Annotated in this window: 74 protein-coding genes, 3 tRNA genes, 1 riboswitch and 1 other annotated feature (1 of these 79 cut by a window edge); of the genes, 4 read left to right on the top strand and 73 right to left on the bottom strand. The window is 35.6% G+C overall.

Features of this window, described 5'->3' with window-relative positions:
- From M2098_RS01675 to M2098_RS01600, 16 genes are all read right to left on the bottom strand, one after another.
- A protein-coding gene (locus tag M2098_RS01675) for a hypothetical protein (protein ID WP_280681151.1) crosses the window boundary here: on the bottom strand, positions 1–940 show its 5' portion. Its footprint begins 17 nt before the window's first position; 940 of the gene's 957 nt are visible here — the first part of the coding sequence; its start codon is at positions 938–940; its stop codon lies off the left edge, out of view.
- A 323-nt stretch (positions 941–1,263) separates the two neighbouring features.
- Positions 1,264–1,339 (bottom strand) — tRNA-Ala (locus tag M2098_RS01670).
- Between the two features lie 26 nt (positions 1,340–1,365).
- Positions 1,366–1,442: transfer RNA gene (locus tag M2098_RS01665), tRNA-Ile, on the bottom strand.
- A gap of 106 nt (positions 1,443–1,548) precedes the next feature.
- Positions 1,549–2,349, bottom strand: coding sequence for a DUF4097 family beta strand repeat-containing protein (locus tag M2098_RS01660; RefSeq protein ID WP_280681149.1), 801 nt, complete (start codon positions 2,347–2,349; stop codon positions 1,549–1,551).
- Positions 2,336–2,998, bottom strand: a complete 663-nt coding sequence (locus tag M2098_RS01655) for a DUF1700 domain-containing protein (RefSeq protein ID WP_280681147.1) — start codon at positions 2,996–2,998, stop codon at positions 2,336–2,338. Before M2098_RS01655 ends, M2098_RS01660 begins: the two co-directional genes overlap by 14 nt.
- Complete coding sequence (locus M2098_RS01650) at positions 2,982–3,311, bottom strand: PadR family transcriptional regulator (RefSeq protein WP_134168535.1); 330 nt, start codon at positions 3,309–3,311, stop codon at positions 2,982–2,984. Before M2098_RS01650 ends, M2098_RS01655 begins: the two co-directional genes overlap by 17 nt.
- 63 nt (positions 3,312–3,374) lie before the next feature.
- On the bottom strand, positions 3,375–4,379 hold the full coding sequence (locus M2098_RS01645; RefSeq protein WP_280681146.1) for a winged helix-turn-helix domain-containing protein: 1,005 nt from the start codon (positions 4,377–4,379) through the stop codon (positions 3,375–3,377).
- Positions 4,351–5,622, bottom strand: coding sequence for an MFS transporter (locus M2098_RS01640; RefSeq protein WP_280681145.1), 1,272 nt, complete (start codon positions 5,620–5,622; stop codon positions 4,351–4,353). The genes M2098_RS01645 and M2098_RS01640 overlap by 29 nt, the downstream gene beginning before the upstream one ends.
- A 133-nt stretch (positions 5,623–5,755) precedes the next feature.
- Positions 5,756–5,832 (bottom strand) — tRNA-Glu (locus tag M2098_RS01635).
- A gap of 119 nt (positions 5,833–5,951) precedes the next feature.
- A complete protein-coding gene (gene argF, locus M2098_RS01630; RefSeq protein WP_280681144.1) occupies positions 5,952–6,857 on the bottom strand; it encodes an ornithine carbamoyltransferase in 906 nt (301 codons plus the stop codon).
- Between the two features lies 1 nt (position 6,858).
- Positions 6,859–8,043, bottom strand: coding sequence for an aspartate aminotransferase family protein (locus M2098_RS01625; protein ID WP_280681142.1), 1,185 nt, complete (start codon positions 8,041–8,043; stop codon positions 6,859–6,861).
- On the bottom strand, positions 8,036–8,914 hold the full coding sequence (argB, locus tag M2098_RS01620; protein WP_134168525.1) for an acetylglutamate kinase: 879 nt from the start codon (positions 8,912–8,914) through the stop codon (positions 8,036–8,038). Before argB ends, M2098_RS01625 begins: the two co-directional genes overlap by 8 nt.
- A gap of 17 nt (positions 8,915–8,931) precedes the next feature.
- Positions 8,932–10,140, bottom strand: coding sequence for a bifunctional ornithine acetyltransferase/N-acetylglutamate synthase (gene argJ / locus M2098_RS01615; RefSeq protein WP_280681139.1), 1,209 nt, complete (start codon positions 10,138–10,140; stop codon positions 8,932–8,934).
- An 11-nt stretch (positions 10,141–10,151) separates the two neighbouring features.
- Positions 10,152–11,192 carry an N-acetyl-gamma-glutamyl-phosphate reductase gene (argC, locus tag M2098_RS01610; protein ID WP_280681137.1) on the bottom strand — a complete coding sequence of 347 codons (1,041 nt, stop codon included), beginning with the start codon at positions 11,190–11,192 and terminating at the stop codon, positions 10,152–10,154.
- Positions 11,185–12,567: an argininosuccinate lyase gene (argH, locus tag M2098_RS01605; RefSeq protein ID WP_134168519.1), complete on the bottom strand. Its 1,383-nt coding sequence runs from the start codon at positions 12,565–12,567 to the stop codon at positions 11,185–11,187. Before argH ends, argC begins: the two co-directional genes overlap by 8 nt.
- Before the next feature lie 23 nt (positions 12,568–12,590).
- Positions 12,591–13,811: an argininosuccinate synthase gene (locus M2098_RS01600; protein WP_134168517.1), complete on the bottom strand. Its 1,221-nt coding sequence runs from the start codon at positions 13,809–13,811 to the stop codon at positions 12,591–12,593.
- Between the two features lie 104 nt (positions 13,812–13,915).
- Positions 13,916–14,126: a binding site (T-box leader), on the bottom strand.
- 185 nt (positions 14,127–14,311) lie between these two features.
- On the opposite strand from M2098_RS01600, the gene M2098_RS01595 reads away from it, so the two are divergent.
- On the top strand, positions 14,312–14,590 hold the full coding sequence (locus M2098_RS01595; protein WP_280681136.1) for a hypothetical protein: 279 nt from the start codon (positions 14,312–14,314) through the stop codon (positions 14,588–14,590).
- 54 nt (positions 14,591–14,644) lie between these two features.
- On the opposite strand, the gene M2098_RS01590 is transcribed toward M2098_RS01595, so the two are convergent.
- From M2098_RS01590 to M2098_RS01565, 6 genes are all read right to left on the bottom strand, one after another.
- Positions 14,645–14,986, bottom strand: a complete 342-nt coding sequence (locus M2098_RS01590; protein ID WP_280681134.1) for a hypothetical protein — start codon at positions 14,984–14,986, stop codon at positions 14,645–14,647.
- A 146-nt stretch (positions 14,987–15,132) separates the two neighbouring features.
- Positions 15,133–15,618 carry a hypothetical protein gene (locus tag M2098_RS01585; protein ID WP_134168511.1) on the bottom strand — a complete coding sequence of 162 codons (486 nt, stop codon included), beginning with the start codon at positions 15,616–15,618 and terminating at the stop codon, positions 15,133–15,135.
- A 244-nt stretch (positions 15,619–15,862) separates the two neighbouring features.
- Positions 15,863–16,498, bottom strand: coding sequence for an ATP-binding cassette domain-containing protein (locus M2098_RS01580; RefSeq protein ID WP_280681131.1), 636 nt, complete (start codon positions 16,496–16,498; stop codon positions 15,863–15,865).
- Positions 16,499–16,507: 9 nt separating this feature from the next.
- Positions 16,508–17,986 (bottom strand): ABC transporter permease, encoded by a 1,479-nt coding sequence (locus M2098_RS01575; protein ID WP_280681129.1) that lies wholly within the window; start codon positions 17,984–17,986, stop codon positions 16,508–16,510.
- A 123-nt stretch (positions 17,987–18,109) separates the two neighbouring features.
- Positions 18,110–18,625 carry a methylated-DNA--[protein]-cysteine S-methyltransferase gene (locus M2098_RS01570; RefSeq protein ID WP_280681127.1) on the bottom strand — a complete coding sequence of 172 codons (516 nt, stop codon included), beginning with the start codon at positions 18,623–18,625 and terminating at the stop codon, positions 18,110–18,112.
- A gap of 19 nt (positions 18,626–18,644) precedes the next feature.
- Positions 18,645–19,625, bottom strand: coding sequence for a diaminopimelate dehydrogenase (locus M2098_RS01565; protein WP_134168504.1), 981 nt, complete (start codon positions 19,623–19,625; stop codon positions 18,645–18,647).
- A gap of 125 nt (positions 19,626–19,750) precedes the next feature.
- Here M2098_RS01565 and M2098_RS01560 point away from each other — a divergent pair, with 125 nt between their 5' ends.
- Positions 19,751–20,131 carry a hypothetical protein gene (locus M2098_RS01560; protein ID WP_280681125.1) on the top strand — a complete coding sequence of 127 codons (381 nt, stop codon included), beginning with the start codon at positions 19,751–19,753 and terminating at the stop codon, positions 20,129–20,131.
- Between the two features lie 73 nt (positions 20,132–20,204).
- Here M2098_RS01560 and M2098_RS01555 read toward each other — a convergent pair whose 3' ends face one another.
- The 3 genes from M2098_RS01555 to M2098_RS01545 all read right to left on the bottom strand — a co-directional run bounded on the left by M2098_RS01555 (position 20,205) and on the right by M2098_RS01545 (position 22,271).
- On the bottom strand, positions 20,205–20,627 hold the full coding sequence (locus M2098_RS01555; protein WP_280681124.1) for a helix-turn-helix transcriptional regulator: 423 nt from the start codon (positions 20,625–20,627) through the stop codon (positions 20,205–20,207).
- Between the two features lie 120 nt (positions 20,628–20,747).
- Entirely contained in the window at positions 20,748–21,506 is a 759-nt protein-coding gene (locus tag M2098_RS01550) for an EFR1 family ferrodoxin (RefSeq protein WP_280681123.1), read from the bottom strand.
- 141 nt (positions 21,507–21,647) lie between these two features.
- Positions 21,648–22,271: a DUF4230 domain-containing protein gene (locus tag M2098_RS01545; protein WP_280681121.1), complete on the bottom strand. Its 624-nt coding sequence runs from the start codon at positions 22,269–22,271 to the stop codon at positions 21,648–21,650.
- Positions 22,272–22,870: 599 nt separating this feature from the next.
- Here M2098_RS01545 and M2098_RS01540 point away from each other — a divergent pair.
- Positions 22,871–23,797, top strand: coding sequence for a hypothetical protein (locus tag M2098_RS01540; RefSeq protein ID WP_280681119.1), 927 nt, complete (start codon positions 22,871–22,873; stop codon positions 23,795–23,797).
- Positions 23,798–23,895: 98 nt separating this feature from the next.
- On the opposite strand, the gene rpsI is transcribed toward M2098_RS01540, so the two are convergent.
- The 13 genes from rpsI to M2098_RS01475 form a co-directional block, all read right to left on the bottom strand.
- Positions 23,896–24,297, bottom strand: a complete 402-nt coding sequence (gene rpsI / locus M2098_RS01535; RefSeq protein ID WP_067425920.1) for a 30S ribosomal protein S9 — start codon at positions 24,295–24,297, stop codon at positions 23,896–23,898.
- 14 nt (positions 24,298–24,311) lie between these two features.
- A complete protein-coding gene (rplM, locus tag M2098_RS01530; protein WP_067425918.1) occupies positions 24,312–24,749 on the bottom strand; it encodes a 50S ribosomal protein L13 in 438 nt (145 codons plus the stop codon).
- 134 nt (positions 24,750–24,883) lie between these two features.
- A complete protein-coding gene (locus M2098_RS01525) occupies positions 24,884–25,618 on the bottom strand; it encodes an SIS domain-containing protein (protein ID WP_280681115.1) in 735 nt (244 codons plus the stop codon).
- Positions 25,619–25,639: 21 nt separating this feature from the next.
- Complete coding sequence (locus M2098_RS01520) at positions 25,640–26,434, bottom strand: histidinol-phosphatase (protein ID WP_280681113.1); 795 nt, start codon at positions 26,432–26,434, stop codon at positions 25,640–25,642.
- Positions 26,421–27,161, bottom strand: coding sequence for a tRNA pseudouridine(38-40) synthase TruA (gene truA / locus M2098_RS01515; protein ID WP_280681111.1), 741 nt, complete (start codon positions 27,159–27,161; stop codon positions 26,421–26,423). Before truA ends, M2098_RS01520 begins: the two co-directional genes overlap by 14 nt.
- Positions 27,158–27,958, bottom strand: a complete 801-nt coding sequence (locus tag M2098_RS01510; protein ID WP_280681110.1) for an energy-coupling factor transporter transmembrane component T — start codon at positions 27,956–27,958, stop codon at positions 27,158–27,160. The genes truA and M2098_RS01510 overlap by 4 nt, the downstream gene beginning before the upstream one ends.
- The gene (locus tag M2098_RS01505; protein WP_280681109.1) at positions 27,951–28,805 is read right to left on the bottom strand and encodes an energy-coupling factor transporter ATPase; all 855 of its coding nucleotides are present in this window, start codon (positions 28,803–28,805) and stop codon (positions 27,951–27,953) included. The genes M2098_RS01510 and M2098_RS01505 overlap by 8 nt, the downstream gene beginning before the upstream one ends.
- A complete protein-coding gene (locus tag M2098_RS01500) occupies positions 28,781–29,602 on the bottom strand; it encodes an energy-coupling factor transporter ATPase (RefSeq protein ID WP_280681108.1) in 822 nt (273 codons plus the stop codon). Before M2098_RS01500 ends, M2098_RS01505 begins: the two co-directional genes overlap by 25 nt.
- Before the next feature lie 105 nt (positions 29,603–29,707).
- The gene (locus M2098_RS01495) at positions 29,708–30,226 is read right to left on the bottom strand and encodes a ribonuclease E inhibitor RraB (RefSeq protein ID WP_134168481.1); all 519 of its coding nucleotides are present in this window, start codon (positions 30,224–30,226) and stop codon (positions 29,708–29,710) included.
- Positions 30,227–30,286: 60 nt separating this feature from the next.
- Positions 30,287–30,886: an O-methyltransferase gene (locus M2098_RS01490; protein WP_280681106.1), complete on the bottom strand. Its 600-nt coding sequence runs from the start codon at positions 30,884–30,886 to the stop codon at positions 30,287–30,289.
- The gene (locus tag M2098_RS01485; protein WP_280681104.1) at positions 30,864–32,015 is read right to left on the bottom strand and encodes a CapA family protein; all 1,152 of its coding nucleotides are present in this window, start codon (positions 32,013–32,015) and stop codon (positions 30,864–30,866) included. Before M2098_RS01485 ends, M2098_RS01490 begins: the two co-directional genes overlap by 23 nt.
- Positions 32,015–33,028 carry a M15 family metallopeptidase gene (locus M2098_RS01480; protein ID WP_280681102.1) on the bottom strand — a complete coding sequence of 338 codons (1,014 nt, stop codon included), beginning with the start codon at positions 33,026–33,028 and terminating at the stop codon, positions 32,015–32,017. Before M2098_RS01480 ends, M2098_RS01485 begins: the two co-directional genes overlap by 1 nt.
- Positions 33,029–33,119: 91 nt before the next feature.
- Positions 33,120–33,893 (bottom strand): enhanced serine sensitivity protein SseB C-terminal domain-containing protein, encoded by a 774-nt coding sequence (locus M2098_RS01475; RefSeq protein WP_166667528.1) that lies wholly within the window; start codon positions 33,891–33,893, stop codon positions 33,120–33,122.
- 209 nt (positions 33,894–34,102) lie between these two features.
- Between M2098_RS01475 and M2098_RS01470 the strand changes: the two genes are divergently transcribed.
- Positions 34,103–35,044: an Abi family protein gene (locus tag M2098_RS01470; RefSeq protein WP_134168470.1), complete on the top strand. Its 942-nt coding sequence runs from the start codon at positions 34,103–34,105 to the stop codon at positions 35,042–35,044.
- 69 nt (positions 35,045–35,113) lie between these two features.
- Here the strand turns inward: M2098_RS01470 and rplQ are convergent, their stop codons facing one another.
- The 35 genes from rplQ to M2098_RS01295 form a co-directional block, all read right to left on the bottom strand.
- A complete protein-coding gene (gene rplQ / locus M2098_RS01465) occupies positions 35,114–35,479 on the bottom strand; it encodes a 50S ribosomal protein L17 (RefSeq protein WP_134168468.1) in 366 nt (121 codons plus the stop codon).
- A 17-nt stretch (positions 35,480–35,496) separates the two neighbouring features.
- The gene (locus M2098_RS01460; protein ID WP_134168466.1) at positions 35,497–36,456 is read right to left on the bottom strand and encodes a DNA-directed RNA polymerase subunit alpha; all 960 of its coding nucleotides are present in this window, start codon (positions 36,454–36,456) and stop codon (positions 35,497–35,499) included.
- A 35-nt stretch (positions 36,457–36,491) separates the two neighbouring features.
- Complete coding sequence (gene rpsK / locus M2098_RS01455) at positions 36,492–36,884, bottom strand: 30S ribosomal protein S11 (RefSeq protein WP_134168463.1); 393 nt, start codon at positions 36,882–36,884, stop codon at positions 36,492–36,494.
- A 21-nt stretch (positions 36,885–36,905) separates the two neighbouring features.
- On the bottom strand, positions 36,906–37,271 hold the full coding sequence (rpsM, locus tag M2098_RS01450; RefSeq protein ID WP_067425872.1) for a 30S ribosomal protein S13: 366 nt from the start codon (positions 37,269–37,271) through the stop codon (positions 36,906–36,908).
- Between the two features lie 19 nt (positions 37,272–37,290).
- Positions 37,291–37,404, bottom strand: coding sequence for a 50S ribosomal protein L36 (gene rpmJ / locus M2098_RS01445; RefSeq protein ID WP_006505646.1), 114 nt, complete (start codon positions 37,402–37,404; stop codon positions 37,291–37,293).
- Positions 37,405–37,425: 21 nt separating this feature from the next.
- Positions 37,426–37,644, bottom strand: coding sequence for a translation initiation factor IF-1 (gene infA, locus M2098_RS01440; RefSeq protein WP_067425869.1), 219 nt, complete (start codon positions 37,642–37,644; stop codon positions 37,426–37,428).
- Positions 37,644–38,408 carry a type I methionyl aminopeptidase gene (gene map / locus M2098_RS01435; protein WP_280681085.1) on the bottom strand — a complete coding sequence of 255 codons (765 nt, stop codon included), beginning with the start codon at positions 38,406–38,408 and terminating at the stop codon, positions 37,644–37,646. The genes infA and map overlap by 1 nt, the downstream gene beginning before the upstream one ends.
- Position 38,409: 1 nt before the next feature.
- Positions 38,410–39,051: an adenylate kinase gene (locus tag M2098_RS01430; RefSeq protein ID WP_280681083.1), complete on the bottom strand. Its 642-nt coding sequence runs from the start codon at positions 39,049–39,051 to the stop codon at positions 38,410–38,412.
- A 1-nt stretch (position 39,052) separates the two neighbouring features.
- Positions 39,053–40,366, bottom strand: coding sequence for a preprotein translocase subunit SecY (secY, locus tag M2098_RS01425; RefSeq protein ID WP_280681081.1), 1,314 nt, complete (start codon positions 40,364–40,366; stop codon positions 39,053–39,055).
- Between the two features lies 1 nt (position 40,367).
- Positions 40,368–40,808, bottom strand: a complete 441-nt coding sequence (gene rplO / locus M2098_RS01420) for a 50S ribosomal protein L15 (RefSeq protein WP_134168455.1) — start codon at positions 40,806–40,808, stop codon at positions 40,368–40,370.
- Positions 40,809–40,823: 15 nt separating this feature from the next.
- Positions 40,824–41,414, bottom strand: coding sequence for a 30S ribosomal protein S5 (gene rpsE / locus M2098_RS01415; protein ID WP_280681338.1), 591 nt, complete (start codon positions 41,412–41,414; stop codon positions 40,824–40,826).
- A gap of 60 nt (positions 41,415–41,474) precedes the next feature.
- Positions 41,475–41,831 (bottom strand): 50S ribosomal protein L18, encoded by a 357-nt coding sequence (rplR, locus tag M2098_RS01410; RefSeq protein ID WP_280681078.1) that lies wholly within the window; start codon positions 41,829–41,831, stop codon positions 41,475–41,477.
- A gap of 15 nt (positions 41,832–41,846) precedes the next feature.
- Positions 41,847–42,395 carry a 50S ribosomal protein L6 gene (rplF, locus tag M2098_RS01405; protein WP_134168451.1) on the bottom strand — a complete coding sequence of 183 codons (549 nt, stop codon included), beginning with the start codon at positions 42,393–42,395 and terminating at the stop codon, positions 41,847–41,849.
- 23 nt (positions 42,396–42,418) lie between these two features.
- Positions 42,419–42,814, bottom strand: a complete 396-nt coding sequence (gene rpsH / locus M2098_RS01400; RefSeq protein ID WP_280681076.1) for a 30S ribosomal protein S8 — start codon at positions 42,812–42,814, stop codon at positions 42,419–42,421.
- 18 nt (positions 42,815–42,832) lie between these two features.
- Positions 42,833–43,018: a type Z 30S ribosomal protein S14 gene (locus tag M2098_RS01395; RefSeq protein WP_134168449.1), complete on the bottom strand. Its 186-nt coding sequence runs from the start codon at positions 43,016–43,018 to the stop codon at positions 42,833–42,835.
- On the bottom strand, positions 43,018–43,578 hold the full coding sequence (gene rplE, locus M2098_RS01390) for a 50S ribosomal protein L5 (RefSeq protein WP_134168447.1): 561 nt from the start codon (positions 43,576–43,578) through the stop codon (positions 43,018–43,020). The genes M2098_RS01395 and rplE overlap by 1 nt, the downstream gene beginning before the upstream one ends.
- A 12-nt stretch (positions 43,579–43,590) precedes the next feature.
- Positions 43,591–43,899 (bottom strand): 50S ribosomal protein L24, encoded by a 309-nt coding sequence (gene rplX / locus M2098_RS01385; RefSeq protein WP_280681073.1) that lies wholly within the window; start codon positions 43,897–43,899, stop codon positions 43,591–43,593.
- 13 nt (positions 43,900–43,912) lie between these two features.
- The gene (rplN, locus tag M2098_RS01380; RefSeq protein WP_067425836.1) at positions 43,913–44,281 is read right to left on the bottom strand and encodes a 50S ribosomal protein L14; all 369 of its coding nucleotides are present in this window, start codon (positions 44,279–44,281) and stop codon (positions 43,913–43,915) included.
- Positions 44,282–44,299: 18 nt separating this feature from the next.
- Complete coding sequence (gene rpsQ / locus M2098_RS01375) at positions 44,300–44,560, bottom strand: 30S ribosomal protein S17 (RefSeq protein ID WP_134168443.1); 261 nt, start codon at positions 44,558–44,560, stop codon at positions 44,300–44,302.
- A gap of 14 nt (positions 44,561–44,574) precedes the next feature.
- A complete protein-coding gene (rpmC, locus tag M2098_RS01370) occupies positions 44,575–44,772 on the bottom strand; it encodes a 50S ribosomal protein L29 (protein ID WP_067425830.1) in 198 nt (65 codons plus the stop codon).
- Between the two features lie 3 nt (positions 44,773–44,775).
- Positions 44,776–45,189 (bottom strand): 50S ribosomal protein L16, encoded by a 414-nt coding sequence (gene rplP, locus M2098_RS01365; protein WP_280681072.1) that lies wholly within the window; start codon positions 45,187–45,189, stop codon positions 44,776–44,778.
- Positions 45,190–45,191: 2 nt separating this feature from the next.
- On the bottom strand, positions 45,192–46,004 hold the full coding sequence (gene rpsC / locus M2098_RS01360) for a 30S ribosomal protein S3 (protein ID WP_280681070.1): 813 nt from the start codon (positions 46,002–46,004) through the stop codon (positions 45,192–45,194).
- 10 nt (positions 46,005–46,014) lie between these two features.
- Complete coding sequence (gene rplV, locus M2098_RS01355) at positions 46,015–46,350, bottom strand: 50S ribosomal protein L22 (protein WP_134168441.1); 336 nt, start codon at positions 46,348–46,350, stop codon at positions 46,015–46,017.
- A gap of 14 nt (positions 46,351–46,364) precedes the next feature.
- Entirely contained in the window at positions 46,365–46,637 is a 273-nt protein-coding gene (rpsS, locus tag M2098_RS01350) for a 30S ribosomal protein S19 (RefSeq protein WP_067425820.1), read from the bottom strand.
- Positions 46,638–46,658: 21 nt separating this feature from the next.
- Complete coding sequence (rplB, locus tag M2098_RS01345; protein ID WP_280681066.1) at positions 46,659–47,492, bottom strand: 50S ribosomal protein L2; 834 nt, start codon at positions 47,490–47,492, stop codon at positions 46,659–46,661.
- Between the two features lie 56 nt (positions 47,493–47,548).
- Positions 47,549–47,839 (bottom strand): 50S ribosomal protein L23, encoded by a 291-nt coding sequence (rplW, locus tag M2098_RS01340; protein ID WP_280681064.1) that lies wholly within the window; start codon positions 47,837–47,839, stop codon positions 47,549–47,551.
- Positions 47,839–48,468 (bottom strand): 50S ribosomal protein L4, encoded by a 630-nt coding sequence (rplD, locus tag M2098_RS01335; RefSeq protein ID WP_280681062.1) that lies wholly within the window; start codon positions 48,466–48,468, stop codon positions 47,839–47,841. Before rplD ends, rplW begins: the two co-directional genes overlap by 1 nt.
- A gap of 3 nt (positions 48,469–48,471) precedes the next feature.
- Positions 48,472–49,215, bottom strand: coding sequence for a 50S ribosomal protein L3 (gene rplC / locus M2098_RS01330; RefSeq protein WP_134168433.1), 744 nt, complete (start codon positions 49,213–49,215; stop codon positions 48,472–48,474).
- Positions 49,216–49,227: 12 nt separating this feature from the next.
- A complete protein-coding gene (rpsJ, locus tag M2098_RS01325) occupies positions 49,228–49,539 on the bottom strand; it encodes a 30S ribosomal protein S10 (protein ID WP_067425805.1) in 312 nt (103 codons plus the stop codon).
- A 287-nt stretch (positions 49,540–49,826) separates the two neighbouring features.
- A complete protein-coding gene (locus M2098_RS01320; RefSeq protein ID WP_280681059.1) occupies positions 49,827–50,339 on the bottom strand; it encodes an energy-coupled thiamine transporter ThiT in 513 nt (170 codons plus the stop codon).
- Positions 50,340–50,378: 39 nt separating this feature from the next.
- Positions 50,379–50,490, bottom strand: a riboswitch (TPP riboswitch).
- 69 nt (positions 50,491–50,559) lie between these two features.
- Positions 50,560–50,979 carry a hypothetical protein gene (locus tag M2098_RS01315; RefSeq protein ID WP_280681057.1) on the bottom strand — a complete coding sequence of 140 codons (420 nt, stop codon included), beginning with the start codon at positions 50,977–50,979 and terminating at the stop codon, positions 50,560–50,562.
- Entirely contained in the window at positions 50,976–51,722 is a 747-nt protein-coding gene (locus M2098_RS01310; RefSeq protein WP_280681056.1) for a CPBP family intramembrane glutamic endopeptidase, read from the bottom strand. The genes M2098_RS01315 and M2098_RS01310 overlap by 4 nt, the downstream gene beginning before the upstream one ends.
- 59 nt (positions 51,723–51,781) lie before the next feature.
- Entirely contained in the window at positions 51,782–52,390 is a 609-nt protein-coding gene (locus M2098_RS01305; protein WP_280681054.1) for a hypothetical protein, read from the bottom strand.
- On the bottom strand, positions 52,390–53,694 hold the full coding sequence (locus tag M2098_RS01300) for a M18 family aminopeptidase (protein ID WP_280681052.1): 1,305 nt from the start codon (positions 53,692–53,694) through the stop codon (positions 52,390–52,392). The genes M2098_RS01305 and M2098_RS01300 overlap by 1 nt, the downstream gene beginning before the upstream one ends.
- Before the next feature lie 98 nt (positions 53,695–53,792).
- Complete coding sequence (locus M2098_RS01295; RefSeq protein WP_280681050.1) at positions 53,793–55,205, bottom strand: amino acid permease; 1,413 nt, start codon at positions 55,203–55,205, stop codon at positions 53,793–53,795.
- Between the last annotated feature and the right edge of the window lie 437 nt (positions 55,206–55,642).

Here is a 55,642-nt window from a genome sequence, read left to right as displayed (position 1 = left end):
GGATGAATGTAACAAGGCTTTCACTAATTCGTTCGACCATTTCCATGTTCACTGAATGATCTTTACCTGTTGCACATCCCTCAACCATCAGACTTCCGTCTTCATTATCACCTGTTGAAATCATCATTGCTTTTGAGAAATCACGTAAGATACCCTCTGCTTTACGATCATCACCCATTTGCACAATTTCAATTGGTGTTGTTCCTTTATATGCTTTTTGCATATCACGTGCTTCATTCTTTAGACCACGTCCTACTTGATATGAAATTTGACTTCCTCGCCCAATACAGAAAAGCGTAATCAAAGAAGCACTTGCTTTATTGTTAGCGACTAAGTATTTTTGGAATGCTACATTCCCATTACTTAAATGTACTTGATTACTATCTGTGAAAGCAAACATGACTTCTTTACGTTGACTTGGACTTAACTGTTCAGCCATATCAAGAGCAATGGCAATCGATGCACTGTTATTTACATAGTTCTTCTTATTTGGTACACCTCGTACAATAAAGACAACCAGTGCAGCTAAATATAACAACACAAAGATAAAGAAATATGTTGCAATACTTGCTGGCAAGAATGCCGGAATAATATATAGCAATGCAAGCAATACTAAGTAACCTGCAATCATTGGCACAAAACGCGGGAAAAACATTCTACGCATTTGTTTATATCCATCTTGTGGGTAAATTCGATTCTTAAACCAAAATACCTTCGGTGGTGTATTATACGGTATAACAAACACATACTTCGCTTGTTTGATACTACCAACATATAAATTATTTACACGAGATAGTTTGACTCTTTGTGTGTCCGTTTCTACTTTATAACCCAATTGTTCATAGTCGTGCGAGATGGCTTCACGGAACTTACGTTTTTGTGATCCCTTAAAGCGACAACCATATTGATCCATATATTTCTTAGCGATTTCGTTTAACATAAATTCCTCCATATATTCTTGATTATTATACAACAATTCCACTTAAACAAAAAGTAAATCCATAGATTCTAACTGAACAATAACTGAACTTTTTCAACTCTATCTTCATCACTTGAATCATTCTATCTGTTCGCTTCAATCATAAAGTTAAAATTAATTTGGATATCTTTCGTATTTTTGACTACCTATTTTTTTGCAAGATATCAGTTTTTTACTTTTTTAAAGTTTACGCCAACCAGGCACGCGGAGGTCCAGTTATAAGTCACAAGCTCCATTAAGATTAAAAAACACCGAAGTTTATCACTTCGGTGTAGTTTACTATATGGTGGAGCTTAGCGGGATCGAACCGCTGACCTCCTGCGTGCAAGGCAGGCGCTCTCCCAGCTGAGCTAAAACCCCATGTATATAGACATTCGAATAGAAAATGGTGGGCCTGAATGGATTTGAACCAGCGACCTCACCCTTATCAGGGGTGCGCTCTAACCAACTGAGCTACAGGCCCGCTTCTTGCGAATGCCTTATTATAATACCATGGAGCATATAAGGTGTCAACACTAAAATTGAAAAAAAAGACACTTTTTTTATTTTCTAAAAAGTGCCTTAAAAACCTATTGAATAAAGGATATTATTAACTCTCCTAAATTTGTTGAAGCTTCGATTTTTTTATTTGTTGTCCCTTTTGATTCATATGTACCGTGATGTTGACCATCAACTGTTACATCTCCTAAATCTGCATCAAGTTCCATTGAATACTCTTCACGTACTCCTTTGATTTGCAACTCTAGCTCTCCTAAATCACAATCGGCTTCTACCGATTGATTAATTGCACCATGATACAGTGCATGTCCTAAGTTTACATCCATTTCTACTACATCTACATTCATGTTCTTTGCTTCTAAATTTCCAACATCAACAGAAATATCAAATTCTTTTAAAGTAAGATCAGAAACTCTCACATCTCCTACATTTGCACTAACTTCAACTTTATCAAATGATGCAGGAACAATAACCTTAATCTTTCCATAGTTATTATTTGTTCCTAAAGAGATAAGATCAATTCCACTATAGGTTTCAATTTTGAAGATTCCATGACTTAAGTTTGAGTATTTTACTTCTGAAGGTTTAAACCCTTCCATATTTACTTCAAAGTGATCTCCTTTTACAATCTCGACATCTCCAACTTCTGCTTCGATATCAAGACCCGTGATATTTTCTGGTGTTAAATGAAACGTAGTTGTTTTCTCATCTGATTGACGATTGATACCTACCATACCAATTGGTCCTATCCGATAATTTGAAACCGTTAATCGTCCACCTTGTCCAAATCCGATTAACATTACAACAAATCCAACGATACAAACACTTAACCCAACAAGGATTGTATTTCTTATCCATCTATTTTTCATCATAAATATGTCCCTCCTTGTTTAAATGTGGACGACTATTGTGTCGGTTAAAGATTTTTGTGAGTTGGCGTACCATCCAAGGGATAAACTTACTAATTATAGCTACTACAACTAGTGCCATTAGTAAACCTGCACCAATCATCATCAAGCTTGCACCAAGTGCAACTAATCCATCTGCAATGCTCACACTAAATAATGAGATACTATGTACAACGTTTGGAATTCCAACGATAAATAGTGCGACAATCATCACAACTACTACAATCACCATACTAACTAATACTGCAAATAGTGCAAAAATAACTGCGATCATTGCAATTGCTAATGGCAATGCTATTGGTAAAGCAAAGATCCCTAAAACAATGATTAGTATTGTTTTTAATGTACTGTTTTTTTGTTTTTCTTGTTGCAGATTACTTTCTGCTTCTTCTCTTTTATTGTTTGCACTTTTAATAGTTGCTTCTGCACGAAGTGTTGCAGCTAACTTTTGTGGTGAGCCTAACTCCTCCATTACGCTTTGTTCATTCTCAATTCCTGCATCCTCAAAATATTCTTGAATGTAATTCATTACATCTTCATATTCACTTTCTTCCATCCCTCTTAAATAGAAGGAAAGCTTTGTAATGTATTGTTGTTTAGTCATATTCTCCATTTGTATGTCCTCCTTCCATGATGTTGCTTATACGAGTCGAGAACTCTTTCCAAGCATCATAATACAATTGGTATTGTTTCTTCCCTTGTTCAGTTAGGGTGTAATATCTTCTATTTCTACCTTCGAATTGTTTGTCGTAGGTTTCTAAGTATCCATCTTTTGTCAAGCGTCGTAAAACTGGATAGAGTGTCGACTCCGATACTTCAATAACTGTCTTCACTTCTTGTGTTAGTTTATAACCATATGCATCATCATTTCTGAGGATTGATAATACACATGCATCCAGTAAACTTGAACCTAATTGAAATTTCATATAGTATCTCCTTTCATATAATACTATACACCGTATAATATTATTGTCAACAAAAAAAAGCAATTAACTTAATAATTGCTCTTCAACGTTTTGTAGGATGCTTTTCACTGCCTCTTCATTCACACTGTAATAAATCCGTTTGCTTTTACCTGTTCGCAAGTTAACAAGGCCTTCACTTAATAAAGCATTCATATGATGCGAAATCGTTGCAGGAGTTAAATTCATTTCCTTTGCAAGATCATTTCCATATGTTGATTCCTTGTGTAATTCCTTAAGAATTGCAAACTTGCTTGGATCTGTTAACACTTTCATTTTAGCTAACAATAAATCTAGTTCTTCATTCTCTCCTTGAAAGTCAAATGATGAATCAAACAGAATTCCAATAAACACATATTGTTCCTGAATCGTTAGTGAATTTGAACCAAATACAGTTGGATACATGACTCGAACCTTTGCATTTTCAATAGTGACACGCACAACCTTTTTAATATAACTTTCTAAGCTCATTTGCCTTGTATTCTGTGTGATATCGTCAATAAAGTTTGATACTTCTACTTGGTACATTTGTAATTGTTTACGAACTTCAGGTCGAAGCGTTTCAATAATTGTTGTAATTTCACTAGCAAAAAAATCGAAATTTTCATATATATAGAGTAATTCCCATTTGTGTTTACTATCCATTTCATCTTCTTGTAGGAAAGTAATAAAGGTTGAACGTAAATCGTCAGCTTCTTCCTGTATGCTTGATGCTTTCAAAAGTTCCATCATTTCTAAAGCGAAAGCGCGTTGTTGATTTTCACTTTTATTTAAATATACAATCGAAAACACAATAAATCCAACCCACGTATCACCTTCTGATGCACCAAACGTCGTATACTCAAAGAATTTTTGATGGTCTGTAATAATTTTGCTAAGCATTGGCTGTAACACCTTATAACTCTCTTCTAGTTTCTTACGAAGTGGATCATATTTCTTCCAAGCTGCTGTTATGGGTTTATTGAAGTACGCACGCTCAAAGTACGAAAAGGTTTCATATAATTCATATGGTTGTTGCTGTAGTGTTAACATCGCTTGTGTCCCCCTTCAATGTCTTGTTATGTAGTATTATACCAAAACATGCTAAGCAGATGCATCCAAAGATGAAAAATACCTGTGGAATGCTTAAACTTGCTACCACAATCGATACAACAACTGATGTAATTGGCATCCCGCTATAGAAAAACGCATCGATAATCGCAGAAGATCGTGATAGGTATTCCTGATCTACCCGAGAGATAAATGTAATGTTGGCTACACTACCACCAATACTAACTGCAATTCCCATAAAAAATATAAAGATGCAAAGTAAGGCAATCGAAATATAAAGTGGTAAAGATAGAACTGCAACCAATGTAAAACTAAAATATAAAAGTGCTGCACATATTCCTGCGATTGCAAATTGCATGTTCGTAGATATTTTTTTACTGATTGTAGGATATAGAAATCCACCAAGCATTGTCCCTGCCGAAACTCCAATACTTACCAACGATAGAAACATAGGGTTTCCATTTAAGTATGTTCCAATATAAGGTGCAAGTACTGCATTAAATGGAACCAGTGATGCATTTAAGAATAATCCAATAAAGCATAGTGTCAATAATACCTTGGATTTTTTCAAATAAACAAATCCATCTTTTAGCATCGTAAGATATGGAGTATTTGCATGTTGTTCATGTATTCGTTGTTTATACGGAATACTCAGTTTTAATAAAGCAGCAATCACAAATGTACACCCATCGACAACAAAGGCACCAGCAATACCAAAGGTTGCTAGAATAATTCCTGCTAATGCATTACCAACAAGCTCCATTGCAGACATCAATGCACGATTGGTTCCAACTCCAACTTCATAATACTCTTTGTCAAGAATCTCTATGACAAAAGCGGATATTGCCGGTTGACCAAGCGCTTCAACACTTGATGTCAGTACGGTAAGTGTTAAAATCAATGCAACATTTAATATTCCACTAACATATAGGAATAAATACAAGCACACCAAAATTGCACGCATAAAATCAACAAGTACCATGACTTTCTTCTTATTTAGTTTTTCAACGTACGCACCTAATAGCGGTGTCAGAATTACTGTAGGTAGCATGTTGCACGCATATGCTAGTGCAGACATACTTGCACTACCTGTCACTTCATATGTCAACCAAACCGTTGCTAAGGAATCTACTGCATCCCCAAATCGATTGATTAAATTCGCACTCATGTAACGAACATAGCGCGGTTGATCCTTTATTAACATTTTACGTGTTATCTCTTTCATATTTGATATCCCTCTAACATATCACAACTTTAGTATAATATGACGTTAGATGTATGTCAATCATATATTAGATGAATGTCTTACATGAAGCATAAAAAAAAGAGACCGGCTTAATTGTCTCGTTCTTTTATATTGGTGACCCGTACGGGATTCGAACCCGTGAATGCCGCCGTGAAAGGGCGGTGTGTTAAGCCGCTTCACCAACGGGCCAACATTACCTTTTTGACAGGTACATGATGAATTATACCGAAACGAAGGGGGTGAGTCAAGCATTATTTGAAAGTTTTTTAAAATATTTTCAATAAAATAGAAAAGGGATGTAAAATCCCTTATTTCATCAGTGTTACAAGCACTGCTTTTTGTGCATGTAGACGGTTTTCTGCTTCTTCAAAGATCTCATTTGCATGTTCTTCAAATACTTCTGCAGTAATTTCTTCTTCACGGTGTGCAGGCAAGCAATGCAAGACCATTGCATCTGCTTTAGCAAGATTCATAATTTCACGGTTTACTTGGAATGTTCCAGCAAACACTTTCTTACGTTGGTCTGCTTCTTCTTCATCCCCCATACTTGCCCAAACATCCGTTACCACTACGTCCGCATCTTTTGCGGCCTGTTTTGGATCATTGGTTAGTTCAAAGTTTGGATCTGCTTGATACTTTGCAAGAATGTCTGCATCTGGCTCATATCCTTTTGGTGTCGCCACACTGACTTTCATCCCTGCAGTTAACATCCCCACAATGTATGAGTTAGCCATATTATTACCATCACCGATATAGCATAGTTTTAATCCTTCTAGTGTTCCCTTAAACTCTCTGATTGTCATTAAGTCTGCAAGAATTTGACATGGATGGGCATAATCAGTTAGTCCATTAATAATTGGTACACTTCCATATTTGGCAAAATCTTCTACTTCTTTTTGTTCGAAGGTACGAATCATAATACCATCAAGATATCTTGAAAGTACACGCGCTGTATCTTCAACAGGTTCTCCACGACCAATTTGTAAGTCATTTGAGCTTAGAAATAATGGATATCCACCAAGTTGTACCATTCCGACTTCAAATGACACACGAGTTCTCGTACTTGCCTTTTGAAAGATACAACCTAACGTCTTTCCTTTTAAGTATGGCGTTTGAATTCCTGCTTTCACTTCTTTTTTCAATGTATCTGCTAAGTCCAACAGTTCATAAATCTCTGCTTTACTTAGATCACTCATCTTTAATAAATGTTTCATATTACCCCTTTGCTTTACTTGCCAGTACATCTGCAAGTATTTTTACGGCTTTTTCGATATGTTTATCTGTAATTACTAGTGGTGGCAACAAACGTAAACGATTTTTAGCAGTTAAAATTAGTAACCCTTTTTCAATACATGCTTCCACCACTTCACGCGCAGCAATTGATGCATCAATTTCAATCCCTAACATTAATCCAAGTCCATCCACTTGTACAACTTGTGGGATTTCCTTTAATTTAGTTACTAGTAAATCTCCCATCTTGATAACATTGCTATACAAACTATCATTCATGTAATCCATTACAACATTTGCTCCAGCACAAGATACAGGGTTTGCCCCAAAAGTAGAACCATGATCTCCTTTTTCAAAGATATCCTCTACTTTATCTCCTAGCAGAACTGCTCCAATTGGCAATCCATTTCCTAGTCCTTTGGCACATGTTACGATGTCTGGTTTCAATCCATATTGCATATATGCAAATAGTGATCCTGTACGCCCCATTCCCGTTTGTACTTCATCAATGATAAAAAGAATGTCTTTATGGTCACAAATATCTTGTATTGCTTGTAAGTAGGTTTCTGCTAGCGGAATAACTCCACCTTCTCCTTGTACGACTTCAACCATAATCGCGAGTGTTTTTGAGTTTACTGCACTTGCTAGTTCTTCAAAGTTATTTGGTTCCACATAAACAAATCCTGGTGTAAATGGATCAAAGAACTGATGAAAACTATCTTGACCAGTTGCACTTAATGTAGAAATCGTACGACCATGAAATGAATTCTTTAGTGTGATAATTTCAGAACGATCGCCTTTATAAATATCAAAAGCATATTTACGCGCAGCTTTAATTGCTCCTTCATTGGCTTCTGCTCCTGAGTTGGCAAAGAATACTTTTTCTAATTTTGCTGCTTTACATAGTTTCTCAGCAACATCTACCATCGGTTCTGTATAAAACAAATTCGATGTGTGTTCAATATCCTTTAGTTGTTTTGCAGTTGCTTTTACCCATGGTTCAAAACTATGTCCTAAGCCACATACACCAATTCCACTTGTGAAATCTAAATATTCTTTTCCTTCATCATCAACAACAATAACACCATTCCCATACTTTAGTGCGACATCAAAACGATTATACGTATTTGCAATATATGTATGTTCTCGCATCTTCAATACATTATTCATAAATGCCTCTTTTCTTAAACAAGGTTCCAATTCCTTGTTGACTTAATATTTCTATTAAGATCGAATGTGGAATGCGACCATCAATAATACATGATTTCTTAACACCACCATCAAGTGCAGTTTTGATACACTCAACTTTTGGAATCATTCCACCACTAATAAAGTCACTAGCAATTAATTCATCAATTTGATCGAAGTAAATATTTGAATATAATGAACGTTCATCTTTTGGATCTTCTAAAATCCCTGGAACATCACTAACTAAAATCATATTTTCAGCATTGAGTGCTTGGGCAATGGAACTTGCTGCAATATCCGCATTGATATTGTAGGCTTGTCCTTCATCATCAACCCCTACCGATGCAATTACTGGAATATATCCATGTGCTAATACATCAAGAATTGATTTTGCATGAATTTGTTCTACTTCACCAACAAAACCTAGATCTTTTCCATTTGCTTCGTATTTTTTGGCTTTGATCAGTTTTGCATCCATCCCAGAAAGTCCAACTGCAGTTGCTCCTTTTCCATTTAGAATAGATACCAACTCTTTGTTGGTTTGTCCAGCTAGAACCATTTGTACAACTTCCATCGTATCTTTATCTGTGTACCGTAATCCATCCACAAACTTTGGTTCAATTCCTACTTTTTGTAGCATGTGATTGATTGCTGGTCCACCACCATGTACCAATACAACTTTTATTCCTATTTCACTCAACAATACGATATCCGTCATAACGTTTTGTTTGAGCTCTTCATTTTTCATGGCATTTCCACCATATTTCACAACGATAATCTTATCACTGTATTCTTGAATATATGGTAAAGCTTGCGAGAGAATCTCAGCTTCTTTAATTGCATCTTTCATCATTTTTGTTTCACCCCTCATTATGTACGGTAATCTCCGTTGATTTTGACATAGTCATATGTTAAGTCACAACCCCAGCTTTCTGCTGTTGCCTTGCCTTGATTCATATCAATATAGATTATGACTTCTTCTTGTTTTAAGATCTGTGTTGCTTGCTCTTCATCAAAGTTGACACCTTGACTTTGTTTACATACATCAACACTTCCTGCAACACTAGTAAATGTTACATCAATTGTTGTTTCATCATAGTCTGCATCACTGTATCCAATGGCACAAAGAATACGACCCCAGTTTGCATCATTTCCAAACATCGCACTTTTCACTAAGCTTGATGCGATGACACTTTTTGCAATACACTTTGCAGCTTGTTTGGATGGTGCATTTACCACCTGACAAGTTAATAGTTTTGTTGCTCCTTCACCATCTTTTGCCATTGCGCGTGCAAGGTGTTTTGCTACACGAAACAGTGCTTCTTTAAAGATGGCATAGTTATTTCCTTTTTCGCGAATCTGTGGGTTTTCTGCTTGTCCATTACACATTACAGTCAGCATATCATTTGTCGATGTATCTCCATCAACACTTACCATATTGAATGTCTCATCGGCCACTTCTTTTATTACAAGATTTAGCATCTCTGTACTAATATCCACGTCGCTTGTAATAAACGAAAGCATCGTTGCCATATTTGGATGAATCATTCCACTTCCCTTGGCAATACCACCGATACGACATTCTTTTCCATCAATCACAAAACTTCCATGCCACTCTTTAATCGTTGTGTCAGTTGTCATAATTGCTTCACATGCAGCAATACCACCTTCAACACTTAGACCGTCTGCGAGTTCTTGAATATGGTTTGCAATCGGTGTAATATCTAGTTTTTGGCCAATAACACCTGTACTAGCAACAATCATATCGTTTGCTTGTATCCCTAGTGCATTTGCACTTAACTTAGCCATCTCTCTAGCAATTTGTTCACCATTACTATTGCATGTATTTGCATTTCCACTATTGACGACAATCGCTTGTGCTAGATGGTTAGACAAGTTTTCTTTTGTGATTGCAATTGGTGCACCTTTCACTTTATTTTGTGTGTACACACTTGCAGCTGCACATATATTTTCACTATAGATTAAACACAAATCCTTTTTACTTTTATTTTTTCGGATTCCACAGTGGATTCCATTCGCAAGAAATCCCTTTGGATAACATACTCCCGTTTGACTCATAATTCCTCCTTTTAGAATGATGGAGGAATGAGTTTCAATCCTTCATCTTCAGCAAACCCATACATTAAATTCATATTTTGAATCGCTTGTCCTGCAGCACCTTTAACCATGTTATCGATTGCTGATACTAAGACAAGTGTATGTGTTCGTGTATCGTAATGTAAGCTAATATCACAATAATTTGAATATTGAACATACTTTAAGTTTGCGCATTTCCCGTTTTCTAACACACGTACAAACGTATGGTTTTTATATGTATCAACGTAGTGTTGATACAAGTCATCAAAGTTGATTGCTTCATCCATTTTGACATATATCGTAGAGATGATTCCACGCGAGATTGGTAGTAGATGCGGCACAAAGGTAATCTGTACTTTTTGCTTATGCATCTCAGTTAATGTTTGTTCAATCTCAGGTGTATGACGGTGATTTGCCACTTTATATGGATGAAATGCTTCATTAACATTTGGAAAGTGTGAACCTTCACTCAATTCTTTTCCCGCTCCAGTAACTCCACTTTTTGCATCAATGATCACATGTCCATCAAATGCATAGTTTGTTGTCATAAGTGGATATAAAGCAAGGCCAATACTTGTTGGATAACATCCTGGATTCCCAATAATTTTTGCCTGCTTGATTTGTTCTGGATAGATTTCACTCAATCCGTATACCGCTTGTTCGTGTAATGCTTTTTCTTTGAATGGAACATTGTACCAAGCTTGACAATCCGCTTCATCATGCAAACGGAAATCTGCACCCAAATCGATAAAGCACTTATTTGCATCTGCACATTTTTTTGCGATTGGTTCACTAATTCCATGAGGTAAACTTGCAAAGATTAGATCACTTGCCATAATAACAGCATCTTCATCAACAAACACTAAATCACTTATCTCTTGAAATCCTGGATATAGTTCACAAATCGGTTTTCCGATATAACTACGCGAGTTGATACCAGCAATCTCCACTTGGTTATGGTTGAGTAATAAACGCAATAATTCCGCTCCACCATATCCACTTGCACCAATAATCCCTACTTGTAATTTATTCATTTTGATCACCCAATTCTTGAACGACCAATGCGATATGCGCTTTGGTTGCTGCTGGGGCTGGCCCACCAACAACACTACGCTTATTTACACATGTATCTAGAGAAATCGCCTCGTAAATATCTTCTTCAAAAAGCTCACTGACTTCTTGGAATTCCTCTAGATGCAATTCCTCAAGCACTTTATTGCTTGTGATTGCCTGTTGAACTAACTTTCCAATCACGCCATACGCATCACGGAATGGCATTCCTTTTTTAGTTAGATAGTCTGCGCAGTCTGTTGCATTGATAAATCCTTTTGCAGCAGCTGAACGCATATTTTCTTTTAGTACTTGCATTGTATCCACCATTGGAATAACTGTTTCCAAGCATACTTCTAATGTATCTAATGAATCAAAGAGTGCCTCTTTATCTTCTTGCATATCTTTGTTGTATGCCAAGGCTAAACCTTTCATCATAGTTAGTAAGTTCATTAAATTTCCATAAGTTCGTCCCGTTTTCCCACGAATCAATTCACAGATATCTGGGTTTTTCTTTTGTGGCATGATCGAACTTCCTGTGGCAAAAGCATCATCAAGTTCAATGAATTTAAATTCCCATGAACTCCATAATACAATTTCTTCCGAAAATCTTGATAAGTGCATCATACAAGTAGCTACGGCATTAGCCGCATCAATTGCAAAATCACGATCACTTACACCATCTAAAGAGTTCAAACTAATATCTTTCATTCCTAACAGCTTTGCACTGTAAGCACGATCAATAGGATACGTTGTAGTTGCTAGTGCTCCACTACCTAGTGGTGAAACATTGGCTTGCTCTTTGGCAAAAGCGAAACGCTGTAAATCACGTGTTAGCATTTCCACATATGCAAGTAGATGATGTGCAAATGTAATTGGTTGTGCACGTTGTAAGTGCGTGTATCCAGGCATAATGGTTTCTGTATGTTTTTCTGCTTGTTTACATAACGTTAGAATTAATTCTTTAACCAAAGTTGTTAAATCATCTAAGCGATCCATTGTATACAAACGGAAATCAAGTGCCACTTGGTCATTACGACTTCGCCCAGTATGCAGTTTCTTACCAACATCTCCCGTTCTTTGCGTGAGAACTTGCTCGATAAACATATGAATATCTTCAGCTTCTGGATCAATCATTAAGGTTCCTTCATCAATATCTTTTTCAATGTCCTGTAGTGCTTCAACGATCGTTTTTGCATCTTCTTCAGGAATGATATCTTGTTTTGCTAGCATGGTAACATGCGCAATTGAACCCTTAATATCTTGTTTATACATTCGACAATCCACTTGGATTGAAGAGTTAAAATCATTGAGTTTTTTACTCGCTTCTTTTGTGAATCTTGCACCCCATAACTTCATTGCAAGCCCTCCTTTACCACAATTTATTTTTGTTTCTTTGCATCTTGCATTGCTTTTACTTTAATTGGTAATCCAAATAAGTTAATGAATCCTGCACTATCATTTTGATCATATGAATCATCTTCACCAAAACTTGCAATTTGTTCTGAATATAATGTGTCAGGTGATGAAATACCTGCACTTGTAATATTCCCTTTGTATAACTTAAGTTTAACTGTTCCATTTACAGTTTCACTTGTTTTATCAGCAAATGCACTTAGTGCTTCTCTTAATGGTGTAAACCATAATCCGTTATATAATAATTCTCCGAATTTGATTCCTACATGTTGTTTAAAGTGTTGTGTATCTTTATCTAGTGTAATCGTTTCTAACAGTTCGTGTGCTTTATATAAAATTGTTCCCCCTGGTGTTTCATAAACCCCACGGCTTTTCATTCCAACTAAACGATTTTCTACCATGTCGATAATTCCGATTCCGTTTTTACCACCAACTTCATTTAATGCAAGCAGTAAATCTTGTCCCTTCATTTTCTTTCCATCTAGAGCCACTGGAATTCCTTTTTCAAATTCAAGTTCAATATATGTTGGAACATCTGGAGCATTTTCTGGTGTTACTCCCATTTCTAGAATGTCATCATATTTTGGTTCATTCATTGGATCTTCTAAGTCTAAACCTTCATGTGATAAATGCCATACGTTTTTATCTTTTGAATAGTTTGTCTCACGATTGATTTTTAATGGAATGTTATGTTTTTCTGCATATTCGATTTCATCATCACGACTTTTTAATTCCCATGTACGCCATGGTGCAATAATATGCATATCAGGAGCGAACGCTTTAATTGCAAGTTCGAAACGTACTTGGTCATTTCCTTTTCCTGTACAACCATGGCAAATTGCATCTGCACCTTCTTGAATTGCAATATCAACTAAACCTTTACCAATGATTGGTCTAGCAAATGCTGTCCCTAATAAATATACATTTTCATACACTGCGTTTGCTTTTAAACAAGGAAAGATAATATCTTCAACAAATGCATCTTTTAGATCTAAGGCGTAAAATTTGCTAGCACCCGTTTTTAGTGCCTTTTCTTCTAGACCTTCAAGTTCATCTGCTTGTCCAACATCCCCTGATACAGCAATAATTTCTGGATTATCATAGTTCTCTTTCAACCATTGAATCATTACAGATGTATCCAATCCACCTGAGTAAGCCAATACAATTTTCTTAATATCCTTTTTCATAACACCGTCTCCTTTTTCATAGTCCTTTATTCAATTTCATTATACGATATACGAACGTTTTTTAGGTTGTTGAAGATTAAAAAAACGTCTCATGGAAAAATCATTCCAGAGACGTTTTACTTACGCGGTACCACTCTAGTTGATAGTATTATACTACCCACTCTAATCCGTAACGAGGATCAACGATTTATGATACTTACATTCCCATAAACACTCCTAGGTGCGTTTCCTTAATTTCTCCTGGATAACCTTCCACCAATCGTTATCTCGCTATGCATCTCGATCTCAAGTACTTTTCCTAATCAACGTTTTGTATGGTTCTTATCATACGCTTGAATGAAAACTATGTCAACAAAAAATGTAATTTTTTACAAATATGGATGAAACTTGTTACATTTTGATTGTTTGCACTTTATTTCTACATTATTTTTGTTAAGCATATTACTTTATAATTATGCAGTCCGTTGTATAATGAATATGTAACTAAGGAGGAAAAGGATATGAAAAAATATTTAGTTTACAGAACAGGTGATGACAAATCAGGAAAGATGTTAAACATGAAGTTAAAGAACTTCAAAGTCGGATCAAAAGATGGTAAATGGATCTTAAAGAATGATGGTAAAATGTTAATGATCTTTGATGATTACAATGAAGCTGAATTCTTCTTTGACAAATTAACTGACTTCAGAACTACTGATGCACCTTACTTAGATCTTAATGAAGTGAAAAAGTACTGGGAAAAAGAAAGTACAAAAACTGGAAATAGACCAATCAAATAATTATTAAGAACAGTGAATCACAGCTACGTGATTCACTGTTTTTTTGTCGCAAGACTAAATACCTTCTATTGCATAATATGTAAATGCAAGAAGGCTACATGTGAGTAGTATCATAAACATCGGGATGATCCATCCATGTGGCAAGCAAAAGTATACATAAAATCCACATAGAAAAATTCCACAAATGTAATTGATTCGTTTATACAACAAAAAATGTTTTTCTTTATTCACATTTCTAACAAAATAATCATGCACCCATATCAATACAAAAGAATACGTAAAGAATACACTCGAAAGAAAGACGTTGATTTTTAAGTCATAAAACACAACATAGGATAAAGCAAACATCATTACGTTGTACCAAGTGCGTGCACTTCTAAGTTTTTGTATATCCATAACTACCTCCTTCATTCACACACAACACAATCGTTTCTACATCATTATTATCCCATAACAATATATAAACGCCTATCATCATGTAAAAAAATGAATGTTGTTCACATTTTCATATGTATATGAATATAAAAAAAACACCACAAGAATTAACTCGTGATGTTGTCTAAATGTGTATAAATACGATCTTTTACTTCATCTACTGAATCATCAAAGATATACGCAGATAAGTTGAAGATTTTATCTTCCATGTTATTTAAGTAGCCTTGCACCTTTTGTGAAACCATTTTTCCACTTGCTACGGCTTTTTTACGTTCATCAAATAACATTCCATAAACATCTAACCATTTCTCAATATCAAATGTATCCAAGATTGGTTTAATCGTACGGTCCATATCCAAAGCCGTTGGGCGTTTGACTTCATTCATGTCGATGTTTTCTAAATACCCTTGTAGTTCTTTTTTTGTTGGGATTTGTTGAACACTAGTGGAAATGTGCGTCGCTGGGATTTTGAACGAATATCCATCATGATCCACAGAAACTAGTTTGTAGAAAATTTTACCGTTTCTTTTTTCTTTACTCACGACGTTGCATACATATAAGTGATATAATACTTTTTCTCCAATTTCTAACATCATTACCTCCTAGTTAAAAAATAAAAAGCGGAAGATCAACAGAACTACATGATCAATACCGCTCGTTGTGCCTTTATTATAGCATATTTTGCTCGAAAAATCTAATCGAGTGTGAAATTTCACTTATTTCATGGGCTTTTTGAGCACCTATCAAATATATATGATACATTTCTACTTTTTTATCTCTATGATTATAATACTTTATATACAATTTAGGATGACACCATGTATCATTCGATTCATTTTATAGTCGATAAATTTCGTCTGCTATTTTTGTAACTGAAGAAGCATGTGTGACAAGGATTACACACTTATCTTCTTCATATGCTAGTTGTTGAAAGATCGTTAAGATTTCTTTTTCTGTTGCTTTATCTAAATTCCCTGTTGGTTCATCTGCAAGAATAATTGATGGATTGTAACTAATCGCTCTTGCTATTGCCACACGTTGTTGTTGCCCACCCGATAATTGATGCACTGCACGATGCATATCACTTTCATCTATTTGCATCTTCTCTAACAACATTTTTGCATGTGTCTTTTTATCTGATTCTTTCCAATTTGCAATATCCAATGAAAGACTTACATTTTCGATTGCATTCCAACTTGGCAGTAAATTGTAAGATTGAAAGACCACACCAATGTTACATGAACGATAGTGATCTGCATTAATATTAGAAATGTCTTGACCTTCATAATAGATATGTCCATCCTTTGGGCTTTGTAGTTGTGATAATAAGGATAATAACGTTGTTTTCCCTGCACCTGATTTCCCAACGATTGCATATATTTTTCCACGCTCAAATGCAAGGTTTAATTCCTTTAAGATTGGTTTGTCCTTTGTATAATAAAAGCTTAGATCTTTTGTTGATAATTCACTCATGTTTTTCTCCTAACTTTGTTGTTGTATTTTCATCGTATCGTAGCGTTGTATAAAAATTGTTGCTACACCACCAGAGACAATGGTCAATAATAGACCAATTACCATAATTTCTAATACAACTGTCCAGTTGGTTGCACTGGATACACTTTGTACACTATCTTCAATAAAACTTCCACTAGGTTCACTACTTTGTCTACCACCCATACCTTGTGGCATTCCACCGGGCATATTTTGCATCTCAGATTCATTTGTACTCACACTTTGATTTTCTAATAATTGATTTGTAATTGGTACACTTGTTGCTGCTCCAATTCCTAATGCTAATATTAGTGATACCGTTGTAATAATTAGCAATTCACAAATGAACTGAAGTGATATTTTAAGCTTACTCATTCCAATTGCACGTAATACACCGATTTCATATACGCGGTCCTTCACTCTTAAAAATTGGAAAACAATAAGAATTGCTCCACCAACAAGAATACTGACTAAAAAGAAGGTATCTGCAAAACTGGATAGATTTTCTAAAGGTGCTAATGATTGCTCATACATACTTACATCCATGCTTTGCACAGTAAAATCATCTGATAAACCTAGTTCATACACTTCATCACTAAACGCATCATAGGCATCAACATCTGCTAGTACATAGGTACCCTTCACTTGACTCGTTAGTGGATTATCAGATGCGGTTTTTGCTTCAATTGCATCTATAGTGTTTGCGCTTGTATACATTTGATTGGCCGGATCTTGACGCATCATCATTTGTTGGTCACTCACTTGACTATAAATACCAACAACTTCAACTACATATGTCTCACTTTCATTGTTTGGATTTTGTAGCGTAATACTTGAACCAACATCTAGTGAGTTGTATGTTGCTAGATCTTCTGAAATCATTGCCGTATTTGCTTTCTCAGTATCTAGGTATTCTCCATCAACAAGCTCTTTTGTTCCATCAGTAAAATCACTTAATGCATTTACACTTGAAATTCCAACTAATGAAAAGTCACCTTCAACATATGTTGTGTCTTCATCACTTCTTCCAGGCATTCCTTGGGGACCCCCAAAGTTTTCTGAACTTGATGATTCAATCGCTTCAATTTCAGTTGCACCAATAGTCATTGTTTTTTCATAGTAAAGATCACTTACACTATCCGCTTTTGCATAGACTTCTAACTCATCCAGACTTAGATTTTGATTTTGCATACTTTCACGCATTTTATCACGCATGTCTTCTTGTGATGTACCATCTTGTTCACCTTGTGTTGGTGGTTGCATGTTTTGCATCATCTTTTGTCTATCGTAAGAAATATTTGCAGTAATATTTACTGCATCTATTCCTTCTTGTCTAGCTGTATTTGCTGCTTCCTTAATACTCAGTGATACCACACATGAGAATCCTACAATCAAAATTATGATTGCAATAAGAATATTCTTTGTAAACATTCGTCGAATATTTCGTAATGCATTTTTTATAATATACATATATCCTTGATCTCCTTTTGTTATTTCTTCAAAAGTATATCGACCTTTCCTTAAAACTCTCTTAAATTTCATGTGAATATTTGTTCACAAAAAAAGGCCATACATTGCTGCATGACCATCTATTTATGATTTTGGTTTGTGAAGTTTAGTTATATCAATTCCTTCAAGTTCTAATAAAAATGTCTTGATGTGAAGACCACCAGTATATCCTACTAAATTATCCTTTGTTCCAATAATACGATGACATGGAACAATGATTGGTATTGGATTTTTACCTAATGCATTACCGACTGCCTGACTGGACATCCGTTTGATATTCCGTCGTTTTGCTAGTATTTTTGCAAGATCACCATATGTTGCTACACTTCCATATTTCACATCTAACAATACATCCCATACCTCTTTTTGAAAAGCAGTTCCATGTAGTTGTATATGCAAAGCATCAATCGATGGATTCTCTTTACGAAAGTACGCATCTAACCAAGCTCTTGTTTTTTGAAAAATGGGAAGCGTTTCTTGATATTCAAATTGGTTTAGTATATCTGTTGCATCTACCATACGATCTAACCCGATTAAAGCTTGTCCATCACTTATCATTCTGTAAATTCCAAGAGGACTTTCATAATTTGCACAATACATACAACGATCTCCTTACATCTTATAATAGATGTTTTCTTAATGTTTCTCCATCTTGTTCATGTAACAGTCCAGGAGCAATATCAAAGACAGTTTTACATCCATATACGCCATCTTTGTGTAAACGATATGCAGCTCTTGCATAAGCAACAAGTACACTTGCTGTAAATTCTGGGTTTGAATCTAACTCTAGTTTATATTCAATTAATTGATGTGTATCTAAATTCATTCCGGTTTTCCCACTTCTAAACACTACTCCACCATGAGGAATTCCTGCATGATCACGTTGTAATTCTTCCATTGAGATAAAATGAACCGTTGTATCATAATCAGCAAAGTAGTTTGGCATATTTACAATTGCATCTTCAATTTGTTTTGCATCTGCCCCATCTTCTATAACCACATAACATTCACGTGTATGTTTTTGTCTTGTATCTAATACAGGGTCTTCATTATTACGTACACTAGCTAAAGCAGCTTCTACTGGGATTGTATATTGTCTAGCATCTACAACACCTTCAATACGACGAATCGCATCAGAATGCCCTTGACTCACTCCCTTACCCCAGAAAGTGTAATCATTTCCGTATGGTAATACTGCTTGCCCATATAAACGTTGCACAGAGAACAACCCTGGATCCCATCCAACAGAAATAATACTTACCGTTTTCTCGATTTGACTAGCTGCATCAACATTCGCAAAATGTTCTGGGATACGAGCATGTGTATCAAAACTATCAATTACATTAAAATGCTTTGCAAATGCAGGCGTTTGATCTAATAGATCATTTGCACTTCCTCCACACATCACCATTACATCAATTTCATCTTTCATGTTAAATGCATCATCTAATGCATATACTTTCGTATCACTTTGTACAACTAGATCCCTTGGATTTCTTCTTGTGAAAATTCCAATCAATTCCATATCCTTACTGTTAATAACAGCACTCTCTACACCTTTTCCAAGGTTTCCATATCCAACGATACCAATTTTTATCATATAAACACGCCTCCTATTTTTGTTTATTTTACCATTTTTTATTAGTGAGCACTATGTAACATTTTATTTTTTATATTTATACAATCCTACTATATGCTATTATTAATGTAATCAGAGGGCTACAAATGGGAAAAATTATTGATTATTTGATTGTTATTGGTTTACTTGTTTTAACAGTTATTTTGTACATGATGCCTATGTGGGCATACCATAAATATAAGAAACGAAAACCTAAAGAAAAGGATATTTCACGTTATACAGCAACCATCACGGATATGACATATTATCAAAGTGTAGCTATCACAAAATATGGCGAAAGATATACTTATACATACGATGTTACTTTTGCATTCAACCATACAACAAGAACTTTTAGTGTTCCTTCATTCTTATATTCATCACTTAAAATCGGTGATACAGGTATTCTTTCCTATACAAAACATGGTGAAATACTTGGCTTTGGTGATAAATATAAAGAGTTCATTAATGTAGATCCTGAACTATAAATTCACACGATTGAGTTTATAGTTTTTTATTACGTAAAAGAAAAAACATCCGAAGATGATTTTCTTATTATACTTAGTCTTTATCCACTGCTAGTTGTAGCACAACTTTGGTGACAATCATCATCAACGCACCTGCAATAAGTAAGCCAAACCCGGCACCACTGATAAATTCTCTTACATGTGAAGTTGGAATGATCCAACCTAGACCCAACCCAATCAAACCGATACCACTCATAATCATCGCTTTCTTATTTACTTGTGCAGCTTTACTTTCTTTTTTCATTGTGTTTAACATTTTCACATCTCCTTTTACCAATTCATCTAAGGTGAGTCCATAGATATCACTAATGCTTACAAGACTGTATATATCAGGATAACTCTTTCCTGTTTCCCAACTTGAAATGGTCTGTCTTGATACATTCAAACGATTTGCTAGTTCTTCTTGTGAAAGTTTCATCATTTTTCTTTGTTCTTGTAGCTTCTTTGATATTTCCATGTCATCTCCTAGTCTTATGATAAAAGTCATCTATTCCATTTTCTATCAAATCCCTTTTACATGCAAGAGATGTAAACCCTTTTTGACAAAAAAATAATGTAAATTTAAAAGAACTCCACATTAAATGAAGAGTTCGTTATTTTTTCGATCTGAACATACAGGCTCAAGTCTTTTACCAAGTTGCTCTAACAATACTGAATCCAGACCTCGTGCATCTTCTGGGCAAACTTCAATACATCGCATGCAATTAATACATGTGCAATAATTTGTTGTACTTGGCTTATTTGTTGGAATTGCGGCAACTGGACATACTCTAGCACAAATCCCACACGAAATACACGTACTATCTGTCAATGGTTTAAACGCCCCACCAATAAACTCTTTATATGGATAATTTCCAGGCAATGTAACTGTTGAAATTTCATATGGATTTGCCAGTTTTTCTTTAAGTTGTTTGGCATACGTTTGCAATTGTTGTATATCATTCATATCTGGTCTACCAGTTGCAAATTGATGCACAATATTATGCTCTGTAATAGCCGCAATTGCACCTACACATACAAACCCTTTACTTGTTAGTGTATCTGCTAATTCTTTTAGTGCATCTTCATATGCACGATTTCCATATGAAGCAACTATGATTACTTTTGTTTGATTTCCAGTAAATTGTTTAATTCTTTCAATCGCTACACCAGGTACACGCCCACCGTATACTGGTACACCAATGATACATACATCATCTTCTGAAAATGTATATTCATATCGATCGTTTGTTCGACATAAATCAATGGTTGTGTATTCACCAAATTCATTGGCAATACAACTCACTACTTTTTTTGTACGATTGGTTGGACTAAAATAAATCGCATATTTTTTCATATTCCCTTTTCCCTCTTTTCTCAACATAAACTATGTTGCATAATGATTTCCCACAACTTATGCAGTTATGAACAAATATAAGTAAAATAAGCATACCAGAACAAGTATTGTAATTCCTATTTTCTTAAGTGTTTTCATCTGTTATTTCTCCTTGTATACAAATTCAATTTGATACTCTTTATATACTTCGTTTTCTTTAATAAAGTTTTTCAACAATGTTTCTGCATTTGTTTTCGCACTTTTGAATAACCCTTTTTCAATTGCACTTTTCTCTGCATTTTCTTTCATTGTTTTTCTTGCTTCACTTGTATCCTCAAGTGTTATTTTCTTAAAAATGCTTTCATCTTCCACATATACTTTTAATGAATCTTCAACGATTTCATTACTTAGTATCTTCACTTCAGGCATTTCAATCGTAATCAGTTGTTCATCTTGATCCACCTTTGGTTTGATTTGTTCGAAATTGAAACCAGCTTTGATAATTACATCATAACTATATACATGCGTTGATTTTGTTAGTGGAATTTCAACTCCAAACAATTCTCTAGCATCTTCTGTATGGTTGACTTCTGTTGCATAGGCTTCTTGTGTAGCAAGTTCACCAATATTATCAAAACTAAGTTTTGTTGTTTTGCTTTCCGTTGTAAATGAAGTTTTTGAACCAATGGTAAATCCAATGATTACTAATACTACCACGATGAGCACTTTGACTAACATCTTCAAACCAAAAATGCTACGCTTGTGCCCTTTATTTGTTTTTTCCATTGTTACCTCCAATACGATCTAACCTTACTTGAATATTATACACATATTATATCTGTTTGTAATTGTTAATTGGATTATCAATTCTATAGCATACGCACTAACTTACTCTATGCTAAACCATAAGTTTAGTTTATCAACTAGATTTCCTTCACTATTTCGTTCGTATATATAACATGTGCTATACTTTATATAGATTCATTTAAGGAGAATGTCCAATATATCCGGGGTTCATGATAATCTTATCAACTCATATACAGTCGATATTGAAAACAAACAAACAACTCACTCTATATACATCAAACGCTATCGAAGAAGTACATGAAATATTTGAAGGATACTATACACATGCTTTCAAAAACGTATTGTATTCCAATATTATTTTTCATACTACGGAATATCCCATGAAAACATGTATTGAATGTAATTTAGAAGCAATAAAAAAAGATAAAAGTCATGAATGACCTGTATCTTATAATTCCTTAAATGAAGTTCAAACAAAATTCAAAAAAGAAAAGCTGAAAACTTTAGAAATTGGTTGCTCTTTGGGCTTATATGGTTAGGTTTTTGCTAAAGGAATGATGATCAAAAAGGAGTATCAAATGTTTAAAATAACTGTAGACAACTTGTGCTGGATCAATAACAACGAAGATGATCCAAAGGATTTATGTGCACATGGTAAAGTAAATGTAAAAATTGGTTCAGAAGCATTTGAATACAATTGTACAGCAAGTGCTTCAGCATTATATTTATTACGCACATTAACGGAAGACCACATAATAAACGACTGGAATCAACTGTTACCTTGTTGCGGCTTTTCCATGTTTCCTAACGTGGATAAATCTACCGTTCATATCATAGGTTGTCCAAACGGTATCGATTGGAACGTAACTCGACAAAACAATACAATGCACTTACAAACATCATCAAATAAAACAACAATTGTTCCTTTTGATGAATATGCAAAGGAAGTAATTAACTTTGCAAATCGCATAGAAGCATTTTATGAAGAATGTTCGCCAAAAAGTTTGCCTAATGACTATTATGACAAACTAGGATATCTTACTTTTTGGAATGAGTGGAAACTTCGTAAAGAAAAATTCATGAATAACAATACTCGTATACGCAGGAAAATCATATTTGATGGTAATAATTTTGATACACTTGAAGAGTTTTATGATGAAATGGATGCTGTCTTAACTAAAAACCTCAGTTGGAAAACAGGACACAATTTTGCCGCATTTAACGATTTGCTTTGTGGTGGTTTTGGGGTCCATGAATATGGAGAACCAATTCTTATTGAGTGGTGTAATTTCTCAAAAAGTATGAATGACTTTTCTTATCCTGCCACAATTGCTTACTACAGGAAACTATTATTACAATGTCATCCTTCAAATATACCTTATATTGAAGAAAAACTAAATCTTGCAATAAATCGACAAGGAGAAACCTTGTTAGATACAATAGTCACAATTATAATGAATAACAATGATTATGGACATGACTGTCTACTACAAACAATCGAATAGTAATTACAAGTAGAAACCAGAACTGTAAATACTAGCATAAAGAAAAGGTACCTTGCGGTACCTTTTCTGCTTCATAACATTTGATTTTTGGGATAATATTAACGTTTTGAGAATTGTGGTGCACGACGAGCTGCTTTAAGTCCGTATTTTTTACGTTCTTTCATACGAGGGTCACGTGTTAAGAACCCTTCAGCTTTTAATCCTGCACGGTAGTCAATAGATACTTCTAGTAAAGCACGTGCAATACCATGACGCATTGCTCCAGCTTGTCCAGTGTATCCTCCACCTTTAACATTGATTTTTACATCGAATTGAGAAAGTGTGTCAGTTGTTTCTAATGGTGAACGAACCACCATTCTTAAAGTTTCTAGTGGTAAGTATTCTTCTAATGTTTTACCATTAACAACAATATTACCAGTTCCCGGAGTCAAGAAGACGCGGGCTACAGAACTTTTTCTACGTCCAGTTCCGTTGTAAGATACATTTTTCTTAGTTGCCATCTCTTATTTCCTCCTTAACCTTTAATTTTCATTTCTACTGGTTGTTGTGCAGCATGTGGATGAGTGCTTCCTTTGTACACGAATAAGTGACGACGTTGTACGTCTCCTAAACGAGTGTGAGGTAACATACCGTGAATAGCTTTTTCAACCCATTCAACTGTATATTTAGCTTTCATTTCTTTTGCTGTACGTGTTCTCAATCCTCCTGGATACATTGAGTGTGAATAATATTTTTTATCATTCATCTTGTTTCCAGTCATCACAATTTGATCTGCGTTAATTACGATTACGAAGTCTCCACAGTCAACATTTGGTGTAAATGTTGGTTTGTTTTTTCCACGTAATACTGCTGCTACTTCAGTAGCAAGACGTCCCATAGTCATTCCTGCACCGTCAACTACATACCAAGTACGTGTTACATCAGCAGGCTTCAAAAATGTTGTTTGTCGCATGTTTAATACTTCCTTTCATTGTAGTTTCCGGGGCTACAATGGCTTTCATGCCATGTTTTATTGTAAGACAAAAGGTTGCGCTTTGCAACCTTTTTATTCACAATTTATCAGTGTTTGTCGTTTTTTAGTCATCTTTAGATAATATCAATTTTTCCTTTGTATGCTTCCATGTATTTTTTGTTTGCTTCATCACCACGATCTACGTTTCCACTAACCCAAATTGGTGGATCCATTCCAGCATCCGCTAACTTCACAATACATTCAGCAACGATTCCATTTAGTAAACTCATTCCTACAACAGTACTTGTTGAACCAAAGTGCTCGCTTACACGTGTATCACTTAGTGCAGCATCTCCACAGACACCACATAAATCCAACACTGTATCACTAACATCTTTGAGAAGTTTCTTACTGCTATGCCTACTTGTTACATTATTTGCATAGTGTAAACTAGTGACACCGATTACATGCATACCTAACTTCTTTGCTTCAATTGCCATATCTACACCGGCTGCATTTCTACCAGAAACAGACACGATAACCATCGTATCATGTTTTGTAGTATACATACTTTCTAATACACCACCTACAAAACCTTCTGTTCGCTCCATCAATTGCGATAAACGTGCTTTTGGGTAGATATTAAACTGTGGAATCTTAATCGCGTTAATTGGAACAAGACCACCTGTTCGAAAACAAAGTTCTTCACCAAACATCTGTGAATGTCCACAACCAAAGACATGAATGATACCATCATTCAAAATCGTATTTGCAAATTGACTTGCACATGCATCAATAATCTCTTCTTGTTGTAACGCCGTTTCTAATTGTGCTTTTACTACATCGACATATTCTCTAATTTTTTCCATATGACCACCTTCAACTTTAGATTAACGTAAAAAGTTGATTGTGTCTATAACTTCCATACCAAGTGCATCTAAATGTGCCTTTGCTTGGTTATAGTAATATTCATTTTCTAATTGACGATTGTTATGCGCATCAAAACCAATAATCGCTTTATTTCCTACTTCAGCAGCAATCTGCCAAAAATCAGGATGTGGATATTGTTGTTGATGTGTAATATGACTTACCTCAGCTCCTGCTAAGTTATACTCTAATGGAATATCCATTTCCTTACATGCTTCGCAAATTTCTCTAGAAATCTTCTTAGTGAATGCATCAAAATGTTTACGCCCTCGCATAAATAAATCAGGGTGTGCTAGATAACTATAGATACCTGTTTTTAATGCCTTGATCGTATCTTGCTTATATAGTTCAAGCATTGCATCATCATCACATACATGTCCATAGTAAGGACCTTTTTCATCATCCCCATGGAAATGATTTCCTAAGATGACATAGTCAATTTCTTCTTTCTTTATAAAATCGATAAACCAGTCCATGAACTTTGGAAAATACTCAACTTCTAATCCAAGTTTGATTGATATTTGATCTTTATACTTTTCTTTAAGTGCTAGAATACTTTGTTTGTATCCTGCAAATTCATCTAGAAACATCCGAATGTTGCTTCCTTTATAGGTACTTGGTGCATAATTCCAAGGGGTGTGATCAGAAAATCCAAGTTCTTGAATTCCTGCTTTGATCGCACTTAAGACAAATGCTTCATCTGAACCACTTGCGTGTTTACAACGTTCGGTATGTGTATGATAGTTATTCTTTGTCATACTCTACCTCCATTAAATATAGCCCTTGCGGCTCTGCTTTATATTTACAAGCATGCTTGCTTTTGGCTTCTAACATTTCTTGCACACTTGCTAAGCTTTCTTTCCCTTTACCAACCATCAGTACCGTTTGTACCATCATGCGTACCATGTATCGCAAAAACGAGTCACCGCGTACGATGAATTGAAACACACTACCTTCTTGCTTCACATCAAAATGATAGATCGTACGTGTACGATCTTTATCTGGATGAATCTTCGTTGATGTAAAACTTGTAAAATCATGCGTACCAATAAATAACTGGCATGCCTTTTGCATCATCTCTACATCCAAAGGATGATAATCCACTCCCATATATGCACGAATAAATGGATCTTTCGCATCTTGACTTAATACATACATATACGTTTTTGCTGTTGCATCAAAGCGTGCATGAAATGTATCCTCTACAATTTCCACATTTTGAATTCGAATACTTTTATCAAGTTGAGCATTTAGTGCTTCTATCATTCTTTCACATGTAATATCTAATATTGAATCAAAGTGAAATACTTGTCCTTTTGCATGTACTCTTGCATCCGTTCTTCCACTTCCAACAATGGACACTTTATAACCATGCATAGTTTCTAGAACCTTTTCAATGGCTTCTTCGATACTATCTCCACGGTTCTGTGTTTGCCAACCAATATATGGACTTCCATCATAAGCTACAGTTACTTTATACCTCATAAAAGAATTGCAACTCCAATAAGTGCACCAACTACAGCTGCAGAAAATAGCATACTGAAGATATCAAAACCACGTAATTTCAATACTTTATAGCGTGTTCGTTTATTCTCAGGAGAATATCCTCTTGCTTCCATTGCATAAGCTAAATCTTCTGCTCTTTGAAAAGCAGAGATAAATAGTGGAACAATAAGTGAAAGAATACTGCGAATTTTCTCCATCAATTTTCCTTCTTCGAAATCCACTCCACGACTTGCTTGTGCTTTCATAATACGTTGTGTTTCCTCAATCAGTGTTGGAATAAAACGCAATGCAATTGAAATCATCATCGCAATAATATGACTTGGTAAACCAATCTTTTGGAATGGGGATAGTAAGTCTTCAATTCCTAAAGTTAGATCCAATGGTTTTGTAGTTGCTGTCAGTAGTGTTGTAATACTAATCATTAATAATAAACGAATAACAATATATAAAGTTTGAAATATCGCTTCATCATAAATACTGAACCAGCCTAAATCAATTAGCATTGTTCCACGTTTAATTACCAACATGTTAATCACAAATAAAAAGATCATCATAAACATCATTGGTTTCATCGCTTTAAAAATATATGGTAATCCAATTTTTGAAACCAATACAACAATAAATACAATGGCGATCAATACTGCATAACCGACATAGCCTGCTGGAATAAATATCGCAACTAGCAAACATAGCATACAAATGATCTTCGCTCGAGGATCCATATTGTGGATTTTAGAATCCAAAGGAAGATATCGTCCAAGTACCATATTACTCATGATCAAATTCTCCTTTTAAGCTTTGTACAAGTGTAGGTAAATCAAATGCATCTTCATCAAAGGCAAATCCACGAGCCTCTAGTTGTCGTTTGAATTCCACAATGTGTGGAGGTTGTACATCCAGTGAATCAATCGTTGAATCTTTGAAAAAATTCTTCACGTCACTTACAAGTTCCACTTCACCTTTTTTTAATAAAATAACTTCATCACAGTAATTTAGTACGTGTTCCATATCATGTGTAACCATAATAATCGTTTTCCCAAAATCTGTATTTAACTTCTTGAATAAATCCATCATTTCTTTGGCACCCTGAGGGTCAAGACCTGCAGCAGGTTCATCCAAAACCAAAACATCTGGATCAAATGCGAGAATTCCAGCAATTGCTACACGACGTTTTTGCCCACCTGATAAATCAAATGGAGAACGTTCTAAATAACTTGCATCTAAACCTACAAGTTCTAATACATAACGTGCTCTTTCTTTTGCTTCTTTTTCTTCAATCCCAAAATTTTTAGGACCAAATGCAACATCTGTCTCAATCGTTTCCTCAAACAATTGATATTCAGGAAATTGAAATACCAATCCGACTTGACGCCGTAATTGTTTTAGATTTTTAATTTTCTCTCCTGCTTTGATTACGAAGTCATTTACACGAACTTCTCCATCTGTTGGTAAAAGCAATGCATTTAAATGTTGCACCAATGTACTTTTTCCACTTCCCGTCTCACCAATAATCGCAGTAAAACTTCCATCTGCAATTTCTAAATTAATATTTTTTAATGCTGCTGAAGGAAATGGTGTTTTTTCATTATATGTATGATTTAGATTTTTGAATGTAATTGACATAACTGTTCCACCACTCCTTCAATGCTTACTTGGGTATCCATTTCAATACCAATTTCTTTTAGTTCTTTTTGCACTTTATAGACAAAAGGAATATCAAGTTCTAAAGCAACTAACTCATCTTCATGCTGTAAGATTTCTGCAGGTGTTCCACTCATCTTTACATGTCCATGTTCAAGAACGATGACTTTATCACTACGTAATACTTCCTCCATATCGTGTGTAATCGAAATGACGGTTAGATTTTCTTCTTCATGTAATTTATTAATTAGTTCATGAATTTCTTTTTTCCCACGTGGATCAAGCATACTTGCTGCTTCATCAAGAATAATCACTTTTAAATCCATTGCCAGTACACCAGCAATTGCAACTCTTTGTTTTTGCCCACCAGATAAACTTGTAGGTTCACGGTCTAGAAAATCATACATACCAACAACTTTTGAAAACTTGTCGATAATTGCTTGCATGTTTTCTTGTGGTACTTGTTTATTTTCTAAACCAAAGGCAATATCATCCGCTACTGTTGAACCGATAAATTGATTATCTGGATTTTGAAAGACCACACCAATCAACGAACGAATGGCATATAAGTTTTCTTCATTAAGTTCCATTCCGTCAATTTCAATGGAACCGCTCGATTTCTCGAGTAAACCAATGAGTAATTTTGCAATGGTACTCTTTCCACTTCCATTGTGACCGATAATTGATGTATAACTTCCTGCTTCCACTGTAAAGTTTACACCTTTGATTGTTTCTTCATGTTCATCGTAACTGAAATGTAAATCTTCTACTTTAATCATGCCATCATTCCTTTCTCAAAATTAAACTAATTATACTACTTTTCCTGTCATGACACAATGTATATTCACTTGTCAAAACGGCCAAAAAAAAGCAGTGAAAATTCACTACTTCTTACAAATCCATCCTTCGTATACACCATCATGTGCTTTTGCTAAGTTTGCAAGGTAGAACACTTTTGCACTGATGTCATCATGGTCCATTTTTGAAATGTGCAGAACTAATAATTCATTCTCTTTTTCTCCACCTGTAATCACATATCCTTCTGAGATTACGATGTTTTTGAACTCTTCTAAATCAATTGGTTTTGCAAATTGCACCATATGTTGAATTGGATATTCGTCTGTTGGTTGCAAGTCGGCAATTGTTGCAAACATCTCATCGTTCTTTTTTGTCAGTTCAATTAGATCTGCTTCTGTTAAATGTGGGTAAGCATTTGAAACAAATCCTGTTTCTTCTTTGTCAGTAACTACAGGTTCAAATCCTTGCTCTTCAACTGAACGTAAGATTTTTTCTTTGCTATCATCTAGTTCTTTAATTTTCTTTTCATCGTCTTTTGATAATTTATATACAGCTACAGCAGCTGCTGCCGTTAGTGCTGCAAGTAATCCTAATGTTTTCTTCATAGTTATCCTCCATAAATAGATATGTACATTATAGCACAGAGTGTTTCCATCTGTCTTTCATCAAAATACAAGTTTTTTACTTACTGCAATTCCATCACCAATATCATAGAAAGTTGTTTCAAAATCTTTACGTTCAAGTAAGTAATCATGAAACTTTAAGATCTTACGCACCAACTGTCTTGTGTTACGATTTTTAATATGTTCTATATCGTGTACCATCCCATGGAATTCCAAGTTATCACTAATCATGACTCCATTTACTTTTACATTTCTTTCATAACGTTCAAAGAACTTAATGTATTGCGCTTTCGCAGCATCAATAAAGATCAAATCATAGCTCTGATCCGTTTCAAAGAATAGTGCATCTTCATGAAATAAGTGGATACGATTTTCTAAGTTACATGCTTTTATATTTGCTTGCGCAATTTGATACCGTGCTTCATCACGTTCAACTGTATCAATAGTAACATTTGGATCACTTATCGCCATTTGGATAGCTGAGTAACCAATTGCACTTCCTAATTCTAGTATACGTTTTACCTTATGTTCTTGAATATATGCACTAAGGAATTCGATTCCTTCTTTTTGCATTATTGGAACTTGATGTAAAGAAGCATACGATTCCATTTCGAGTAACTTAGATTTCACGTTTTGTTCCATATGTCCACATCCTTAATAGTTCCTCATAGGATACGACTTGTCCTTCATATCCGTGTAAGACATGATTACTTGCTACTTTATCGTACTCTTTTGTAAGCGGTAGAACTGTATAATCATAACGTTCATCCAAAATATTGTTTTGGTTACCATGGAAATCGATAACTAGTGGTTTTACATCTTCATTTTTAACTGATATATCATCCGTTTTTCCATCTTTTACAATATCAAAGGTTGCATAACTTCCAACAATGTTTTTCGTATCAAGCATACCACCTAAAAAATTTCCCAGGGAATAAATCACATATGTTTTATGTCCATCTTTTCCATCTACCCACGTGTCTGGTTGTACAACATGTGGATGCGTTCCAATGACGACATCAACACCTGCATCTGCAAATACTTGTGCATAGTGTTGTTGCATATCATTTAGTTCAAATGCGTTTTCATCTCCCCAGTGTGCAGAGACAATCACAACATCGCTAACTTCTTTAGCTTTTGCGACATCACTTGCAATACGTTCATCACCAAAGTAATTTACTTCATATGCATTTTCAGGAATAATTCCATTGGTTCCGTATGTATATGCTAGAAATGAGAAAGTGATTCCTTTTTGTTTAAATGTCGCTATTTCGTTTTTACGTTCTTCACTATCATTGATTCCTGCAACTGTGAGATTTTTTTCAAAATCAAATGTTTGCAATGCATTGATAATCCCTTGGCTTGAACGGTCCAAACTATGATTACTTGCTAAGTTCACTAAATCAAATCCAGTAGTCGCTAAATCTGATGCTACTTCTTTTGGTGAGTTGAAGTTTGGATATCCTGAAATTCCTAATTCTTCACCACCAACGATGGTCTCTTGATTGATGAAAGCAACATCTGCTCCTTGAATCTGTTTTTCAAAGTTTTTATAAAATGGACGATAATCATAATTACGTCCTGATGTTTCCCCGTAGGTTTTTGCTTCTGCATTAATGGTATCATGAAGTAAATTATCACCAACTGCAAAAAAGGAAACAGTTGTGTCTTTTACTTCTTCTTTTTTTGTTGTATCTTTTGTATCTTCTTTTGCAGGAGAACTACATGCAACTAAAAACAAACATAGTAATGCAATCTTAAGTTTTTTCATTATCGTGCCTCCAATGCATGATACTCATCTAGCGTTAATCCATCGGCATATAATTCCTTCGCTAGTTTTTTACCAACATAGCGGAAATGCCAACTTTCTGCACCATATCCTGTAAGATCTACTTTATCTTTTGGATAACGCAGTATAAAGCCATAATCCTTCATCGTTTCGACAATCCATTCATAATCTTCAAACGTATCAAGTTCATTGAAAGGAAATTCACTAACACTAATATCAATAGCTAATCCACCATTATGTTCACTATGACCGGGTCTAGCATAATATGTATCTGCATATTCTTGACCTTTTTCATTCAACCAATAATTATATAAATTCTTTTGGTAGTCATAACTGCGATATGATGCGATAGAAACAATATCATACCCTTTCTTTTCCTTTGCATAACTAGCAAAAGCTTCATAATCAGCTGCTGCTTCTTTGCGAAGTTGTTGCTTATCCATTGTCGAACAAGAGTAATCGACTCCTTGTTGGCAAACCGATGTAATATCAACTAAGTCACTTGGAATATATCCTTCAGCTAAACCATAATGTTTGCTGATTAGTACATCCAAGCTTTCATCATCGATGATTTGGATATTCTCATAAGCTTCTTCATCCATATCTAAATTAACAGCCAAAACAATATCTTTCATCGTTTTCTCAGTATTTGCATCTGTATATGCTTTATAACGTGTAATACGTTCTTCATCTAAATTATCTAGTTTTAATAATGCAGTAATTTCTTTATCACTAAATCCTGCAACAATTAAATCATTGACATGATCTGTACTTTTTATATTTAATGCACAATACGATTTTATATAGTCTTTATTGAAATCATCATGCAACATTTTTTGGACGGTTCTTTGGTTTTTACAATCATCTTCAACATAGTCTAGTACACCATATTCTTTTAATGTATTTTTTTCTTCATTTGATAAGATGGCTTCGCAACCAACATCTTTACAACCAACTAACATGAAGATTGCACATAATGTAAGTATCTTTTTCATTGTATTCCCTCGTTTTTCTATTTCGATTATACCAAATTCAACGCTTTCACTCAATGAAAGCAAAAAGTCTTGCATTCAAGACTTTTTGTTTTTACTCTTTGGGTAGTAATATATGCAGCAATCGTTGTTTTCGCTCATAAAATGGTGTGACTTCACGTGTGATTTTTTCACCAAAACGACTTGCTAACGCAATCAGTTCTACATGATCTCCATTTTCATACGTTAATGGATACAGAAAGTCACTTACTTGTTGGGCTACATCATCAAAAGTATCACTATCAATGATCAGTAAATAACTGGCTTGCTTATCACAATATAGCTCATGTAAATAAGCAGCACGAACTTGTGGCATCTTGCTAAATAAACGTACCAATTCTTCTTTTATATAGTGGTTTGGATCTTTGATCTCACGTATTTCTAAGTTAGTAATATCACTACACTGTACATGATGATAAATATGCAAGATATCTTCTAAACACAGTGAATAATTTACGGATTCTTTATCCAAGACAACACCTTTTACTTCTTTTTGGCCATGAAGCAAACTTTCATAATCTTGTAAGCGTACTTTCATATAGCCAAGCTGTAATTCACTTGTAAACTTCAACAGTTCCTCTTTGCTACTGAAAATTGGATAGTATAAATCATTTGATGCATCTAAAACCATCATAAAATCAGTGGCTAATTCCAATACATTTGCATTATGATTTTTTGATGTATGTTGATTTGGATGTACTGGGGCATACAATTGTGCATCTTTTAAACATGCATAAAGTTCTACTTCACTTGCTTTACAAGGATGATTTTGTAGGTTTTCAAGTGCTATACGTAAAGCACTTGCATCTTTTGTGCTTTTTCTTTCCATGATTTCTTCCTTCATCTCTTTCTATACTCATTGTAGTAGAACCCATCATCTTTTACAACATCAACATTTTTAAAACATTGTTAATTTAAAATTAAGATTTCTTTTAGTTACAATTCTTCACATTTCGTGTTATTATACATATGTAAGAACCCAGGGAGCCTCTCATTGAAGCTAACTCGCCTGGGGCTTTTTAATATTTTGGGGGCACAATGGAATGTAAGAATGGAAAGCCAGCACTAACAATAACTGAACAAATTGACTTACTACTTGATAGAGGATTAAAATTTAGAGATGAGAATAGTGCATACTATACTTTGAGTCACATTAACTATTATAGATTGAGTGGGTACTTTAACAGTTTCTACGAAAATGATCAAGAATTTAAAAGTGATATATTCTTCGAGGATATCTATGATTGCTATCAATTTGATATGTATTTACGCAGGAGTACACTTATGCTTCTTGAAAGTGTCGAAGTAAGTCTTAAGGCAATAATCACTGACTATCTATGTAACCAAATTGGACCTCTATCCTATAAAAGTAATGATATTTATTATCGTAGTTCAAATGTTTCATATCTTGAGGAGTGCATGCAGACATACAAATCGAAACATGCAGACAGTAAAATCATTCAAACACATGAATATAAATATAGTGGAGAATATCCTTTATGGGCACTAATGGAATTTCTTTCTTTTGGAGATGTTGCATCTCTTTTGGAGGGTCTAAAATTTGAACATATTGATGAAATAAGTAATGGCTATTTTAGATTCCCAAACAAAAGAATTGCTCGATCTTTTTTAGTTAGTTGGTATCGAAGTTTATGTATGTTTCGTAATAAATGTAGCCATTATGAACGACTATTCCAAGTTGAACACAAACAAAGACCACCTAAATTGTTACATTCTGATGAATTCGAAAAGGTTTATGGTCCTTGTACATCGAATGAGACGTATTTTTATTTACTTTCTGTGACTGTAATGCTTTGCCCGGATTCTTCAATAGTACAACGATTCAATTTGGAACTCACTCAATTAATGACAAGATTTCCAAACATTGATGTTGTAAAAAATTATTGCTTTAAAGATAATTGGCAACGAATATTACTCGATTTAACAGGATTCTATTTACAATATTATATCGATAATTAACGAAAGACATTACTCCGGTGTCTTTCGTTTTTTTATAAACAAAAAAAGAGAACCGAAGTTCTCCATCAATTATTTTACTAATTGTACAATTGCCATTGTAGCGTTGTCACCACGACGGTTTCTTGTTTTTACAACTCTTGTATATCCCCCGTTACGGTCTTGGTACATAGGTCCAATCTCAGAGAATAATTTTTGTAGAGCTGTTTGTCCAGTAGTTTCATCAGCTACAACATCACGTACATAAGCTGCCGCTTGACGACGTGCATGTAAGTCACCTCTTTTAGCAAGAGTGATTAATTTTTCAACCACAGAACTAACTTCTTTTGCTTTCATTTCTGTAGTTTCAACACTTTCAGAAATAATTACTGAAGTTGCAAGGTTTCTAAGCATTGCTTTACGGTGATCTGCTTTACGTCCTAGTTTACGATTTCTCATAATACCTCATACTCCTTCTATTCGTAAGATTTGAAGCTAAGCCCCAAATCATAAATCTTGTCTTTTACTTCTTTTAATGATTTTTTACCTAAGTTACGAACTCTCATCATTTCGTCTTCTGTTTTTTGTGTAAGTTCTTCAACAGTTTGAATACCTGCACGTTTTAAACAGTTATATGAACGAACAGAAAGATCTAGGTCTTCGATCATCATAACAAGGCCTTTGTTTACAACTTCACCTTGTACATCTTTCATCACTGAATCCATTTCATTTACAACTTCGTGAACATTTGTTAGAAGTTCTAAGTGGTCGATTAAGATTTTAGATCCTAAAGCGATAGATTCTTGTGGTGTAATAGAACCATCTGTCCAGATTTCTAATTCTACTTTATCGTAGTTTGCATTTTGACCAACGCGTGTTGGTTCAACATTGTAAGCTACTTTTTGAATTGGTGTAAAAATAGCATCTGTATAGATTGTTCCTAATGCTTGACCAGCACCTGCATATAATGCTTTGTTTTGATCAGCACTAACGTAACCTCTTCCACTTTTCGCTTGAAGTTCCATTTCAAATGTATGACCTTGTTCAACTGTACAGATGTATAGGTCTTCATTTAACACTTCAACTCCATCAGGAAGTTCGATATCTGAAGCGTGAACTTCACCGTATCCCTTTTTAGAAATACGTAATGTGTGAATTTCATCATCATCAATTTTCAATACTACATTTTTTAGGTTTAAGATAATCGAAGTAACATCTTCTTTTACCCCAGGAATTGATGTAAATTCATGGAATACGCCATCAACCTTAATAGAGAAAATAGCTCCTCCAGGTAGGGAAGATAGTAATACACGGCGAAGTGCATTTCCAATCGTTGTACCGAACCCTCTTTCAAGTGGTTCAATCACAAATTTTCCATAATTCTCAGAATCAATAAATTCTTTTACTTCAAAATTCGCACGTTCAAAATTTTGCATTCCTATTACCTCCTCTTTACGTTACGTTAATGATCTTATCCACGTGGTCTTTTTGGTGGACGACAACCATTGTGAGGAATAGGTGTTACATCGTTAATCATTGTAATTTCTAAACCTGCCACTTGTAGTGCTCTAACTGCTGCTTCACGTCCAGGACCAGGTCCTTTAACGTTAACTGAAACAGTTTTCATTCCATGTTCCATAGCCGCTTTACCAGCCGCTTCTCCTGCCATTTGTGCAGCATATGGAGTTGATTTACGAGAACCTTTAAATCCTAAAGCTCCTGCACTAGACCAAGAAACTGCGTTTCCACCTTCATCAGAGATGGTAACGATTGTGTTGTTAAAAGTTGAGTGAATGTGTGCACAACCTTTAGCAATATTCTTTTTAATACGACGTTTACGAGTCGTTTGTTTACCTTTTGCCATTTAGTGTCTACCTCCTTCTGCTTATTTCTTTTTACCAGCTACTGTTTTAACTGGACCTTTACGTGTACGAGCATTTGTTTTCGTACGTTGTCCACGAACTGGTAGACCTCTACGGTGACGGATTCCACGGTATGATGCAATTTCCATTAAACGTTTAATGTTTAATTGCGTTTCACGACGTAAATCACCTTCTACTTTAATTGCGTCAACTTCTGAACGAATTTTGTTAAGTTGATCTTCAGTTAAATCTTTTACACGGATGTTTTCGTCAACACCAGCTGCAGCTAAAACTTTAGATGCTGTTGTACGACCAATACCGTATACGTAAGTTAATGAAACAACTACACGCTTATCGCGTGGAATATCTACTCCTGCAATACGAGCCATATTTTACTTTACCTCTCTTTTATCCTTGTCTTTGTTTGTGTTTAGGATTTTCGCAAATCACCATAACACGACCTTTTCTTTTAATTACGCGACATTTGTCGCAAATTGGTTTTACTGATGGTCTTACTTTCATATAATGTAGCCTCCTATCCGTTTACTTATGACGGAATGTAATACGCCCACGTGTTAAATCATATGGTGAAATTTCTACTGTTACACGATCACCTGGTAAAATGCGAATGTAGTGCATACGGATTTTACCAGAAACGTGAGCCATGATCTCGTGCCCATTTTCTAATTTCACTTTAAACATTGCGTTTGGAAGTGTATCAACTACAATTCCATCGATTTCAATAACGTCTTGCTTACCCATTAGTCCTCCTCTGATTGTAATTTAGTAAGTATTTCACAACTGTCTTCACCAATCACTACAGTATGTTCGAAATGTGCAGTCAAGGAACCATCGCGACTAACGACTGTCCAATCATCACTTAAAGTTTTGGTTTGCGGTTTACCAGCTTGAACCATTGGTTCAATTGCTAAACACATTCCAGCACGAAGTCGAATACCACTACCTGCTTTACCAAAATTTGGTACGCTTGGATCTTCATGCACATCACTTCCAATACCATGTCCTGTATAGTCCTTTGGTACAGAATATCCGTGCTCTATTACGTACTCTTCAATCGCATGTGAAATGTCACCTAAACGATACTGTGCGTTTGCTTTCTCTAGACCTTTATATAACGATTCTTCCGTTACGTCAAGTAATCTTTGTGCTTCTTCACTGATTTGACCAACTGGATAGCTCCAAGCAGAGTCCCCGTGGTAACCTTTGTAACAAGCACCGATATCAACAGACACAATGTCGCCTTCTTTTAATACTGTATGTTTATTAGGAATTCCATGAACAAGCACTTCATTCACTGAAATACAACAAGCATTAGGAAACCCATACAATCCTTTGAAGGATGGGGTTGCTCCTTGGTCAAGTATAACCTTTTCACAAGCTCTGTCAAGTTCTAAAGTATTCAAACCTGGTCGAATGACTTCTTTGGCACGTTTGTGAGCCAGTGCAACAATATGACCAGCTTTACGCATTAAATCAATCTCTCTAGGAGACTTCGTAGTAATCATACTACTTGCCTCCTAAAGCTGATTCGATTTCTTTCCAAACATCATCCGTGCTTTGGTCAGCATTGATGATAACAACTTTATCCTTGTAGTAATCAAGAATTGGTTGTGCGTTGTTTTCGTATTCTGCTAAACGAACTTCCAAAGATTCGATTGTATCATCTTTACGTTGGTAAAGTTCACTACCATCGATATCACAAATGCCTTCAACTTTTGGTGGATGGTAATCTACATGGTAGATGTGTCCACAAGTTTTACATAAGCGACGCCCTGTAATTCGTTTTGCTAATTTTTCAAATGGAATGTCGAGTGTGATCACTTTATCAATTTCCAAATCGCTTCCTTTCACAAGTTCATCGAACGCTTTTGCTTGCGCTAAGGTTCTTGGATATCCATCAAGTAGATAACCGTTTGCTAAATCTTGTGTTTCTAAGAAACTTTTTACCATTGGGTTGGTAACTTCATCAGGAACAAGTTTCCCTGCATCCATATATTTCTTAGCTTCAAGTCCTAATGCAGTTCCACTTCCTACTTCACTACGGAAGATATCTCCCGTTGAAATATGTGTAACTTCATAGTTCTCAACGATTTTTTTGGACATTGTACCTTTACCGGCACCAGGTCCTCCCATGATAAGAATGTTCATACTATCGTTTTACTCCCATAAATCCACGGTATGACTTAGCAGTCATTTGCCCTTTAAGTTGAGCAACCGTCTCCATTGCTACCCCAACAACAATGATTAGCCCTGTACCACCCATACGGATACTACTTGGTAAACTTGGCATAATCAATGGTGCTACGTTTGGCAACAAGGCGATGAATAATAATCCAATCGCTCCAAGAACCGTAATTCTTGATAACACCGTGTTGATGTAGTTTTTCGTTTCTTTACCAGGACGAATACCTGGAATGTACGTTCCATTTTTACTTAAGTTATCTGCAATTTTTTCAGGATCAACTTGAAGTTTTGTATAGAAGAACGTAAATAATACAATCAAGATTGCATAGATAACAAGTGATGTTGTACTTTGCATACCTAATAGGTCTGCCATCGTTTCCGTCCATCCACTTGCTTTAATAATATTGTTGTTTACTAGTAATTGCACAATTGTAACTGGAGCAATCATAATCGAACTGGCGAAAATTACCGGGATTACACTTGCTGAGTTAATTTTTAATGGAAGATATGTCATATCTTTTCCACTTTTTTGTACTGTACTTGATGTGTATTGAATTGGAATTTTACGTACGGCTGTCTGCATAAAGATAACCAGTACAATAATAATTAGATACACTAATACAAATCCCACAAACGTTAGTACCCCTGAGAAGAATGAACTTCCATTGGCACCAGCTGTAAGTGTGCGGAATGCATTGATGAATTGGTAAGGCATATCACTAACAATACCTGCGAAGATAATGATAGAAACACCATTTCCAATACCATGCATGGAAATACGATCCGCAAGCCATAATAGGAACATGGTTCCTGCGGTAAATACAATTGCAACATATAGGAATCCAGCAGTACTTGAGTTTTCAAGTATACTTGTTCCATCTTGCGTTGTTAAGACTAATGTCGTTGTATATGCTTGTACGAAGCAAAGTACAACTGCTAAATATCTTGTGTATTTGTCTAGCTTTTTCTTTCCTGTTTGACCGGATTTTGATAGTTCTGTTAGGTGTGGAATTACGTCCATCGATAATAATTGAATAATGATTGATGCTGTAATGTATGGTCCAACCCCTAATGCAAAGATCGATAATTTATCCATGGCTCCCCCACCAAGTAGGTTCATCATTTGTACCATCGAATTTGCTTCGAACACTTGTGTTGTATCTACGTTAGGCACAGGTATTTGTGCACCTAAACGGTACACAAATAACATCGCAATCGTAAACAGGATTTTTTTACGAATCTCTTTGTTCTTAAAGAATCCTGCAAACGTGGAAAACATATTAGATTACCTCTGCTTTCCCGCCTGCTTTTTCAATACTAGCAATTGCAGCTTTAGAAAATTTATTAGCTTTTACAGTTAATTTCTTTTCTAGAGCACCTTCACCTAATACTTTAATTCCAGATAGTTCTTTTTTAACTAATCCAGTTTCAATTAGTAATTCAGGTGTTACTTCAACTCCATTATCGAACTTGTTTAATGCTTCAACATTAACAATTCCGTATTCTTTTCTAGTGAAGTTAGTGAATCCACGTTTTGGAAGTCTTCTTGCAAGAGGTGTTTGTCCCCCTTCAAATCCTAAACGAACTCCTCCACCAGAACGAGCGTTTTGTCCTTTGTGTCCTTTTCCAGCAGTTTTACCTTGACCAGATCCATGACCACGTCCAAGACGTTTACGGTTTTTTCTAGCACCGTCGTTATATTTCATTTCATGTAATTTCATATGTGCACCCTCCTACTAACCACGAATCTCTTCTGGTTTTTTTCCACGAAGACGTGCAATATCTTCTACAGTTTTAAGTTCTTGTAAAGCTGTAATTGTCGCACGCACCATGTTAATTGGTGTACGTGAACCAAGACATTTAGTAAGGATATCCTTAACTCCTGCAACTTCTAGTACATCACGTACCGCACCACCGGCGATAACCCCTGTACCTTCTGTAGCTGGACGTAAGAATACGCTACCTGCACCGTAGTTTCCAGTAATTTCATGAGGAACTGTAGTTCCAACCATTGGTACTGTAAATACGTTTTTCTTAGCAGCTTCAACCGCTTTTTTGATTGCATCAGGAACTTCGTTTGCTTTTCCTGTAGCGAATCCAACACGACCTTTACCATCACCGATTACAACTAAAGCAGAGAAACGGAAACGACGTCCCCCTTTTACTACTTTTGTAACACGGTTAATTGTAACAACGCGTTCTTCGAATTCTTTTTCATTGCGATCTCTTCTTGGTTTTCTTTGTGGTCTACGGTCATTTCTCTTGAAGTTTTTCTTAGCTTCAGGAGCTGCCGCTTTTTCTTGAGTTGCTGGTGTAGCAGCTTCCACTTCAGGAGCTTTCACTTCTTCAACAACATTTGTTTCTTTGTTTTCCATCATGAGTTCCTCCTAAAATTTAAGCCCTGCTTCACGAGCAGCTTCGGCTAATGCTTTTACACGTCCGTGGTAAACATATCCACCACGATCGAATACTACATTTTCTATTTTCGCTTTGTTTGCTAACTCAGCGATTGCTTTACCAACTTGTTTAGCAGCTTCAACGTTACCACCGTTAGGTAATTTCATTGATACTGAACTAGCTGATACTAAAGTTTTTCCGTTTTCGTCATCGATAATTTGTGCATGAATGTGTGCGTTTGAACGGAACACATTTAAACGTGGACATGTTGGAGTACCACTGATTTTTTTACGAACACGTACGTGACGACGTTTACGTTCTACATTTCTAGCTGTTTTGTTAATCATAATTGTGTCCTCCTATTATCCTTTCTTAGCAGCAGTCTTACCTTCTTTACGACGGATGTATTCACCTTTGTAGCGAATACCTTTTCCTTTGTAAGGTTCTGGTTTTCTTACTGCGCGAATGTTGGCTGCACATTCACCAACGCGTTGTTTATCGATTCCACTAATCTTAATAGCAGTTGGAGAACTAACTTCGCAAGTTAATCCTTCTTCGATTTCGATGTTAACTGGGTGTGAATACCCAACAATTAACTCAAGAACTTTTCCTTTAAGAGCGGCTTTAAATCCAATCCCTACAAGTTCTAAGTCTTTTTCGTAACCTTCGTGCACCCCAACGATCATGTTGTTTAATAAGGCACGAGTAGTTCCGTGTAATTGTTTTGTGTGTTTTTGTTCGTTTGCACGAGCAACTGTAATAATTTCTCCATCTTGTTTAATATCCATTAATGGAGAGAATTGGCGAGATAAAGTTCCTTTTGGACCTTTAACAGTCACCTCATTCGCTGCAGAAATACTTACTTCTACACCTGCAGGAACGGTAATCGCTTTATTTCCGATACGTGACATTACTTTTCCTCCGTAATTCTAGACTACCAAACGTAAGCGACTACTTCGCCACCAACGTTTTTAGTTCTAGCTTCTTTGTCAGTTAATAATCCATGGCTTGTTGAGATGATCGCAATTCCAAGTCCGTTTAATACACGTGGCATATCTTCTGCTTTTGTGTATACACGAAGTCCTGGAGAAGAGATTCTCTTGATTCCATTGATTACTTTTTCATTGTTTGGTCCATACTTTAACGTTACAGTTAATGTTTTCTTAACGTCTCCATTAACTTCGTATTCTGTAATGAATCCTTCTGCTTTTAAGATTTTTGCAATCTCAACTTTTTCTTTGTTTGCAGGAATATCTACTGTTGTATGACGTGCTTGAATAGCATTTCTTACGCGTGTTAACATATCCGCAATTGGGTCTGTCATAATCATAATAACTATTCCTCCTTCTTACCAACTAGCCTTCTTTACACCAGGGATTTGACCTTTGTAAGCCAATTCTCTGAAGCAAATACGACATAATTTATATTTTCTTAATACTGAGTGAGGACGTCCACAACGTTCACAACGAGTGTATTCACGAACTTTAAATTTTTGCGGTTTTTGTGATTTTAAAATCATCGCTTTTTTAGCCATTAGTGTTGTCCTCCTTGTTTTCTGAAAGGCATACCCATTTCAGTTAATAATTCTTTTGCTTCTTCGTTAGTTTTAGCAGTTGTAACAATTACAACATCCATACCACGAAGTTTGTTTACTTTATCATAGTTGATTTCAGGGAAGATAATTTGTTCTTTAATCCCTAATGTGTAGTTTCCACGTCCATCAAATGCAGATGTTGAAACTCCACGGAAGTCACGTACACGAGGAAGTGTAAGGTTGACTAATTTGTATAAGAAGTCATACATCTTTTCTCCACGTAATGTAACTTTTGCACCAATTGGCATACCTTCTCTTAATTTATAGTTGGCAATTGATTTTTTCGCTTTTGTAACGACTGGTTTTAAACCAGTGATTTGTGTTAACTCAGCTACTGCTTCATCTAACACCTTAGGGTTAGCTACTGCTTCACCTAGTCCAATGTTTAATACAATTTTATCAATCTTTGGTACTTCCATTGCTGATTTGTATTCAAATTTTTTCATTAAAGCAGGACTAACTTCTTTAATGTATTTGTCATATAATGCATTATTTTCCATAAGTTATACCTCCTACTTTACAGCTTTTCCGCTCTTAGCGTAAACGCGAACTTTTTCGCCTTTTTCTTCTTTATATTGAATACGAGAAGCTTGTTTTGCTTTTGCATCGTACGCCATTACGTTTGAAACGTGAATTGGGTGTTCGAATTCAGCAATTCCACCTTCAGGTTGTTCTTGTGTTGGTTTCAAGTGTTTTTTCTTCATGTTAACACCTTCAACGATTACTTTGTTTTCTTTAGGGAAAACTTTTTTAACTTCAGCTACAGTACCTTTGTCAGATCCTGTAATAACTTGAACCTTATCACCTTTTTTGATTTTCACAAAGATACCTCCTTTATAGTACTTCCGGAGCTAAAGACACTATTTTCATAAAGTCTTTCTCACGAAGTTCACGAGCCACTGGTCCAAAAATACGTGTACCACGTGGTGTGTTGTCATCTTTAATAATTACTACTGCGTTGTCATCGAACTTGATGTATGTTCCATTTTCTCTACGGATTCCGTAAACTGTACGAACGATAACGGCTTTTACAACGTCACCTTTTTTCACAGTTCCTCCTGGAGTCGCTTGTTTAACAGTACATACAACGATATCACCGATGTTAGAGAATTTACGTTTTGATCCTCCTAAGTTACGAATAACCAAAACTTCTTTAGCACCCGTGTTGTCCGCTACGCGTAATCTACTTTCATTTTGAATCATAAAATTACCCTCCTAGACCTATAACACGACTGCTTTTTCAACGATTTCAACTAAACGGAAACGTTTTGTAGCACTTAATGGACGAGTTTCCATAATTAGTACTTTATCTCCGATTTTAGCTTCGTTGTTAGCATCATGTGCTTTAAACTTTTTTGAATATTTTACACGTTTCCCATATAAAGGATGCGTTTTCTTTGTTTCTACAAGAACTGTGATTGTCTTGTCCATTTTGTCAGACACTACTGTACCACGAAGTACTTTACGAGCGTTTCTTTCCATATCAGCACATCCTCCTATTCTGCAGCACGAGCGCGTTCGCCCATGACTGTCTTAATACGTGCAATTGTTTTCTTAATATCTTTCATACGAGCAGAGTTTTCTAATGCTCCTGTTGCTTGTTGAAAGCGAAGGTTGAAAAGTTCTTCTTTTAGTGTGTCGATATCTTTTAGTAATTCATCATTACTTTTTTCTCTGATTTCTTTAGCTAACATAGTTTACTTTTCTCCTTTCTTAACGAATTTACATTTTACTGGAAGTTTGTGAGCCGCCAAACGGAATGCTTCACGTGCAACTTCTTCAGGAACTCCAGCGATTTCAAACATAATTGTTCCGGCTTTAACTACTGCTACCCAGCTATCTGGAGCACCTTTCCCAGAACCCATACGTACTTCTAGAGGTTTTGCTGTTCTTGCTAAGTGAGGGAAGATTTTGATCCAAACCTTACCACCACGTTTCATGTAACGTGTCATGGCAATACGAGCAGCCTCGATTTGACGGTTACTGATGTAGTTACCGTTATCAGCCATTAGTCCATATTCACCGAATGCAACTTCACGTCCTGCTTTTGCACGACCTTCGTAGCTTAAACGGTGTGGTCTACGGTATTTAGTTCTTTTAGGCATTAACATAATTAATTACCTCCTTCAGTCTTAGCAGGTGCAGGTGCAGCTGCTGTTGCTGGTTTTGCTTGTTGTGCGTTACGGTTGCGGTTGTTGTTACGGTTGTCGTTACGTCCACCACGGTTGTTACGTCCACCACGACGACGATCTCTCATGTCAGCTTTTGGAGCTTCTGGTTCTTGAACCATTTGTCCTGGCAATACTTCACCACGACAGATCCAAACTTTAACTCCTAAACGACCGTAAGTCGTTGCAGCTTCTTCCCATGCGTAATCGATGTCAGCACGAAGTGTATGTAAAGGAACGTTTCCTTCAGAGTATCCTTCGCTACGAGCCATATCAGCTCCACCAAGACGACCAGAAACCATTGTTTTGATTCCTTTTGCCCCAGCACGCATTGTTTGTTGAATTGCACGTTTTTGTGCAGTTCTAAATGATGCACGGTTTTCAAGTTGGTCAGCAATGTTACGAGCTACCAATTTTGCATCTAAATAAGGGTTCGCAATTTCTAGTACTTTGATGAATACGTTTTTACCGTTTGTAAGCTTAATTAAAGCTTTTTTCAGTTTTTCAACGTTTTCACCACCGTTACCACCAATTACCATACCTGGCATTGCAGTTTTGATGATTACATCAACACGGCTTTTTGTTCTTTCGATTTCAACTTTAGAGACTTGAGCACTCTTAAGTTCTTTGAATAAATATTCACGGATTTTAACATCTTCTAACAATAAGTCAGCGTAATCTTTTTCAGCGAACCAACGTGATTCCCAATCTCTAATAACACCAACTCGTAATCCGATTGGACTTACTTTTTGACCCATGAGTTACCTCCTAATCTCTTTCCGCCACAACAACTGTGATGTGACTAGTACGTTTGTGGATTGCACTTGCAGATCCTTTAGCACGTGGCATGAAGCGTTTTAATGTAACACTTTCATCTGCATAACATGCTTTTACAAATAATTTTTCTTCATTTAAATCGTGATTGTTTACAGCGTTTGCTACGGCAGAGTTTAACACTTTACCAGCTGCTTCTGCAGCGAAGTTTGGTGTAAAACGTAAGATAGCTGCTGCTTCTTCTACATCTTTTCCACGGATAAGATCTAAAACTAATCTAGCTTTTCTTGGTGGAATACGTAGAGTTTTTGCTGTTGCTTTAACTTCCATTGTTAGTTCCTCCTCTATTTCGTTTTCTTATCGCTTCCGTGTCCAGAGTATTTTCTCGTTGGCACGAATTCACCTAATTTGTGACCTACCATGTCTTCTGTAACATAAACTGGTAAGTGTTCTTTACCATTGTAAACGGCAAAAGTGTGTTCCACGAATTGTGGAAAGATTGTTGATCTACGAGACCAAGTTTTAATTACTTCTTTTTTTCCAGACGCGTTAACTGCTTCCACTTTTTTCATTAAGTGATCATCACAGAATGGTCCTTTTTTAAGACTACGACTCATTTAACATGTTCCTCCTTTGCCTTATTTACTGTTACGACGACGAACGATCATTTTGTCCGAAGCATTTTTCTTTTTACGAGTAACAACACCCATAGCTTTTTTACCCCAAGGTGTCATTGGAGATTTACGTCCAATTGATGTACGTCCTTCCCCACCACCATGAGGGTGATCGTTAGGGTTCATTACTGATCCACGAACTGTTGGGCGAACACCTTTCCAGCGTGAACGACCAGCTTTACCAATGTTTACTAAGCTGTGGTCTTCGTTTCCTACAACACCGATTGTTGCACGGCAGTCAGCAGTTACACGACGAACTTCACCACTTGATAAACGTAATGTTACATATTTGTCTTCAAACCCAAGGATTTGAGCAGAACATCCAGCACTACGTGCAAGTTGTCCACCTTTTCCAGGTTTCATTTCCACGTTATGTACAGTTGTACCTTCTGGAATGTCTTTCATTTGAAGTGCATTACCAACTTTAATGTCAGCGTTGCTTCCTGATTCAACTTTAGCTCCAACTTCTAATCCTTTTGGTGCAAGGATGTAGCGTTTTTCACCATCAGCGTAGTTTAATAACGCGATGTTAGCTGAACGGTTTGGATCGTATTCAATTGCAGCAACAGTTGCTGGAATTGCATCTTTATTTCTTTTGAAATCGATAATTCTGTATAGTCTTTTGTGACCTCCACCTTTGTGGCGAGTAGTAATACGTCCTTGGTTGTTACGACCAGAATTCTTGCTTAACTTTTCCGTTAAACTTTTTTCTGGAGTTGTTTTCGTAATTTCTTCGAACGTTAAACTTGTCATACCACGACGACCAGGTGTGGTTGGTTTATAAAATTTAATACCCATTTAACATGTTCCTCCTAACGCATTTTTTACCGAGAAATAGCGTGAATCTCCTCGTCTTATTCAGCAGAGAATAAGTTAATTTCTTGACCTTCTTTAATCGTTACGATAGCTTTACGAATTGCTTTAGTAGTTCCTTCGAATTTACCCATACGTTTTGCTTTAGGTCTTACGTTCATGATGTTAACTTTAACAACATCAACGTTGAAAATTTCTTCAATTGCTTGTTTCACAGCAGTCTTGTTTGCATGTTTTGCAACTTCGAATGTGATTTTGTTTTCTGCATCCATTAATCTCATTGATTTTTCAGTGATGATTGGACGTACAATAATATCTCTTGCGTTATTCATTATCCAAGCACCTCCTCAACTTTTTTCATTGCAGCTTCTGTGAATACTAATTTGTTTGCATTTACGATATCGTAAACGTTGATTCCATCAGCAAGTAACATACTCATTGAGTCAATGTTACGTAATGATAAGAATGCATTTTCATAGTCTTCTGAGCTATCAACGACGAATAATGTTTTTCTTCCTGCACCAATGTTTGTAATGATTTCTTTGAAATCTTTAGTTTTTGGAGCAGCTAACTCGAATTTATCAACTACGATAATTTCTTTTTCGATTGCTTTTTCAGATAATACTGATTTTAAAGCTAAACGTCTAACTTTTTTATTTAAGTTATATTTGTAACTTCTTGGTGTTGGACCGAATACAATCCCTCCACCTCTCCATTGTGGAGAGCGGATAGATCCTTGACGCGCACGTCCAGTACCTTTTTGACGCCATGGTTTACGTCCACCACCACGAACTTCCGTACGGTTTTTCGTGTCAGCAGTTCCTTGACGTTTGCTTGCTTGTTGCATAACGATCGCGTCGAAGATTACTTGTTGGTTTGGTTCAATACCAAAGATTGCATCGTTTAATTCGATGTCTTTAACTTTATCACCTTTTTGGTTGATTACATTAACCTGTGCCATCGTCTACGCCTCCTTTGCTTCACTAGCTTCTACAGCTTGTTCTTCAACTAAAGCTTCTGCTTTAACTTCTTCTTCAACTTCGTAAGAAATTAATGTTTTTGCTTCTGTTTTGTCTTTTTTAACTGCGGCTTTTACCATAACAAACCCTTTTTTAGGTCCAGGTACGTTACCTTTAATTAATAGGTAGTTACCAGCTTCATTAACTTCGATAATTTCTAAGTTTTGGTTTGTTGTTTTGTATCCACCTTCTTGTCCAGCCATAACTGTACCTTTGTCGATTTTCCCTTTACGAGATGTAATCCCTCCAGTAGCTAATGAACCGATGTGACGGTGGTGTCCAGAACCGTGAGATTTTGGACCAATTTTTGCGTTGTTACGAACAACTGTTCCCATGAATCCTTTACCTTTTGAAGTACCAGTTACATCAACGATGTCTCCAGCTTCAAAAATTGAAACGCTAACAGCAGAACCTAATTCTAAGTCAGCCATGTCGCTTCCGCGGAATTCACGAACAAATTTCTTAGGTGCTGTGTTTACTTTGGCAGCGTGCCCTTTGCTAGCTTTTGTAGCTCTTTGTTCTTTAACATCTTCAAATCCTAATTGTACAGCTTCGTATCCATCGTTTTCCACTGTTTTCTTTTGTAGTACTACGTTTGGTGTAGCTTCAACTACAGTTACCGGAATAAGAACTCCGTCTTCAGTGAAAACTTGAGTCATTCCAATTTTACGTCCTAAAATACCTTTCATAGTTTTCACCTCCTATAATTTAATTTCGATGTCCACTCCGCTTGGCAATTCTAATCTTTGTAAAGAATCAATTGTTTCAGCAGTTGGCCCAACGATTTCGATTAAACGCTTGTGCGTTCTAACTTCGAATTGTTCACGTGAGTCTTTGTACTTATGTACCGCTCTCAAAATTGTTACCACTTGTTTTTCAGTTGGTAGTGGAACTGGACCAACGACTTTCTTCGCACCGTGAGATTGTGCTGATTTCACGATCTTTTCTGCAGATGCATCTAAGATTCTGTGTTCATACGCTTTTAGTCTAATACGTACACTGTTTTTTGCCATGATGTTCTCCTTTCATCTATATGAACTATAGACTCGCTCCATGTGAATTCCCCAACACACCACCTCATGACAACGGGTATCGGTGTGTCAGCAACCTCGCACTTCATTGCGGTCACGGTTGTTATTATAACCCTTAAATACAGGGTTTGCAAGCATTTTCTTGATTATTTTTTTAGGTGTTTTTTCAACCTTCTTTTCTCGCACAGGAAACAAAAATTACATACTAATACTTCAAAATCAAAAAATGTGTACACCATCGAAATACTCCAATTAGTGTACACATTTTTCTATTTTCTTTTTGTGTATTTCCTTAACGCATTATCTAACACTGGAATTAGAATTAATCCTAGAATACACGTAGGAATCATATACGATGCATTATACGTAACTGAAGCCCACCACTGTGTATCCCATACAAGTACGCCAGATACTGTACTGCTAATAAAACGGATCAGGTTTGTTGCAAATACACCTGTATAGAACCATCCAATATTCGGTAATAGACATGCAAGTCCATATACTGAGAACGCAATTCCATAGTCAAGTAAGAATCCGATTAGGTCTGGTGTATACATTGGACCTGTAATAAATTGAGCCAAAATGGATACACAAGAAACCATTAAACCTTTTTGCCATCCTAAGTGATAGCTTGCCATCAATAAGGCAATCGTCGAAATCCCTAGAGATCCCCCTTGTGGCATTTGCAAAATCGATAGCATATTGGTCATATAATCTAAGACCATAAACAACGCTACATAAAACGCCATAAAGACAAGTTCTAAAACACTGCTCTTTTTCATAAAAAAACACCTCCATAATGAAACGGCAGGCGTAGTGATATATCATATCGATAGACTCCCTACGCTAGCATTAACTAGATCAGGTCATAAGGGACCGTACTTTCGTACATCTCAGCGTCCACCGTAATGGATAGCGCCCCTGTCTGAACTTCCTTTATTATATGGCATGTCTAGCAAAATCGCAATAACGATTTACTAGACATATCTATATTTCAATACTTTAGAACATGAAATCATCTGGTGTATTGTATCTATCAATTTCTTTGAGCCAAATTGCTTTTCTTTCACGTATGGTACTTAGCAATTCTTCGTATGTCTCTTTTGATACAAGATTTCTTTCACACATATAACCATAAAACTTTTTCAAACTTGTGAAGTTTTGTTTATAACTTGCAGGAGTTGACCACATAGCTTTGCGTTTGAACCAATCCATAAAAAATTCATCAACGTGTTCTACTCCATCTTTCATCTTCACTACCTCATAATAATTGAGATAATCATTCAAGTAGAAATCCATGTTATATACATGCTTGTAACTCATTTTTTCGCTAAGTCCATTAGCAATCAAATACTTAAGAAAATCTTGTAAATATTTCTCATTTACTTTTACATTTTTCTCTCGGTTTTCTTCATACATCATACAATTCTTTCCTTTCTTTTATTATAAACATGCATTGCATATGCATATGCTGTAAAAAATGCAATTAGATAGAAAACATCAAAACTCGTATTTACGACAATCAAATTGTGCAACACATGATAAACGATACAAGGAATGATACTTTTTGCATTATAACGTATGTACGAAAACATTAATGACACTGTAAAATAGAACATAATCGAACTTAGTAAATAGAATACTAACTCATTATTGACACTTGAAATTTCAGTCAAACTGCCTATGTGTGCAATCGTAAATAGAATCGCTGTTCCAAAAAGTGTCACTAAATTTCCATAAGGTAGTAATGCACGATAAATTATCCCACGAAATATGACTTCTTCAATAATTGCTATGAGAAAGATCTCAATTAACACCATAATCCACATTGTTACATCCATAGGCGCATATGGTTGCATAGTAAGAAAAATTACAAGTAACAAACCAACAATTGGTAAGAAGTAAAAGCAATCAACAAATCCTTCTTTCTGCATTTTAACAAATCCCAGTTCATGAAAGCTCACCTTTTTCACACGCATCCAGAGGGCAATCAAAAACAACATTATTGCATTAGGTAAAATTCTACTATTTATCAACATCTGTTTGATATCTAGTGGTTCACTAATAAATTTTGTCACAATACATGCAAAATATAATCGATACACAAGTAGCAATGCAAACACAAGCAGCAAACACTTACTGAACGTTTTTATAAATTTATTCATATCCCTATTATACGTAATTTTAGTGAAAACCAAAAGAAAAAGTAACCAACATCTATCAGTTACTTTATCAATTGAAATTCTTTCTTTATTTTGTGTACTTGGAATACTTGAATCAAAGCAACTAAGACAAAACTCACATCGAATGGAGTTCGTATCAATACACTTAGTACCAATGATACAAATAACACCGGATAATCTAGTGTGTAATACGCTTTAGGAAACTTATGCTTTTCAACAAGTTTGCGTTTCCCAATTAAGTTTTTAAATAAAACCCATGCACCAAAGATTGGAAAGATGACATCAACTGAGAAACTTATTATATAATTCTCATTTAGCCATGCCTTCACAAACTGTAAAATAAGTAAACTTGCTACTGCAATCCACATACATAGAATGCGGTAATGTTCATAATCTTGTTTAATTTCATCTTCACTTACTTGCTGAAGTCGTCCGCTGTTTTTTAGTTGACTGATATACGTCTTCAAACTTTTTGGTAAGGTTTTTCCTGCTTTGATATCTTCAAGCGTTAAACGCAAATAATCATATGCTTGTTCACGATACTCTTTATTAGAGAAAAGCAGTTGTTCTACTGACTTGAGTTGTGCTTTTTGTTTAGGCTCAAGTGCTTGTTTATCTGATTCATAGGCTTCGATCATTCTTTGATCCATTAGCCGACCTGTACACCTTCATCACTTACAATCATGTTTGTACTAAAGAATGCTTTACAAGCATCTATCATGTGTTGTGGATCTTTTGCTCCTGCACTTTCATAACTTGAGTGCATAGCAAGTTGTGCAAGTCCCAAATCAACTGCCAACATCCCTACGTTTGTTGATGAAATACTTCCAAGTGTACTTCCACCAGGCATATCGCTGCGGTTTGCATATGGTTGGTATGGAATATTGTTTTCTTTACATAACGACATAAATGCTGCAGCACTTAATCCATCTGTTGTATATTTTTGATTCGCATTGTATTTAATAACAACTCCACCATTTAACACTGGATGATTGGTTTTATCTGATAATTCTGGGTGGTTTGGATGAATGGCATGTCCATTATCCACAGAAAGCATGAAGCTTTTTGCGACTGCTTGATAATAGTCTTCACTTGTATGTCCTAAATTTTTAACTACGCGTTGTAGTACATCATATAATAACGTTCCACCTGCTCCCATACGAGTTGCAGATCCAACTTCTTCATTATCGAATACACTGTATACATTAATTGCTTGATCATTTTTACCAGCGATAAATCCTTGTAAAGTTGTAAATGCACTTTGTAAGTTATCGATTTTACCAGATGCAATAAATTCATTATTATAACCAAATGTTGTTGGTTTTGTTCGGTTATATAAATACATATCATGACTTACGACATCTTCAACCTTTACACCAGCTGCTTGAGCAATCATTTTTAAATACATCGTATCATCTTTATTATCCATTGCTAATAGTGGCATTAAATCAATTTGGTTATTGTATTTATATCCACTGTTCGCTTCACGATTTAAGTGAATTGCAACATTGGGAATGATTAGTAGATCACGGTCGATATCTACAAGTTTACTTACTACCTTGTTTGCTTCTTTTACAAGGATGCGTCCAGCCAATGATAATGGACGATCAAACCATGGAGCAACTAACATTCCTCCATATCCTTCTGTATTTAGTTGCACATAAGGTCCCGCTTTTAATTGCGCACGTTCTTTTACTTTCCATGTTGGTGAATCTGAGTGAGCTGCACTCACTTGGAAATGTAAGTTATCAATTTGTTTCCCTATTTGAAAGGCAATGATGGCAGAACCATTCCTTGTTGTATAGTACTTACCACCTTTTTTTAGATCCCAGCGATCTTGTTCTTTCAATTCTACATAATTATTTGTATCTAATATTTGTTTAATCTCATGAATGGCATGAAATTGTGTTTTACTTTTTTCTAAAAAGTGTAATAGTTCTTTATTGTCTGACATATAAAGCACCTTCCTTTCATTTGTGATTATATCACTTATTATGCTTTCTATCTATTGACTATACCTAGAAAAAACGTGAGGTCATCCCCCACGTTTAATTATACTTGTTTGTTTCTTTCTTCACGTCTAGCAAAGGCTGGCATAATTAAGCCAAGACCTAGTAGCACTAGTGGAGTTGCAACGTTCATAATAACTTGTCCAGTTCCACCTTTAAACATACCAAGTAAACAAGCAAATGCGGTAAATAAGAAACACCATGCTCCAATCATCATACCGATTGTTTTACTTTTTGTCAGTTTGTATTCACTATCGAATTTAGAACCTGCTTTTTTAAGCGCCATATAAGCAACAAATACCCATAGATAACGTAGCGGCATTGCGACAGAATTCAATTGAATCAATCCTTTATACATACTGTTAACATCACCAGGTAATAATCCTGGAACGATAATTAAGATACTCACGATAATGACAACCATCTTCACTCCATTTGTATACACACCTTTGGCATTTTGTTTTGTTAACCAGCTTGGAATGTAATGTGGATTTGCTGAATCAAGTAACATACGTAATGGTGCATCAATTGATACGATAAGTACAGATAATTGACCAATCATATTACATAAGGCAAATATAATTAAGAATAAGTTACCAACATGGTAGTACTCACCTAATAATTGGAAACAGTAATATGCACCATTTAACATTAAGTCTTGTGGTGGATTTGCAGGGTCAAACATCATACCCATGGAAATCGTACCTAGAATGGCACAAGCTGCAACCATCAAGGCTAAGAAAATCATACCTTTAGGGAATCCTTTGGCAGGATCACTCATTTTATTAACATATGGTGAGATTCTTTCACAACCACCAACCGCAAATACTAAAATCGAGAAACTCGTTAAATACTTCCAGTCAAAAGTTGGAATGAAACTATCCAAACTCCAATCAATTGCATGAATACGGTCTGGTGCAATTGCAGGAGCTGCAACCATTAATAAGATATATAGTAATGACATCACAAACATACTACTTCCAGCAATTGTTGCTAAATTCTTTAATGGGTTAATACCCTGTAAAGTAATCCAAGCAAAAATTAAGAAGATGATAAGACAACCAATCTGTAATAAGATGGGGCTCATATTGTTTGTCAAATCTGGACTTTGTGTTACCGCCCAACTTAATGCAACAAGCGCACTTTGTGGTTTTTGTGAAATGTATGGCATATGAACAATCCAATATGTCCATCCTGCATAATACGCAACTTTTGGTGATATTGTTTCTTGAATCCAAGAACTTACACCTCCACCAAGGTTTTTAAATGCTGAACCCATTTCTCCAACCATTAGTGCATATGGCACAAAATACAATGCAAAGATTAAGATCCAAGCAACGATTGCTTTCAATCCATCGTACTCTGAAAAACCGTTCACAACATTGGCAAATCCCCATACAGATGAGAACGCCATGAAGGCAAGGTTATACCATTTAATTTTTTTGATTTTTCCCATAATTCCTCCTTTTTGAACCCTATTATTATATCCCTTAAAAATCAATTACACAATGAATCTTAACTTATATTATAATAACTAAAATGCATGCTTTCTACAATTATAACGAACGACAAAAACCATAAAATATGTCCCCATTTTAGATCGTTAATACATCTACAAAATAAAAACAACACCAATTTCTTGATGTCGTTTTCAAATCTATTTTCTTTGCATCGTAAACGTGTTGGTATTTTCATGATATGTAATTGTGCATGAAAATAATTCTTCCATATTTTCTAAAGATAAATACTCTTTTGAATTAGGTAAATATGTCTTCTCATTATTGAAATAATAGTAGAGTAATGTCATTAAGTTAAGTAATAGAATTGTAAGAGGGATCAATTAATTTTGACCCCTCTTTTTTTCTATTGACTTTTACTACAAAATTTGGGCGC

The sequence above is a fragment of the Breznakia sp. PFB1-19 genome (assembly GCF_029893935.1).
GTDB lineage: Bacteria > Bacillota_I > Bacilli_A > Erysipelotrichales > Erysipelotrichaceae > Breznakia > Breznakia blatticola.
Note: the sequence above shows the minus strand (reverse complement) of the source record. Positions and strands in the feature narration are given on the sequence as shown.

Bases quoted from the DNA above. Each gene is read 5' to 3' on its own strand.
- M2098_RS01510 (WP_280681110.1), bottom strand. From the start codon at position 27,958: ATGAGTAATATGGTACTTGGACGATATCTTCCTTTGGATTCTAAAATC.
- M2098_RS01540 (WP_280681119.1), top strand. From the start codon at position 22,871: ATGTTTAAAATAACTGTAGACAACTTGTGCTGGATCAATAACAACGAA.
- M2098_RS01640 (WP_280681145.1), bottom strand. From the start codon at position 5,622: ATGAAAGAGATAACACGTAAAATGTTAATAAAGGATCAACCGCGCTAT.
- rplM (WP_067425918.1), bottom strand. From the start codon at position 24,749: ATGCGACAAACAACATTTTTGAAGCCTGCTGATGTAACACGTACTTGG.
- M2098_RS01295 (WP_280681050.1), bottom strand. From the start codon at position 55,205: ATGGGAAAAATCAAAAAAATTAAATGGTATAACCTTGCCTTCATGGCG.
- M2098_RS01315 (WP_280681057.1), bottom strand. From the start codon at position 50,979: ATGATGTATGAAGAAAACCGAGAGAAAAATGTAAAAGTAAATGAGAAA.
- rplQ (WP_134168468.1), bottom strand. From the start codon at position 35,479: ATGAGAAATCGTAAACTAGGACGTAAAGCAGATCACCGTAAAGCAATG.
- M2098_RS01500 (WP_280681108.1), bottom strand. From the start codon at position 29,602: ATGATTAAAGTAGAAGATTTACATTTCAGTTACGATGAACATGAAGAA.
- argB (WP_134168525.1), bottom strand. From the start codon at position 8,914: ATGATGAAAGATGCAATTAAAGAAGCTGAGATTCTCTCGCAAGCTTTA.
- M2098_RS01475 (WP_166667528.1), bottom strand. From the start codon at position 33,893: ATGGAAAGAAAAAGCACAAAAGATGCAAGTGCTTTACGTATAGCACTT.
- rplR (WP_280681078.1), bottom strand. From the start codon at position 41,831: ATGATTAACAAAACAGCTAGAAATGTAGAACGTAAACGTCGTCACGTA.
- map (WP_280681085.1), bottom strand. From the start codon at position 38,408: ATGATTACTACGAAGTCTCCTAGAGAGATTGATTTAATGCGTAAAGCT.
- argJ (WP_280681139.1), bottom strand. From the start codon at position 10,140: ATGAGTCAAACGGGAGTATGTTATCCAAAGGGATTTCTTGCGAATGGA.
- truA (WP_280681111.1), bottom strand. From the start codon at position 27,161: ATGAGGTATAAAGTAACTGTAGCTTATGATGGAAGTCCATATATTGGT.
- M2098_RS01650 (WP_134168535.1), bottom strand. From the start codon at position 3,311: ATGAAATTTCAATTAGGTTCAAGTTTACTGGATGCATGTGTATTATCA.
- M2098_RS01480 (WP_280681102.1), bottom strand. From the start codon at position 33,028: ATGAAAAAGATACTTACATTATGTGCAATCTTCATGTTAGTTGGTTGT.
- M2098_RS01555 (WP_280681124.1), bottom strand. From the start codon at position 20,627: ATGGAAATATCAAAGAAGCTACAAGAACAAAGAAAAATGATGAAACTT.
- M2098_RS01305 (WP_280681054.1), bottom strand. From the start codon at position 52,390: ATGGATCAAAGAATGATCGAAGCCTATGAATCAGATAAACAAGCACTT.
- M2098_RS01430 (WP_280681083.1), bottom strand. From the start codon at position 39,051: ATGAACATTCTTATCATGGGAGGACCTGGTGCCGGTAAAGGTACAATG.
- M2098_RS01545 (WP_280681121.1), bottom strand. From the start codon at position 22,271: ATGGAAAAAACAAATAAAGGGCACAAGCGTAGCATTTTTGGTTTGAAG.
- M2098_RS01550 (WP_280681123.1), bottom strand. From the start codon at position 21,506: ATGAAAAAATATGCGATTTATTTTAGTCCAACCAATCGTACAAAAAAA.
- argH (WP_134168519.1), bottom strand. From the start codon at position 12,567: ATGAAGTTATGGGGTGCAAGATTCACAAAAGAAGCGAGTAAAAAACTC.
- secY (WP_280681081.1), bottom strand. From the start codon at position 40,366: ATGTTTTCCACGTTTGCAGGATTCTTTAAGAACAAAGAGATTCGTAAA.
- M2098_RS01470 (WP_134168470.1), top strand. From the start codon at position 34,103: ATGGAATGTAAGAATGGAAAGCCAGCACTAACAATAACTGAACAAATT.
- rpsK (WP_134168463.1), bottom strand. From the start codon at position 36,884: ATGGCAAAAGGTAAACAAACGACTCGTAAACGTCGTATTAAAAAGAAT.
- M2098_RS01645 (WP_280681146.1), bottom strand. From the start codon at position 4,379: ATGTTAACACTACAGCAACAACCATATGAATTATATGAAACCTTTTCG.
- M2098_RS01600 (WP_134168517.1), bottom strand. From the start codon at position 13,811: ATGAAAAAGGATATTAAGAAAATTGTATTGGCTTACTCAGGTGGATTG.
- M2098_RS01565 (WP_134168504.1), bottom strand. From the start codon at position 19,625: ATGATAAAAATTGGTATCGTTGGATATGGAAACCTTGGAAAAGGTGTA.
- rplD (WP_280681062.1), bottom strand. From the start codon at position 48,468: ATGGCACAGGTTAATGTAATCAACCAAAAAGGTGATAAAGTTAAAGAC.
- rplW (WP_280681064.1), bottom strand. From the start codon at position 47,839: ATGAATAACGCAAGAGATATTATTGTACGTCCAATCATCACTGAAAAA.
- rplE (WP_134168447.1), bottom strand. From the start codon at position 43,578: ATGGAAAATAATGCATTATATGACAAATACATTAAAGAAGTTAGTCCT.
- M2098_RS01310 (WP_280681056.1), bottom strand. From the start codon at position 51,722: ATGAATAAATTTATAAAAACGTTCAGTAAGTGTTTGCTGCTTGTGTTT.
- rplO (WP_134168455.1), bottom strand. From the start codon at position 40,808: ATGAAATTACATGAAATGAAATATAACGACGGTGCTAGAAAAAACCGT.
- M2098_RS01590 (WP_280681134.1), bottom strand. From the start codon at position 14,986: ATGGATATACAAAAACTTAGAAGTGCACGCACTTGGTACAACGTAATG.
- M2098_RS01485 (WP_280681104.1), bottom strand. From the start codon at position 32,015: ATGAAAAAACTTAAGATTGCATTACTATGTTTGTTTTTAGTTGCATGT.
- rpsC (WP_280681070.1), bottom strand. From the start codon at position 46,004: ATGGGTCAAAAAGTAAGTCCAATCGGATTACGAGTTGGTGTTATTAGA.
- M2098_RS01595 (WP_280681136.1), top strand. From the start codon at position 14,312: ATGAAAAAATATTTAGTTTACAGAACAGGTGATGACAAATCAGGAAAG.
- rpsH (WP_280681076.1), bottom strand. From the start codon at position 42,814: ATGATTATGACAGACCCAATTGCGGATATGTTAACACGCGTAAGAAAT.
- rplP (WP_280681072.1), bottom strand. From the start codon at position 45,189: ATGTTAATGCCTAAAAGAACTAAATACCGTAGACCACACCGTTTAAGC.
- rplC (WP_134168433.1), bottom strand. From the start codon at position 49,215: ATGAAAGGTATTTTAGGACGTAAAATTGGAATGACTCAAGTTTTCACT.
- M2098_RS01560 (WP_280681125.1), top strand. From the start codon at position 19,751: ATGGGAAAAATTATTGATTATTTGATTGTTATTGGTTTACTTGTTTTA.
- M2098_RS01580 (WP_280681131.1), bottom strand. From the start codon at position 16,498: ATGAGTGAATTATCAACAAAAGATCTAAGCTTTTATTATACAAAGGAC.
- M2098_RS01625 (WP_280681142.1), bottom strand. From the start codon at position 8,043: ATGAATAATGTATTGAAGATGCGAGAACATACATATATTGCAAATACG.
- M2098_RS01505 (WP_280681109.1), bottom strand. From the start codon at position 28,805: ATGTCAATTACATTCAAAAATCTAAATCATACATATAATGAAAAAACA.
- M2098_RS01655 (WP_280681147.1), bottom strand. From the start codon at position 2,998: ATGGAGAATATGACTAAACAACAATACATTACAAAGCTTTCCTTCTAT.
- rpmC (WP_067425830.1), bottom strand. From the start codon at position 44,772: ATGTTAGCTAAAGAAATCAGAGAAAAAAGTAATGATGAATTACTAAAA.
- rplB (WP_280681066.1), bottom strand. From the start codon at position 47,492: ATGGGTATTAAATTTTATAAACCAACCACACCTGGTCGTCGTGGTATG.
- rpsQ (WP_134168443.1), bottom strand. From the start codon at position 44,560: ATGGAAAGAAACGCTCGTAAAGTACTTCGTGGTACAGTAGTGTCTGAC.
- M2098_RS01575 (WP_280681129.1), bottom strand. From the start codon at position 17,986: ATGTATATTATAAAAAATGCATTACGAAATATTCGACGAATGTTTACA.
- M2098_RS01300 (WP_280681052.1), bottom strand. From the start codon at position 53,694: ATGTCAGACAATAAAGAACTATTACACTTTTTAGAAAAAAGTAAAACA.
- rpmJ (WP_006505646.1), bottom strand. From the start codon at position 37,404: ATGAAAGTAAGACCATCAGTAAAACCAATTTGCGACAAATGTCGCGTA.
- M2098_RS01570 (WP_280681127.1), bottom strand. From the start codon at position 18,625: ATGTATTGTGCAAATTATGAAAGTCCTCTTGGAATTTACAGAATGATA.
- rpsM (WP_067425872.1), bottom strand. From the start codon at position 37,271: ATGGCTCGTATTGCAGGAGTAGATATTCCACGCGATAAGCGTGTAGTT.
- M2098_RS01525 (WP_280681115.1), bottom strand. From the start codon at position 25,618: ATGGAAAAAATTAGAGAATATGTCGATGTAGTAAAAGCACAATTAGAA.
- rplF (WP_134168451.1), bottom strand. From the start codon at position 42,395: ATGTCACGTATCGGAAATAAAGCGATTACCGTTCCTGCAGGTGTAGAA.
- M2098_RS01395 (WP_134168449.1), bottom strand. From the start codon at position 43,018: ATGGCTAAAAAAGCGATGATTTTAAAATCACAAAAACCGCAAAAATTT.
- argC (WP_280681137.1), bottom strand. From the start codon at position 11,192: ATGAATAAATTACAAGTAGGGATTATTGGTGCAAGTGGATATGGTGGA.
- M2098_RS01585 (WP_134168511.1), bottom strand. From the start codon at position 15,618: ATGTTAGAAATTGGAGAAAAAGTATTATATCACTTATATGTATGCAAC.
- M2098_RS01460 (WP_134168466.1), bottom strand. From the start codon at position 36,456: ATGCAAAATTTTGAACGTGCGAATTTTGAAGTAAAAGAATTTATTGAT.
- M2098_RS01660 (WP_280681149.1), bottom strand. From the start codon at position 2,349: ATGATGAAAAATAGATGGATAAGAAATACAATCCTTGTTGGGTTAAGT.
- rplN (WP_067425836.1), bottom strand. From the start codon at position 44,281: ATGATTCAAAATGAAAGTAGATTACGCGTAGCGGACAACACGGGTGCT.
- argF (WP_280681144.1), bottom strand. From the start codon at position 6,857: ATGAAACATTTATTAAAGATGAGTGATCTAAGTAAAGCAGAGATTTAT.
- rplV (WP_134168441.1), bottom strand. From the start codon at position 46,350: ATGGAAGTTAAAGCAACAGCAAAAACTCTACGTATTCCACCAAGAAAA.
- rpsS (WP_067425820.1), bottom strand. From the start codon at position 46,637: ATGAGTCGTAGTCTTAAAAAAGGACCATTCTGTGATGATCACTTAATG.
- infA (WP_067425869.1), bottom strand. From the start codon at position 37,644: ATGGGTAAGCAAGACGTTATTGAAATCGATGGAATTGTAGTTGATACA.
- M2098_RS01495 (WP_134168481.1), bottom strand. From the start codon at position 30,226: ATGAAGAAAACATTAGGATTACTTGCAGCACTAACGGCAGCAGCTGCT.
- M2098_RS01320 (WP_280681059.1), bottom strand. From the start codon at position 50,339: ATGAAAAAGAGCAGTGTTTTAGAACTTGTCTTTATGGCGTTTTATGTA.
- M2098_RS01490 (WP_280681106.1), bottom strand. From the start codon at position 30,886: ATGGAACAAAACGTGAAATCTAAGTTACTCGAAATGGAATCGTATGCT.
- rpsI (WP_067425920.1), bottom strand. From the start codon at position 24,297: ATGGCAACTAAGAAAAATGTATCTTACAACGGAACTGGACGTAGAAAA.
- M2098_RS01520 (WP_280681113.1), bottom strand. From the start codon at position 26,434: ATGACAAAGAATAACTATCATACACATACCGAACGTTGTAAACACGCA.
- rpsJ (WP_067425805.1), bottom strand. From the start codon at position 49,539: ATGGCAAAAAACAGTGTACGTATTAGACTAAAAGCGTATGAACACAGA.